This window comes from Streptomyces nogalater, assembly GCF_039532885.1.
In the GTDB taxonomy this organism is placed as follows: Bacteria; Actinomycetota; Actinomycetes; order Streptomycetales; family Streptomycetaceae; genus Streptomyces; species Streptomyces nogalater.
Genome location: NZ_BAAASM010000002.1, coordinates 222,946 through 279,911, shown reverse-complemented (window position 1 = coordinate 279,911; position 56,966 = coordinate 222,946). Strand labels below are relative to the sequence as shown.

49 protein-coding genes and 2 pseudogenes (2 of these 51 only partly in view) are annotated in these 56,966 nt (G+C 72.0%); 34 read left to right on the top strand and 17 right to left on the bottom strand.

What is annotated here, in order from left to right; genetic code table 11:
- Positions 1-273 carry the 3' portion of a DEAD/DEAH box helicase gene (locus ABD350_RS03220; protein ID WP_344346120.1) on the top strand. 2,586 nt of this gene lie to the left of the window's left edge, so the window shows 273 of its 2,859 coding nt (coding positions 2,587-2,859); its start codon lies off the left edge, out of view; it ends in the stop codon at positions 271-273.
- On the top strand, positions 270-2,369 hold the full coding sequence (locus tag ABD350_RS03215; protein ID WP_344346119.1) for an SWIM zinc finger family protein: 2,100 nt from the start codon (positions 270-272) through the stop codon (positions 2,367-2,369). The genes ABD350_RS03220 and ABD350_RS03215 overlap by 4 nt, the downstream gene beginning before the upstream one ends.
- A gap of 216 nt (positions 2,370-2,585) precedes the next feature.
- Here the strand turns inward: ABD350_RS03215 and ABD350_RS03210 are convergent, their stop codons facing one another.
- On the bottom strand, positions 2,586-3,551 hold the full coding sequence (locus ABD350_RS03210; RefSeq protein ID WP_344346117.1) for a ScbA/BarX family gamma-butyrolactone biosynthesis protein: 966 nt from the start codon (positions 3,549-3,551) through the stop codon (positions 2,586-2,588).
- Positions 3,552-4,129: 578 nt separating this feature from the next.
- On the opposite strand from ABD350_RS03210, the gene ABD350_RS03205 reads away from it, so the two are divergent.
- From ABD350_RS03205 to ABD350_RS03195, 3 genes are all read left to right on the top strand, one after another.
- Positions 4,130-4,849 (top strand): HAD family hydrolase, encoded by a 720-nt coding sequence (locus ABD350_RS03205; RefSeq protein ID WP_344346115.1) that lies wholly within the window; start codon positions 4,130-4,132, stop codon positions 4,847-4,849.
- Entirely contained in the window at positions 4,846-5,619 is a 774-nt protein-coding gene (locus ABD350_RS03200; protein WP_344346113.1) for an SDR family NAD(P)-dependent oxidoreductase, read from the top strand. Before ABD350_RS03205 ends, ABD350_RS03200 begins: the two co-directional genes overlap by 4 nt.
- Positions 5,620-5,775: 156 nt before the next feature.
- Complete coding sequence (locus ABD350_RS03195) at positions 5,776-6,447, top strand: ScbR family autoregulator-binding transcription factor (protein ID WP_344346112.1); 672 nt, start codon at positions 5,776-5,778, stop codon at positions 6,445-6,447.
- Positions 6,448-6,879: 432 nt separating this feature from the next.
- Here the strand turns inward: ABD350_RS03195 and ABD350_RS03190 are convergent, their stop codons facing one another.
- Positions 6,880-7,485, bottom strand: coding sequence for a TetR family transcriptional regulator (locus ABD350_RS03190; RefSeq protein WP_344346111.1), 606 nt, complete (start codon positions 7,483-7,485; stop codon positions 6,880-6,882).
- Between the two features lie 173 nt (positions 7,486-7,658).
- On the opposite strand from ABD350_RS03190, the gene ABD350_RS03185 reads away from it, so the two are divergent.
- The 3 genes from ABD350_RS03185 (at position 7,659) to ABD350_RS03175 (ending at position 10,198) form a co-directional block, all read left to right on the top strand.
- Positions 7,659-7,988, top strand: coding sequence for an ArsR/SmtB family transcription factor (locus tag ABD350_RS03185; protein ID WP_344346110.1), 330 nt, complete (start codon positions 7,659-7,661; stop codon positions 7,986-7,988).
- A gap of 77 nt (positions 7,989-8,065) precedes the next feature.
- Entirely contained in the window at positions 8,066-9,445 is a 1,380-nt protein-coding gene (locus ABD350_RS03180; protein ID WP_344346109.1) for an MFS transporter, read from the top strand.
- A gap of 63 nt (positions 9,446-9,508) precedes the next feature.
- Entirely contained in the window at positions 9,509-10,198 is a 690-nt protein-coding gene (locus tag ABD350_RS03175; RefSeq protein ID WP_344346108.1) for a DUF6882 domain-containing protein, read from the top strand.
- 210 nt (positions 10,199-10,408) lie between these two features.
- Here ABD350_RS03175 and ABD350_RS03170 read toward each other — a convergent pair whose 3' ends face one another.
- From ABD350_RS03170 to ABD350_RS03160, 3 genes are all read right to left on the bottom strand, one after another.
- Entirely contained in the window at positions 10,409-10,873 is a 465-nt protein-coding gene (locus tag ABD350_RS03170; RefSeq protein ID WP_344346107.1) for a hypothetical protein, read from the bottom strand.
- A gap of 128 nt (positions 10,874-11,001) precedes the next feature.
- Positions 11,002-12,276 (bottom strand): glycoside hydrolase family 6 protein, encoded by a 1,275-nt coding sequence (locus ABD350_RS03165; RefSeq protein WP_344346106.1) that lies wholly within the window; start codon positions 12,274-12,276, stop codon positions 11,002-11,004.
- Positions 12,277-12,356: 80 nt separating this feature from the next.
- Positions 12,357-13,322, bottom strand: coding sequence for a glycoside hydrolase family 6 protein (locus ABD350_RS03160; RefSeq protein WP_344346105.1), 966 nt, complete (start codon positions 13,320-13,322; stop codon positions 12,357-12,359).
- Between the two features lie 333 nt (positions 13,323-13,655).
- Here ABD350_RS03160 and ABD350_RS03155 point away from each other — a divergent pair, with 333 nt between their 5' ends.
- Positions 13,656-14,669 carry a LacI family DNA-binding transcriptional regulator gene (locus ABD350_RS03155; RefSeq protein ID WP_344346104.1) on the top strand — a complete coding sequence of 338 codons (1,014 nt, stop codon included), beginning with the start codon at positions 13,656-13,658 and terminating at the stop codon, positions 14,667-14,669.
- Positions 14,670-14,761: 92 nt separating this feature from the next.
- Here the strand turns inward: ABD350_RS03155 and ABD350_RS03150 are convergent, their stop codons facing one another.
- Positions 14,762-16,408, bottom strand: coding sequence for a glycoside hydrolase family 43 protein (locus tag ABD350_RS03150; RefSeq protein ID WP_344346103.1), 1,647 nt, complete (start codon positions 16,406-16,408; stop codon positions 14,762-14,764).
- 412 nt (positions 16,409-16,820) lie between these two features.
- Between ABD350_RS03150 and ABD350_RS03145 the strand changes: the two genes are divergently transcribed.
- The 10 genes from ABD350_RS03145 to ggt all read left to right on the top strand — a co-directional run bounded on the left by ABD350_RS03145 (position 16,821) and on the right by ggt (position 26,183).
- Positions 16,821-17,258, top strand: coding sequence for a hypothetical protein (locus ABD350_RS03145; RefSeq protein WP_344346102.1), 438 nt, complete (start codon positions 16,821-16,823; stop codon positions 17,256-17,258).
- 261 nt (positions 17,259-17,519) lie between these two features.
- Entirely contained in the window at positions 17,520-18,821 is a 1,302-nt protein-coding gene (gene pcaDC / locus ABD350_RS03140; protein WP_344346101.1) for a bifunctional 3-oxoadipate enol-lactonase/4-carboxymuconolactone decarboxylase PcaDC, read from the top strand.
- A gap of 38 nt (positions 18,822-18,859) precedes the next feature.
- On the top strand, positions 18,860-19,495 hold the full coding sequence (locus tag ABD350_RS03135) for an MBL fold metallo-hydrolase (protein ID WP_344346100.1): 636 nt from the start codon (positions 18,860-18,862) through the stop codon (positions 19,493-19,495).
- 35 nt (positions 19,496-19,530) lie between these two features.
- Positions 19,531-20,310 (top strand): exodeoxyribonuclease III, encoded by a 780-nt coding sequence (locus tag ABD350_RS03130; RefSeq protein WP_344346098.1) that lies wholly within the window; start codon positions 19,531-19,533, stop codon positions 20,308-20,310.
- 15 nt (positions 20,311-20,325) lie between these two features.
- Complete coding sequence (locus ABD350_RS03125; RefSeq protein WP_344346097.1) at positions 20,326-20,745, top strand: DUF6278 family protein; 420 nt, start codon at positions 20,326-20,328, stop codon at positions 20,743-20,745.
- A gap of 150 nt (positions 20,746-20,895) precedes the next feature.
- A complete protein-coding gene (locus ABD350_RS03120) occupies positions 20,896-21,639 on the top strand; it encodes an amino acid ABC transporter ATP-binding protein (RefSeq protein WP_344346096.1) in 744 nt (247 codons plus the stop codon).
- Positions 21,640-21,656: 17 nt separating this feature from the next.
- Entirely contained in the window at positions 21,657-22,568 is a 912-nt protein-coding gene (locus ABD350_RS03115) for a glutamate ABC transporter substrate-binding protein (protein WP_344346095.1), read from the top strand.
- A gap of 11 nt (positions 22,569-22,579) precedes the next feature.
- Entirely contained in the window at positions 22,580-23,224 is a 645-nt protein-coding gene (locus ABD350_RS03110; RefSeq protein ID WP_344346094.1) for an amino acid ABC transporter permease, read from the top strand.
- Complete coding sequence (locus tag ABD350_RS03105; RefSeq protein WP_344346093.1) at positions 23,221-24,099, top strand: amino acid ABC transporter permease; 879 nt, start codon at positions 23,221-23,223, stop codon at positions 24,097-24,099. Before ABD350_RS03110 ends, ABD350_RS03105 begins: the two co-directional genes overlap by 4 nt.
- 281 nt (positions 24,100-24,380) lie before the next feature.
- The gene (gene ggt / locus ABD350_RS03100; RefSeq protein WP_344346092.1) at positions 24,381-26,183 is read left to right on the top strand and encodes a gamma-glutamyltransferase; all 1,803 of its coding nucleotides are present in this window, start codon (positions 24,381-24,383) and stop codon (positions 26,181-26,183) included.
- Between the two features lie 352 nt (positions 26,184-26,535).
- Here the strand turns inward: ggt and ABD350_RS03095 are convergent, their stop codons facing one another.
- From ABD350_RS03095 to map, 3 genes are all read right to left on the bottom strand, one after another.
- Entirely contained in the window at positions 26,536-29,079 is a 2,544-nt protein-coding gene (locus tag ABD350_RS03095; RefSeq protein WP_344346091.1) for an ATP-dependent Clp protease ATP-binding subunit, read from the bottom strand.
- Between the two features lie 191 nt (positions 29,080-29,270).
- Positions 29,271-31,529 (bottom strand): ATP-binding protein, encoded by a 2,259-nt coding sequence (locus tag ABD350_RS03090; protein WP_344346090.1) that lies wholly within the window; start codon positions 31,527-31,529, stop codon positions 29,271-29,273.
- A gap of 734 nt (positions 31,530-32,263) precedes the next feature.
- Positions 32,264-33,040, bottom strand: a complete 777-nt coding sequence (gene map / locus ABD350_RS03085; protein ID WP_344346089.1) for a type I methionyl aminopeptidase — start codon at positions 33,038-33,040, stop codon at positions 32,264-32,266.
- A 79-nt stretch (positions 33,041-33,119) separates the two neighbouring features.
- Between map and ABD350_RS03080 the strand changes: the two genes are divergently transcribed.
- The 7 genes and pseudogenes from ABD350_RS03080 to ABD350_RS03050 all read left to right on the top strand — a co-directional run bounded on the left by ABD350_RS03080 (position 33,120) and on the right by ABD350_RS03050 (position 38,957).
- Entirely contained in the window at positions 33,120-33,371 is a 252-nt protein-coding gene (locus ABD350_RS03080) for a helix-turn-helix domain-containing protein (RefSeq protein WP_344346088.1), read from the top strand.
- 204 nt (positions 33,372-33,575) lie between these two features.
- Positions 33,576-34,418: a nitrilase-related carbon-nitrogen hydrolase gene (locus ABD350_RS03075; RefSeq protein ID WP_344346087.1), complete on the top strand. Its 843-nt coding sequence runs from the start codon at positions 33,576-33,578 to the stop codon at positions 34,416-34,418.
- Between the two features lie 29 nt (positions 34,419-34,447).
- Positions 34,448-35,698 (top strand): aspartate aminotransferase family protein, encoded by a 1,251-nt coding sequence (locus ABD350_RS03070; protein ID WP_344346410.1) that lies wholly within the window; start codon positions 34,448-34,450, stop codon positions 35,696-35,698.
- A gap of 38 nt (positions 35,699-35,736) precedes the next feature.
- Positions 35,737-36,399 (top strand): annotated as a pseudogene (locus ABD350_RS03065) (PucR family transcriptional regulator ligand-binding domain-containing protein); the annotation flags it as partial.
- A 1-nt stretch (position 36,400) separates the two neighbouring features.
- Positions 36,401-36,505: pseudogene (locus ABD350_RS03060) on the top strand (acyltransferase); the annotation flags it as partial.
- 26 nt (positions 36,506-36,531) lie between these two features.
- Positions 36,532-37,926: a dihydropyrimidinase gene (gene hydA / locus ABD350_RS03055; protein WP_344346086.1), complete on the top strand. Its 1,395-nt coding sequence runs from the start codon at positions 36,532-36,534 to the stop codon at positions 37,924-37,926.
- 11 nt (positions 37,927-37,937) lie between these two features.
- The gene (locus ABD350_RS03050) at positions 37,938-38,957 is read left to right on the top strand and encodes a TIGR03842 family LLM class F420-dependent oxidoreductase (protein ID WP_344346085.1); all 1,020 of its coding nucleotides are present in this window, start codon (positions 37,938-37,940) and stop codon (positions 38,955-38,957) included.
- 29 nt (positions 38,958-38,986) lie between these two features.
- Here the strand turns inward: ABD350_RS03050 and ABD350_RS03045 are convergent, their stop codons facing one another.
- Positions 38,987-39,652: a hypothetical protein gene (locus ABD350_RS03045; protein WP_344346084.1), complete on the bottom strand. Its 666-nt coding sequence runs from the start codon at positions 39,650-39,652 to the stop codon at positions 38,987-38,989.
- A 197-nt stretch (positions 39,653-39,849) separates the two neighbouring features.
- Complete coding sequence (lplAB, locus tag ABD350_RS03040) at positions 39,850-40,914, bottom strand: lipoate-protein ligase LplAB (protein WP_344346083.1); 1,065 nt, start codon at positions 40,912-40,914, stop codon at positions 39,850-39,852.
- Between the two features lie 253 nt (positions 40,915-41,167).
- Between lplAB and ABD350_RS03035 the strand changes: the two genes are divergently transcribed.
- A complete protein-coding gene (locus tag ABD350_RS03035; RefSeq protein WP_344346082.1) occupies positions 41,168-43,507 on the top strand; it encodes an ATP-binding cassette domain-containing protein in 2,340 nt (779 codons plus the stop codon).
- A gap of 3 nt (positions 43,508-43,510) precedes the next feature.
- Here ABD350_RS03035 and ABD350_RS03030 read toward each other — a convergent pair whose 3' ends face one another.
- A complete protein-coding gene (locus ABD350_RS03030; RefSeq protein ID WP_344346409.1) occupies positions 43,511-44,737 on the bottom strand; it encodes a nucleotide disphospho-sugar-binding domain-containing protein in 1,227 nt (408 codons plus the stop codon).
- 370 nt (positions 44,738-45,107) lie between these two features.
- On the opposite strand from ABD350_RS03030, the gene ABD350_RS03025 reads away from it, so the two are divergent.
- The gene (locus ABD350_RS03025; RefSeq protein ID WP_344346081.1) at positions 45,108-46,238 is read left to right on the top strand and encodes a class I SAM-dependent methyltransferase; all 1,131 of its coding nucleotides are present in this window, start codon (positions 45,108-45,110) and stop codon (positions 46,236-46,238) included.
- Positions 46,239-46,283: 45 nt separating this feature from the next.
- On the opposite strand, the gene ABD350_RS03020 is transcribed toward ABD350_RS03025, so the two are convergent.
- Genes ABD350_RS03020 through ABD350_RS03005 form a run of 4 tightly spaced genes read right to left on the bottom strand, consistent with a single transcriptional unit; the run spans position 46,284 to position 49,883 of the window.
- On the bottom strand, positions 46,284-47,012 hold the full coding sequence (locus ABD350_RS03020; protein ID WP_344346080.1) for a class I SAM-dependent methyltransferase: 729 nt from the start codon (positions 47,010-47,012) through the stop codon (positions 46,284-46,286).
- A 32-nt stretch (positions 47,013-47,044) separates the two neighbouring features.
- Positions 47,045-47,305, bottom strand: a complete 261-nt coding sequence (locus ABD350_RS03015; RefSeq protein ID WP_344346079.1) for an acyl carrier protein — start codon at positions 47,303-47,305, stop codon at positions 47,045-47,047.
- A gap of 59 nt (positions 47,306-47,364) precedes the next feature.
- Positions 47,365-48,594: a ketosynthase chain-length factor gene (locus ABD350_RS03010; RefSeq protein ID WP_344346078.1), complete on the bottom strand. Its 1,230-nt coding sequence runs from the start codon at positions 48,592-48,594 to the stop codon at positions 47,365-47,367.
- Positions 48,591-49,883 (bottom strand): beta-ketoacyl-[acyl-carrier-protein] synthase family protein, encoded by a 1,293-nt coding sequence (locus ABD350_RS03005; RefSeq protein WP_344346077.1) that lies wholly within the window; start codon positions 49,881-49,883, stop codon positions 48,591-48,593. The genes ABD350_RS03010 and ABD350_RS03005 overlap by 4 nt, the downstream gene beginning before the upstream one ends.
- A gap of 894 nt (positions 49,884-50,777) precedes the next feature.
- Here ABD350_RS03005 and ABD350_RS03000 point away from each other — a divergent pair.
- Entirely contained in the window at positions 50,778-52,640 is a 1,863-nt protein-coding gene (locus tag ABD350_RS03000; RefSeq protein ID WP_344346076.1) for an AfsR/SARP family transcriptional regulator, read from the top strand.
- Positions 52,641-52,746: 106 nt separating this feature from the next.
- Positions 52,747-53,103, top strand: coding sequence for an antibiotic biosynthesis monooxygenase family protein (locus ABD350_RS02995; protein ID WP_344346075.1), 357 nt, complete (start codon positions 52,747-52,749; stop codon positions 53,101-53,103).
- A gap of 39 nt (positions 53,104-53,142) precedes the next feature.
- Here ABD350_RS02995 and ABD350_RS02990 read toward each other — a convergent pair whose 3' ends face one another.
- A complete protein-coding gene (locus ABD350_RS02990) occupies positions 53,143-54,003 on the bottom strand; it encodes a class I SAM-dependent methyltransferase (protein WP_344346074.1) in 861 nt (286 codons plus the stop codon).
- Between the two features lie 249 nt (positions 54,004-54,252).
- Here ABD350_RS02990 and fabG point away from each other — a divergent pair, with 249 nt between their 5' ends.
- The 4 genes in view from fabG to ABD350_RS02970 are tightly spaced (at most 60 nt apart) and all read left to right on the top strand, a layout consistent with a single transcriptional unit that may run on beyond the window.
- Positions 54,253-55,038 (top strand): 3-oxoacyl-ACP reductase FabG, encoded by a 786-nt coding sequence (gene fabG, locus ABD350_RS02985; protein ID WP_344346073.1) that lies wholly within the window; start codon positions 54,253-54,255, stop codon positions 55,036-55,038.
- A 60-nt stretch (positions 55,039-55,098) separates the two neighbouring features.
- Positions 55,099-56,070: an aromatase/cyclase gene (locus ABD350_RS02980; protein WP_344346072.1), complete on the top strand. Its 972-nt coding sequence runs from the start codon at positions 55,099-55,101 to the stop codon at positions 56,068-56,070.
- Positions 56,071-56,117: 47 nt separating this feature from the next.
- The gene (locus tag ABD350_RS02975) at positions 56,118-56,723 is read left to right on the top strand and encodes a dTDP-4-dehydrorhamnose 3,5-epimerase family protein (RefSeq protein WP_344346071.1); all 606 of its coding nucleotides are present in this window, start codon (positions 56,118-56,120) and stop codon (positions 56,721-56,723) included.
- A protein-coding gene (locus tag ABD350_RS02970; protein WP_344346070.1) for an NAD-dependent epimerase/dehydratase family protein crosses the window boundary here: on the top strand, positions 56,720-56,966 show its 5' portion. The gene runs 740 nt beyond the window's last position; the window shows 247 of its 987 coding nt (coding positions 1-247); its start codon is at positions 56,720-56,722; the stop codon falls past the right edge of the window. The genes ABD350_RS02975 and ABD350_RS02970 overlap by 4 nt, the downstream gene beginning before the upstream one ends.

Here is a 56,966-nt window from a genome sequence, read left to right as displayed (position 1 = left end):
CTCACCCGCGCGGGCCATGTCGTCCACTTCGACCGCTGGTGGAACCCTGCGGTCGAGGAACAGGCCACCGACCGCGCCTACCGCATCGGCCAGACCCAGCCCGTCCAGGTCCACCGCCTGGTCACCGAGGGCACGGTGGAGGACCGCATCGCCGAGATGCTCGCCGCCAAGCGCGCCCTCGCCGACGCCATCCTCGGCTCCGGCGAGGCGGCCCTGACCGAGCTGACGGACCGCGAACTGTCCGACCTCGTCTCCCTGCGGAGGACGCCATGACGCCCCCCGGCCACCCCCACCCCGCCGACGCGGCCCGCCGCGCCCTGCGCCAGGCCCGGCAGCGGGCGCTCACCGAGCGGTCGGACACGACGCCCGTTCCGGCCGAGGGGGAGCGGGCGGCCGAGGGGACGGGTACGGCGCTGGAGGCGGTCGAGGGGGCGGCGGGTACGGCGTCGGGTCCGGCCCTCGGGGAAGGTGCGCCGGGTACGGCCGGGAAAGAGCGCGCGGAGCCGGGTCCGGGCGAGGGGGAGCGCGTGGTGCCGGGTCCGGTGGAAGCCGGGCCGGGGAGCGCTGGTTCCGTGCGTACGGACGCGCCGGAGGGTGGCGCCCCGGCGCGGGGAGCCGGTCCGGACGATGCCCGTGCCGGTGCGCGTACCGGAGGTACCGCCGGCCGGCGCCCCGGTGATGTCGCCCGGGAGGCGCTGCGGGCGGCGCGGCGGGAAGCGGCGCGCGCGGAGGCCACGGGGGCCGCCGGGGCGCGGCGCGCGCGGCGGGTGCCGGAGTCGGCCCGTTCCGCCGCGTCGCGTACCTCGTCCCGGTCCGGGCAGGAGGCGGGGGCCGCCCGCGCCAAGGCCGTACAGGACATGCGGCATTACCTGGCGACCGCCTTCCGGATGCCCGCGGGGACCGACACCGCCGACGGCGACCCGGAGGACACCGCTCCCGCCGCCACCCCGCCCGTCGAACCGACCCCGGTGACGCCGGAGCCGGCGCAGACGGACCGCGCGTCGGAGACCAGCCGGCAGCCGGAGACCAGCCGGCAGCCGGAGAACGGCCGGCCGTCGGAGACCGGCGCGGCGGCGCGGTCGTACTTCGGCGCCGGGACCATGGGCACCCCCCACCGCGACGGTGAACTCCGTCGTACCTTCCCGGCGTTCCCCGCCCGGGAGGCCGGAGGCGTTGGGGAGCCGTTCGCCGGCACCTGGTGGGGCAACGCCTGGGTCGGTGCCCTGGAGCGGGGCGCGCTGGACGCCAAGCGGCTGGCGCGCGGCCGGGGTTACGCCGACCAGGGGCAGGTGGACGCCATCACGGTCACCCCCGGACTGGTGCTGGCGTACGTACGGGGCAGCCGGCCCCGGCCGTACCGGGTGCAGGTGCGGGTGCGGACCCTGGAGGACACGGACTGGGAGCGGTTCCTGGACGCCGCGGCCGACCGGCCGGGACACATCGCGGCCCTGCTCGACAAGGAGCTGCCCCAGTCGCTGGCCGACTGCGGTGTGCCGCTGCTGCCCGGCCCCGGTGACCTCGTCCCGCGCTGTAGCTGCCCCGATTCCGGCCACCCCTGCAAGCACGCCGCCGCCCTGTGCTACCAGACGGCCCGTCTGCTCGACGCCGATCCCTTCGTCCTCCTCCTGCTGCGCGGCCGGGGCGAGAGGGAACTGCTCGACGCGCTGTCCCGGCGCAGCGCCGCCCGCGCGGCCCGCGCCGCGCGCGAACGGCAGCCGCGGACCCTGCCGGGTGTCCGGGCCGCCGACGTCCTGGCGCCCCGCCGTCTCCCGCCGCTGCCCAGCCCGTCGCCCGTGCCGCCGCACCCCGAGCAGCCCCCTGTGTACCCCTCGGCGCCCGGCGGCCCGGACCCCCTCGCGCTGGACCAGCTGGCGACCGACGCCGCCGCCCGCGCCCACGCGCTGCTCACCACCGGGCACGATCCGGTCGGTGAACTGTCCCTGTGGCAGGACGCGGTGCGCCTCGCCGCGGCCCGCCCCGGCTCCGGACTGACCGCGGCCACCCGCACGCTGTACGCCGCGCTCGCCGACGCCACCGGCCGTACCCCGGCCGATCTCGCGCGCGCCGTCGCTGCCTGGCGGCAGGGCGGGGAGGCGGGGCTGGCCGTCCTGGAGGAGCCGTGGGATCCGCCGGCCGGCCGTTTCGACCGGGCCCGCCCGCTGCTGCTCGCCGCCGACCTGCCGGCCTTCCGCCCCTGGCGCAACCGCCTCACCCATCCGCGCGGCCACGTCCAGTTGCGGCTGGGCCGCGACGGACTGTGGTACGCCTACGAGTCGGAGCCCGGCAAGGAGGACTGGTGGCCCCGCGGCACCCCGGACTCCGACCCGGTGGGCGCCCTGACCGGCCTCGCCCTACCCGACGACCTCTGACCCCGCCCCCCGGTCCGCCGGGGGGCCTTGCGCCCGCCGGACACCCGACGACCAGGCGAGGGCCCGCGCCCCCGGGCACCGGTCCGCTCCTACGTTCCTACCCCCGGCCCACCGGACCCCGCCGCTCCCTCTCGGTCCGCCGAGCTGTTCCCGTCCCCGGCCGCCGAGCGCCCCCTGACCTCGCCCCCGCCCACGACCAGGCGGACACTCCCGGTGTCAGGCCGTGGCCGGGTGGGTCGTCACCGTGCACTCGAAGACGAGCGCGTCGTGCTGTTCGACGGTCACGCGGACGCGGCCGTCGGCGGCCGTCCCGGCCGCGACCCAGGCCGGGGCGTCCAGCTCCGCGTACCGGTGGAAGGCCGCGTCCAGGCCCGTGGCGAGGAGCGGCGCCGGGCCGAGGTGGTGCTGGGCCGCCTGGCGGGCCGCCTCCAGGAGCAGCATGCCGGGAGCATGGTCGTTCGGGTGGTCGAAGATGATCGGGTGCAGGGTGTTCACCCGCAGCTGCCAGCGGCCGTCCGCGCCGCGGGGCGAGAGCACCACGTCGTGCGGGCGGTCCCGGCCGACCAGCCCGGGCTGGAGCGGCAGCGGCAGTTCGACGGCCGCCGCCATGGCCCGCTCGGCGTCCGCGTAGGCCCCGCGCAGCCGCCGGTACAGCGCCCTGCTGTGCGAACTGAACGAGGTCTCCGCCGTACCGAGGTACTGCCCGTCGCGGGTGGCGGTCACCTCCATCCGCATCCCGCGCAGCACACCGGCCCGCCGCTCGACGTCCGAGCAGCGGATGCGCAGTTCCACGTCGGCCGGGGTGAGCCCGGCGCGCAGCGCGGCCGGGTCCAGGCAGACGTGGAGATCACGCCATATCTGCTTGTGGTCCATGGGCGCGCCGAAGACCGCGTGGGACAGCAGCGGCACCGTCTGCCGCAGTGTCTCGCTGAACAGCAGCGGGTCGTGGAAGCCGTCGGCGGGCCCGTAGAAGGTGTGGGCCCGCGGCCACTGGGCCGTGACCGTGCAGGTGTCCGCGTCCGTCTGCCGCCAGCCGGTGAGGAAGACTTCGGTGACCGCCGAGCGGTGGACGTACTCCTTGGGGACGGTTGTCGTCAATGTGGCCGGTCCGACGGGTGTGGTGGTGGGCAGGGCCGCCTGGAAGTCCGTGATCATGCTGTCGATGGGCGCAAACGTAGTCATTGCCTCTCCCCCTGGGCAGTCGAGAACGGAGTGCTGCCGGTACGCAGGCCAAGCCTGGACGGGCTTGGGCGGAGTGCGGATCGAGCCGAGCGGTGTGCGACGGCCGCCACTGTACGTACTGACCGGTTTTTTTTCCAGCCTTCGCCGTCCTTCCCGGCCAGTGGCCGCCGGGCGCGGCGGGGCGGGTGAGAGCGCGACGGGCAACGCGCTGCCGTGCCTGTCGGGCGCGGGCGGGACCGCGCCCGCGCACGTGCTGCCTCCGACGTCAACTCTGCATACCCCCCTTGGCAATTGCTGCCGACGCCGGACGTCCACGCACGGCCGTCCGGTCTGCTCCGCGCGCCCGTGCGGACGCCCGGAACCATGTCCGACCAGCGTACTAGCGGCCTGTGGCGAGCCCCCTCCCGGTGTGACGTCCAGGCCACCGTCCGTGGACAGCACATCCCGGGAGCCGAGACGCCGGAACATGATCCATGGACTATCGGCGGCACCCGTGTGAGGATCTGAACCGGTCGTCAGGTTTACTCGATTCGCTGTCCGCACGAAGCGTCGGCGGATCGCGGGAGGGAGATGAATCCATGACCGAGCAGCTCGGCAAGCTCCGCATGGCCGCGCTCAACATCGACGGAGTCCTGCTGAACGACACGTTCAGCCCCGTCATCCACCACTTCGTCACGAGCCGGGGCGGCACCTACTCCGCCGACCTGGAGCGCCGGATCTTCTCCCAGCCGCAGGCGGTCGCGGGCCGGATCCTCGCGGATGTGTGCGGTATGCAGACCTCCCCGATGGAGACGATCGCCGTCTACTTCGAGGAGCGCGAGCGCTACCTCGCCGACCACCCGGTCCACGTCCTCGACGGCGCGGTGGAACTGCTGCGCAGACTCCGCGCCCTGGGGCTGCGGACCGTCTGCTACGGCGGTCTCGACGCCTCGCACTTCGAGCGCTACCTGGGAGACCTGGCCGACCTGTTCGACGCACCCCGGTACGTGTGCACCAACGACATCCGTCCCGGCCTGTACGAGATCGCCGTCGACATCGCCGGGCTCGCCTGCGACGAGGTGCTGTTCGTGGACGACGTGGCCCGCGTCGCCGAGGCGGCCCGCGAACTGGGTGCCCCGTTCATCGGCCACCCCAGCGACTTCGAGCACGGCTACCAGCGGCAGCTCATGGTGGAGGCCGGAGCGCGCCATGTCGTCGGCTCCCTGGACGAGATCGACGACGCGCTGCTGCGTACGATCGACGCCGAGGCGCAGGCCGGCGCGCTCTGGGCCGGCGCGCCCGGAAAGGCGGTGGCGTGACACCGGAAGGCGGACTGCTGGCCGGCAAGGTCCTGTTGGTCACCGGGGCGAGCAGCGGCATCGGCGCGGCGGCGGCCCGGGTGGGCGCGCGCAACGGCGCCGCGCTGGTTCTGATGGCCCGCCGGCTGTCCCGACTGGACGAGCTGGCGGCCGAGTTGCGGGACAAGGGCGCCGAAGTCGCCTGCGCCGGCGGTGACGTGACCAGTGCCGAGGACGTGGAGCGGGCGGTACGGCTCGCCGTCGACCGGTACGGCAGGCTCGACGCCGCGTTCAACAACGCCGGTACGACGACCGAACCGGCCCTGCTGCACGAGACGGACGACGCCGACTACGACACGGTGCTCGACGTGAACGTCCGCGGCGTCTGGCTCTGTATGAAACACGAGATCAGGGCCATGCTCGCGAACGGGACGGGCGGCGCGATCGTCAACAACAGCAGCATCGCCGGGGTCCGCGCGACCTCGCAGGGGGCGCCCTATGTGGCCGCCAAGCACGCCGTGCTCGGCCTGACCAAGTCGGCCGCGGCGCAGTACGCGGAGCACGGCATCCGGGTGAACGCGCTCGCCACCGGACTGACCCGGACGGAGATGTCCGAGGGTGTCTTCGCCCGCGACCCGGCGGCCGAGGAACGCATGCGCCGCCGCAATCCGCAGGGGAGGGTGGCCGATCCGGAGGAGGTGGCCCGGGTCGCGGTGTGGCTCTGCAGCGACCAGGCCAGCTTTGTCACCGGTGCCACCATGGCGGTGGACGGCGGTGCCGGAGCCTGGTGAGTTCCGGCTCTCACGCCGCGACGGCCCGGCTCGGCAGATTGGTAAAGTACCAATCATCTGGTTTCTTTTGTCTCCCGGCGTGCACTTCGCGGGCCGGGATCAGGCATCCGCGTCAGCTCGGAGGGGGTGGCGTGGCGCGGACGAGAGGACGAACACATGGCACAGCAGTTGCGCGCGATCCGAACCCGTGGCGCCATCCTGAACGCAGCGGCGGAGGTCTTCGCGCAGCACGGCTACCACGGTGCCAGCATCGCGCAGATTCTCGACAAGGCCCAGGTCACGCGAGGGGCCCTGTACTTCCACTTCGCTTCCAAGGAGCAGTTGGTACAGGGCATCTTCGCCCAGCAGGTGACGGAACAGGGGTATCCGCCGCGCACCTACAAGCTCCAGGAACTCGTCGACGAGGCCATGGCCCTGGCCTGTCGGCTGCCGCAGGAGATCATGCTGCGGGCCGGCGCCAAGCTGGCGATGGAGCCGCAGTTGCAGGAACTGACCGACGGCGGCCCCTGGAAGGCGTGGGCGCTTCGGTTCGCCTCCATGGTGTTCGCGGCCAAGGAGCACGGCGAGGTCTACCCGCACGTGGTGCCCGAGGAACTGGGCCGCTTCCTGGTCAGCTCCTGGGTCGGCGCCCAGATAGTCTCGGAGGTGACGTCCGAGTGGGAGGACCTGGAAGAGCGCATCTCCTCGATCTTCGCCTACACGCTGCCCAGCGTCGCGATGCCCGCGATCTTCGCGCAGCTCGACTTCGGGCCCGACCGAGGGACCCGGGTGCTCGCCGAGATGCGCGCGGCGGACGCCGCGGCGCTGGTGGCGGAACCGGCGAGCTGACCTCCGCAGGACCGGCTCCCGCACAAGTCGGGCACCGGCACTGGCACCGGTTGCGCACCGATTCCCGCACCGGCTCCCCGCATCGACTGGGCATGGGATCCGGCACCGATGAGGCATCGGCTCCGGCACCGCGTGGGCCCCGGTCGTACCCCGACGGGTGTCCAGGCGGCGGGAGACCGATGAGTGCGGAACCGATGAGTGCGGAACCGATGAGCGCGGGCCCATGGGCGTGGGGCCGGTGAGCGCGGCCGGTGGACGGGAGACGCCGGGACCCGGGACGGGTGCGTACCGGCCCGGTGTGCACCGGCCGGCTCCCGTTCGGACGCGGGCCGGTGGATGAACCGGCTCGCCGCCGGTCGCCGTCGACGTGGCCGGCCACCCGATGACGACCGGCTGTCGTTTCACCCCCGGGCCGGAACCAACACCCCCCCGTCAGCCGGATGTCGGTGTGAGCGGGTCGGCGAAGGCCGGTGCGGCGAGCGCGGGGAGCAGCAGTTCCCAGGCGTCGGTCAGCCAGGCCTCCGGGTCGCGGTCCGCGGGGACCGCCTCCTGATGGAGCGCGAGGGCGAGCACCAGGTCCACGACGGACTCCACACCGGCGCCGGGCCGCAGGCTCTCCTCCTCCCGCGCGCGCAGCACCGCCTGCCGGAGGACCGCGCGCCAGGCGAGCCGGCAGTCCATGGCCGGCCCCGAGGACGGTCCGCGCTCCCGGGCCAGCCTGAGGCCGGCCCGGGTCAGCGGGTCGGTCGCCAGCCGGCCCGCCAGCCCGCGCACCATGTCGCCCAGCGTCCGCAGGGCCGGGACCCGGGGATCGTCCAGGGCCCTCAGCTCGGTGCGGGAGCGTTCGCACGACAGATACTGCACGGCGTCCGCGAGCGCCGACTTGCTGCTGAAGTGGAACGAGAGCGCGCCCTTGCTCACCGCGGCGCGGTCGCTGATCGTCGCCAGCGTCGTGCCCTCGTAGCCGTCGCGGTCGAATATCTGGGCGGCGGCCAGAAGCAGGGCGTTGCGGGTCTCTTCGGCCCTTACTTGCCTCATGCGGCGGACTCGTTTCGCAGCATATCCACCGTAACTCCGTTCAGTGATCACTCGGTAACGGGGACTTGATTGTCCAACGGCGAATCTCGTCTTGTAAACCGAACCCCCGGTTTGTAATGGAGCAGTGTCAGTTCGGCTATCCCGAACAGTCGTACTCTGCTAGGGTCCCGGACATGCGACCGCTACCCGAACCTGCGCTTGAGTCGCTGACGCTGGCCTCCGTGTTGTACGCGCTCGGTGATCCGGTGCGCTTGGAGCTGGTGCGGCGGACCTACGCCGATCCCGGGCGGACCTGTGCCGTCGAGGATCTGGGAGTGCCGAAATCAACGCTGACCAGTCACTGGCGGATCCTGCGCGAAGCCGGAGTGGTCAGGATGGCCGTGGACGGCCGGTACCGGCGCATCTGGCTGCGCACCGACGAACTGCGGGAGCGTTTCCCGGAGTTGCTGGACGTGATCCTGCGGCTGTGTGCCGAGGACTCACCGCACGGTGCCCTGACGTGACGCGGGAGCCGAGCAGCGGTGGAAGAGGTCGCCTTGTGCCCGTAGCAGCCCGGCCGAACCGAGCGGTCGTACTCGCCATGAGCTGCGTCGGACAGTTCATGGTGCTGCTCGACAGCACCATCGTGGGGGTGGCCCTCCCCGACATGGGGCAGCGCCTGCACACCGGATTGTCCGGGCTGCAATGGATCGTGGACGCGTACGTCCTGCTGGTCGCCATGCTGCTGCTGACCGGCGGCGTCTTCGCCGACCGCTTCGGCCGCAAGCGGGTGTACCTGTCCGGCACGGTGGTCTTCACCCTCGCCTCACTGGTGTGCGCCGTCGCCCCCTCGCTGGGCTGGCTGGTGCTCGGCCGGGTGCTCCAGGGTATCGGGGCCGCGGCGATGAGCCCCGGCTCGCTGGCCCTGCTGGCCGACGCCTACCCCGCGCCGCGGGAACGGGTCAAGGCGATAGGCCTGTGGGCCGGTATCAGCGGCATCGGCCTGGCCGCGGGGCCGCTGGCCGGCGGCCTCCTTGTGGAGGCGTTCGACTGGCGCGCCATCTTCCTGGTCAACCTGCCCATCGGGGCGGCCCTGCTGCTGGCCGCGCTGCCCACCCTGACCGAGTCCCGCAATCCGGACGCGCCGGCCATCGACGTCCCGGGCACCGTCCTGTCCATCCTGGGTGTCGGCGCGCTGACCTACGGGCTGATCGAGGGCGGGGCCGAGGGCTGGACCTCGCCGGTCATCCTCGCCTGCTTCGCCGCCGCACTGGTGGTCACCGCCGCGTTCATCGCCGTGGAGGGGCACAGGAACGCGCCCATGATGCCGCTGCGGCTGTTCCGGAACCGGTTGTTCACGGTGTCCAACGCGGCCATGCTCATGGTCGGTTTCTCGCTCATGGGGTCGGTGTTCTTCTTCTCCCAGTTCTTCGTCGTCGTGCAGGGCGGCTCGATTCTCGGCTCCGGTCTGAAGACCCTGCCCATCTCGCTCGGCATGGCGCTGGTCAGCCCGTTCGCCGGCCGGCTGGCCGCGAGGTACGGCTTCCGGGCCGTGGTCACCACCGGCCTGGTGGTGGCGGGCGCGGGGCTGCTGGCACTGGGCTTCGTGCACGCGGACACCCCCTACGGGAACACCTGGTGGCGCCTGGCGGTCAGTGGTGCCGGCTTCGCCCTGGCCATGTCCCCGCTGACCGGTGCCGCCATCCAGGGCGTCGGCCCGCGGGAGGGCGGTCTCGCCTCGGGCATCAGCAGCACGGCCCGGCAGATCGGCGCGGTGCTCGGCGTGGCCGTGCTCGGCGCCATCGTGCTCGGACGTCAGTCCAGGGGCGCGTCCTTCGAGGCCGGCCTCGACAGCGCCTTCATCACCGCCGGCGTCGCCACCTGGGTCACCGCGGTCTTCACCGGCCTGTGGCTGGTCAAGTCCCCTCCCGGGCAGACCGCCGTCCCGGAGCCGCGCCCGCGGGCACGGACACCCAAGTGAACAGCACCGCCGGGCCGGTCCTCCAGGTGTGCTCGCATGATCGCCGGCTCATAGAGTGTGGCCATGGCGAGTGAATTCAGCGATGCCTTCCTCCGGGAGGCCGAGCGGCATGCCGCATGGGGCGCCGTCCAATTGGAGACCCTGACCGCGTTTCTGCCCGAGGGGCCTTGGACCGCCGACCTGGAGGCATGCCTCTACCGGCAGGGAGACCTGGAACTGCGCGTGGGTGTGCTGGGGACGTACGACACCTCGGAGCAGTCCTGGATGTGGGGCTGGGCGAACCCGGGGCTGCGGGGCACGGCGGTGGTCTCCTCGGCCGCCGGCGTCGAGCGGTACGGGCGGGCGCACGGTATCGCCGAACTGACCGAAGAGGTCCTGGACCTGTCCGGTTTCCCGGATCCGCGCCGGGCCGCCGAGACACTCGCCTTCACCGGCATGGGGGTGGCCGGGGCACCCGGATACATCGGTGCCCCGGCGGGGCCGGCCACTCAGGTGTACTTCCTGCCCGACGACCCCCGGGTGCCGCGTGCCGGCCTGGACGCGGTCGCCTTGCCGCGGACGCTGCTCACCGGCGCACGGCTGATCGGCCATTCGGCCCGGCACGTCGTCAGCGGGTACTTCGACCACCACGGCGTCCCGCACCGCGCGGAAGGCGACCGGATCGTCGCCGAACTGCCCGGCGGCGGGGCGGCCGAGGTCACCTTCGACCCGGCCGGACGGATCGCGGGAGTGAGGACCGGGATCCACCCTTGAGCCGGGTGCCACGGCCGCCGGATTTCGCCCTCGGGGCGGGTGTCATGGCCCTCGGCCGCCGGAATTCGCCCCCGAGTCGGGTGTCACGGTTCCCGGCCGTCGGGTTTCGCCTGAGGCCGTCCTGTGACAGCGGACGTGGACTGTCTGCCATCGAAGTCGGACCGGCCCGGCCACTGGCCAGTGTTGCCTGTCATGGCAGGGCGCACGGGCTCAAGAGTGTTCTTCGGCGTAGCGGACGAGTGCCCATGCGTTAGCCGCCCATAGATGTATCCGTGTGGCACCAGCCTGATCCGGGCTGTGCCCGGCGGTGCCGGTGACGTAGTGCACGGGCCCCATGGTGTTCGTCGTGATGGTGACGTCCTCCCAACTGCCGCCAAGAGCGGTCATCGCAGCTCTCAACACGGGTCCGGGGTCGTCGGTGTTCCCGCTGATCGGCCCCAGCGCCGCGTCTGTACCGTCGTTTTCGTCCTGGATACGACAGTCTGTTTGGCCCAGGTATGCGCGGATTCGCTCAGCGAGCCGGACGGCTGCCCCCGGCACAGGGGCTTCCGCCTCGACCTTCACCGAGACCATCAGTCCTGTCAGGTCACTCACCAGCCTGGAGAACTCCTCAGCCTCCTCGGCGGACAACTTCGTCTCGCCCACTGACTCTCTGTCCTCGTCGTTGTTCTGCACAAAAGAGCATTCTCGCGGTATGACTGCACGACCGTTCGACACGGCAGTCAGAGCGGAGCAAAGACGCCATCGATGAGTCACGTCTCGACCGGGCCGGAGGGCCCCGCCTCCCTCCGGCCGGGCCCTGCTCAGCGGTTGAATGTCAGGCGTGGGGCCGCGTTGCGGGCCAGGGTGTGCGCCTGGTCGGGCCACCAGGTGCCGGCGGGCGGGTCGACGATGCCGTACTCGGGGTCGATCGTGCCGCCGGTGCCGCGTGTGCAGCTGCCGTCGGACTCCCCGGGGATCTTGATCCACAGGTAGGCGTCGACGAGCGGGACACCGGTGTCGGCGGTGGGACGCGGGCCGAGGCCGCGGCCGGGCGCGTTGCACCAGGGCTCCGGGTCGCCGCTGTACTTTCCCGGCTCCGGCGTCCAGGCACCGAGACCGTTGCGGCTGGTGTCGATGACGAAGTGGCTCAGTTCACCGGCCGACGGCGTACCCACGTTCTGGTCGAACCAGGCGTCGGTCCACCGCCAGGTGGCGGGGTCGGCCGACGAGACGCTGTTGCCGGGGGTGCCGTCGTTCGGGGCGGCGGACGAGTAATACTGGCCGGCGCACCAGTCCGCGTGGCCACGAGCCCATTCGGGACCCTCGGTGGCGAACCACATGCACTTGGCCACCCAGCCGCCGTACCGGGCGTTGTGGTCGGTGGGGTGCATGTTGGACACGTTCAGCGAGAAGCCGTCGCCCTGGCGGACCCCGGCGTCCAGCAGCCGCTGGGCGATGTCGCCGACGGCCCGCCACTGGACGTTGCCGGCGTCCAGGTAGACGGCGGTGCGCGGTTTGGCCTTGAGGGTCTTGACGGCGTAGGCGAGGTCGGCGACGCGCATGGCCGTGAGGTCACCGCTCGGGTCGGTGGTGGGCCCGCAGTCCTTGGGCAGCAGGGCCAGACCGTCCGGTTCCACCACGACCACCGCACCGCTGTCGCCGATGCCGGCGGCGAAGGCGTCGATCCACTGCCGGTAGGCGGCGGAGGAGGCGGCTCCGCCACCGGAGTACTGGGAGCAGTCCCGGCCCGGGACGTTGTACGCGACGAGTACGGGCGTCCGGTGCACGGCCCCGGCCCGGCGGACCAGCTTGTTCACCTTGCCCCGCACCTCCTCGGGCGTGCCCCCGGTGAACCAGGTGGCCTGTGGCCAGCTGGCGAGCCTGGCCATGTTCGCGGCGTTCTCCAGGTCGCCGCTCCGCAGGTCCACGAGGGCCTGCTCGGCGGCCTTGCTGTGCGGGTCCACGTAGAACCTCGTGGCCAAGGTGGCCTCGTCCCGCGCCGGTGCGGCCTCCGCCCGCGTGGCGGTGAGCGCCGCGCAGGCGGCGAGGGCGGCGACGGCGGCGGCCATGCCGCGTCTCAGGCTGCGTGCTGTCATGACTGCTCCTGGTCGAGGGGTGGGGGAGCGGGCGAAGGGCGCCCCTGGCCGTGCGGCCAGGGGCTCGGGGGCGGGGCGGCTCAGTAGCCGTAGATCATCTTGTAGGCGACCTCGGGGAGGAACTGCCCGGCGGAGGAGCCGGTTCCGACGCCGCAGTTGCCGTCCGACTCACCCGGAGTCTTGATCCAGAGGAGCATTTCGGCGCCTCCGCCCAGCCGGGTCGGGGTGCCGATGCGGCGGCCCGAGGGGTTGCACCACTGGCCGTTGGAGCCGTTGCCGTTGCGGCTGGTGTCCACGACGAACGGCTTGGTGTAGCCGTAGCGGCGGCTCAGTTCGCTGTTGACGGCGTTGCCGTAGGCGGTGTTCTCGGCCGTGGTGAAGTAGTTGGAGATGTTGAGCGAGAAGCCGTGGGCCTGGCGGAGGCCGGCGTCGTTGAGGCGCTGGGCCATGGTCGCCGCGCTCGCCCAGCCCGGGTTCCCGGCGTCCAGGTAGACCCAGGTGTTGGGGGCCTGGCGGCTGAACTGGGCGAGGGCGCCGGTGAGCATGGACTGGCGCTCGGCGATCTGTGCCTGGGTCATGCAGCCGTAGTCCCCGAGGGAGTCCGGTTCGAGGAGTACGACGGCCGGGCGGCCGGCGATACCGCCGGCGAACTGGGCGATCCAGGTCGCGTAGGCGGACGCCGAGGAGGCTCCGCCGGCGGAGTGCCCGCCGCAGTAGTCGCGGTTGTAGATGTTGTAGGCGACCAGCAGGGGCAGTTTGTCCTGGGCGTCCGCGGCGCCCGCGTACGCCCCGGTGGCGGTGCCGATGCTGCCGCTCCAGGAGCCGAACCAGCGGGCCATCGGGGTGTTCGCGATCGAGGAGTTGATCGCGGCGGCCCGGCCGTCGCCGGGGTTGGCGGCGGCCCACCGTTTCGCGCTGGAGTCGGGGTCCGTGTAGAACCCGCTGGTCATGGTGGTGGGGTCGGCCGCGTGAGCGGACGGGGCGACGGCGAACGCCAGCGGCAGAGCGAACAGGCCTGCCACCAGGGCGCGGATCCTGCGGCGCATGACGGTACCTCGATTCCTGGGGGGACGCGTGCACGCCCTCGTCCCGGGCGGGCGACGCGCTGAGGAGGTGCGGTGATAAGACGGCCCTGATGGGAGCGCTCCCATTGGAAGCGGTCCCATAGCGCCGTGCGGCCTACGGGGTGTGGTGGGTAATCGTGTGGCGGGCTGCCGGAGCTGTCAAGGGCCGCCGCACGCCCCGCGGTTCACAGCGGCTCCCGGGTCTTCCCGCGAGGCGTCGCAGGCTCTAGAGTCCGGGAACTGGAAGCGGTTCCAGTCCCGTTCGGCGCTCCCGGTCCACGGCCGGAGGCCGACGCACCGAAAGGCTCCACGCTGATGGCAGAAGGTGCGCCGCGTCGCCAGCCGACGCTCGACGAGGTGGCCGAACGCGCCGGTGTCTCCCGCTCCGTGGCCTCCCGCGCGCTCAACAACGCCCCGCACGTCAGCCGCGCCAAACGCGAGGCGGTCCAGCGGGTCGTCCGGCAGCTCGGCTACGTACCCAATCCGACCGCGCGCGCCCTCGCGACCCGGCAGACCGGAGCCGCCGCCCTGGTCGTCTCCGGAGAGGATCCGTCGATCTTCGCGGATCCGTTCTTCGCCCAGGTGATCGTGGGGGCGTCGGCCGCCCTGGAGGAGGCCGACCTGCATCTGATGCTGTGCCTGGCCGCGTCCGACCGGGGCCGCGAACGGGTGGCCGAACTCCTGCGCGGCAAGGGCGCCGACGGCGTCATGCTGATGGCGCTGCGCGAGAACGACCCGCTGGCCGCGCTGGCCGAACAGGCCGAGATGCCCGTCGTGTTCGGCGGCCGCCCCGTCGGCTCGACGCCCCGGTGGTACGTGGACGCCGACAACGCCGGCGGGGCGCGCGAGGCGACCGAGTACCTCCTCTCCCGTGGCCGCAGACGCGTCGCCACCCTGTGCGGGCGGCTGGACACCGAGGCCGGGCGCGCCCGGTACCGCGGCTACCGGGACGCCATGCTGGGCGCCGGTATCGATCCGCTGCCGCCCGTGGAGGCCGACTTCACCGAGGCCGGCGGAGCCGCCGCCATGGCCGCGCTGCTGGCCGGACACGGCGACGTCGACGGGGTGTTCGCCGCCAACGACAACATGGCGGTGGGGGCGCTGCGCACGCTGCGCGAGGCCGGCCGGCCGGTTCCCGCCGAGGTCGCGGTGGTCGGCTTCGACGACCTCGCCGTGGCCCGGGTCGCCGATCCGCCCCTCACCACCGTCCGCCAGCCCATCACGGCACTCGGCCGGGAGATGGCGCGCATGCTCGTCGCGCTCGTGGGCGGGCAGGACCCCACCCCGCTGATCCTCCCCACCCGCCTGGTCGTCCGCGCGAGCGCCTGACGGCCGCGATCCGCCGCTCGGTCGAGCGTGTCCGGGCCGCCTCGCGGCCGCGGGCAGGCGGCCACGGGCGGGCTGCCGCGGTCCGGGGCCGGTCAGGGCGTGGACAGCTCGAACCGCGTGACGCGGACGGCGCCGCCGAGTGCTCGTGTGGCGTGGTTGAAGAGGGCGAACCGGTAGCCCATGAAGAACCGCCAGTCGTTGCCCAGCGTGAAGTCCGGGCCGAGACGGGTGAAGGTCGTGCCGTCGGTGCTGTAGGAGAAGGTGCCGGGGCGTGGCGCGCCGGGGCGGATGTCCGCGCTCGCGCGCAGCCAGATCCGGCTTCCGGAGATGGGCGCGCTCGCGAGTTCGGTGCCGGTGCCGGTGGTGTTCCAGTTGGCGTCCATGGTCAGGCCGCCGACCATCGCCACCCGGGTGACGCCGCCGTCGCGCTTGAGGCCGATCCACGCGGAGGAGTCACGCAGCAGCGCCAGTCCGGCCCGGTCGCCGTCCCGCATCGCGGAGTGGTCGAGCTGGACCGTGGCGGTGGAAGTGGGGCCCTGTATGCGGTGGGTGAGGGTGTTGCGGGCCCAGTAGAGGTCGTTGGTGACGGTCGCGGTCCGCAGGGTGAGACCGCCGCCGGCCGACCACTTGGTGTTGTCCGGGTTGTGGTTCCACTCCCATCTCGGTGCGAGGGTGGTGCCGTCGAAGGTGTCGACGCCGGTCATGGGGGTGACCTGGCGGGGAGGTGCGGGCACGGCCGGGCTGGGATAGGTGGTGCCCCAGGCGCCGTTCACCAGTTGTACGACGGGCCAGCCGTCCGGGGTCCAGGTGACCGGCGCCAGCGCGGGCATCCGGCCGCCGGGGTAGGCGTCGACGAAGGCCAGGTAGTACCAGGCGCCGCCGCGCGTCTGCACCAGCCCGCCCTGGTGCGGCACGCCACCGCCGGGGATCGGCCCGCGCAGGTCGAGGAGGACCTGCCGCATGGTGTACGGGCCGAAGGGACCGCTGGAGGACTTCAGGATGTACTGACCGTTCGCGGGGCGGGTCAGGAAGATGTAGTACTGCCCGTTGATCTTGTAGAAGCGGGAGCCCTCAAGGGTGCCGACGCTCGACGGTGTGGTGAACACCTGCTGCGTGCGCACCTGGGTGCGGCCGTCGGGCGACAACTGGGCCACGCTGATGGTGGTGTTGCCGTACGCCACGTACAGGGTGTCGTCGGTGTCGACGAGCAGCCCCGCGTCGTAGTAGGGCGTGCCGATCGTCGTGAGCCGGCTCCACGGCCCTTCGGCGGCGGTGGCGGTGTAGACGTACGTCCTGGCGAAGTCGATCTGGCCGAGCCAGTAGAAGGTCCTGTTGCTCGGACGGTAGGCCAGCGACGACGCCCAGATGCCCCGGACGTAGCCGCGGCCGCCGTTCAGGTCGTATTTGGCGCCGAAGTCGAGGACGGGCACCGAGTGCCCGGCGATCTCCCAGTTCACCAGGTCGTACGAGCGCAGGACGGGCGCGCCCGGCGAGTAGTGCATGGTCGAGGCCGAGGCGTAGTAGGTGTCACCGACGCGGATGACGTCGATGTCCGCGAAGTCCTGCCAGATCACGGGGTTGGTGTAGGTGGCGGCGGCACCGGGGGCAGCCCCGGCGAGGGGAAGGGCGGTGGTGGGGGATGCCTCGGCCAGGGGGAGGACCGCGCCGGCGGCCAGGCCGGTGACGGCCGTCAGCGCGCGGCGACGGGACAGTGGGTGATGCGGCCATGACGGGACCATGGGGCGTACTCCTTGCGGCTCGGCCGTTGCGGGCGGGCGTTACCTGGAGGTGCCGTGCGGGGGCGAAGATGCACGTTCGTCATCTCGAACGTCGGCCGGTCTACCGGCACATGGATGATCGGGGGGCGGCGGATCCCCGTCAATCCCTCTCGCAGGATTCGCTTGGACCGTCGAAACATTCGCTCGCCTCTGCTGTTCCGGATGGCTGCGAGCCGTGGCGAGCGTGTCTCACGGGGCGGAGGCGAGGGCGGCAGGTCGTAACGCGACGGAACCCCGGCCGGGGCTGACTCATCCGGCGTTCGGCTCCCGCAGCCGCTCCTTCCGAGCCTTGATCACTCGGAGCCGGTGCGGCTGCCGGGAGGTCCACCGGTCCTGCGTCGACTCCGGGCGTACGAGGACGTGCCCGAGGCGCGTGCGGTGCTCGCCGACCACGGGCATCTGCTGCTCGGGTGACCTCCGGGCGAACCCCGCCGTCTCCCGGAGCGGGCGGCACTTCCTGACCGGCAGCCGTGAAGCCGTGCAGGCCGTGATGGATCTCGTGGACGAGGACACGGGAGAGGCCGCCCTCGGGCCGCTCGGCCTCGCCTTGGACGAACGTTTCCCGGCTCTCATGCGGCTGCTGGCCGAAGTGGATCTGGAAGGACCGCAGGCGGTGAGCGACGCGGCGAACGAGGTGGTCCGGGAACTCGGCAGACTCCATGCCGACGCCCTCGGCGCGGACTTGTCCGGGCTGGTGGACGACGAGGGGCGGCCCGCCCGCATCGGCGGTGACCTCCTGGCGGAGGTCCGCACGGCGATGAAGGAACTCGTGGTGGTGGCCCGCACGGCACTCGCGACCGATGCCGGCTGAAGGCGACGACGGGACGGTTCGGCGGCAGGCCGGCCTGGGCGGGGACCGTCGGTACGATGCTCAGGCGTCTTGCCTGATGTATCTCGCCGACAACGGTGCGCCGGATCACCTGTCCGCCACGGGGGCCGGGCACACGCACGTGAAGACGACGAAGAAGTGGTACGTGAAGCCGGACGTGGCGGACCTGCTTCCGGCAGCGGAGGCATGGGGAGGTCTCGCAGGGAGCGTGTGACAGATCGTGACAGATGAAGGTGTGAACCCGTGACGGAAGCAAAGATCGAAACGCTGCAGTACCGCTTTGACGGGCCAGAGCACCTCCCCGTCCTGATCCTGGGTCCCTCGCTGGGGACCACCTGGCACATGTGGGATCGTCAGGTGCCGGAGCTGGCCAAGCAGTGGCGGGTCTTCCGGTTCGACCTGCCGGGGCACGGCGGCGCCCCCGCGCACCCCGCCGGCTCCGTCGCGGAGCTCGCCGGCCGGCTGCTGGCCACGCTGGACGCGCTCGGCGTGCAGCGCTTCGGCTACGCGGGCTGCGCGCTCGGCGGTGCCGTCGGCATCGAGCTGGCCCTGCGCCACCCCGAGCGGCTCGCCTCCCTCGCGCTGGTCGCGGCCTCCCCCCGGTTCGGCACGGCGGACGAGTTCCGCCAGCGTGGGGTGGTGGTCCGTACCAACGGGCTCGACCCGATCGCCCGGACCGCGCCCGACCGCTGGTTCACCGGCGGGTTCGCCGCCGCACAGCCCGCGATCACCGAGTGGGCCGTGCAGATGGTCCGGACCACCGACCCGGGCTGCTACATCGCCGCCTGCGAGGCCCTGGCCTCCTTCGACGTACGGCCCGAGCTGGGCCGGGTCGGCGTGCCGACGCTGGTGCTGGTCGGCTCCGACGACCAGGTCACCGGCCCGGCCGAGGCCCGTACCCTGGTCGCCGGCATTCCCGACGCCCGGCTCGCGGTCGTGCCCGGCGCCTCCCACCTGGTGCCGGTCGAGCAGCCCGCCGCCGTCACCGACCTGCTCGTCCACCACTTCTCCACCGCCTGGCAGCAGCCCTTCGACACCGGCCAGACCGCCCTGCCGGCCGCCGCCGCGACCGCCGTCCCGGCGCCCGCCCCGGCCGTGCCGGCGCAGGCCGCGCCGGTCGCCGAGATCGCCCCGGCCGCCGTACCCGCCGGGGCCGACGGCTCGCCCGACCGGTACGAGACCGGGCTGAAGATCCGCCGCGAGGTGCTCGGCGACGCGCACGTGGACCGGACGCTGGCGGACTCCGACGGGTTCTCCGGGGACTTCCAGGAGTTCGTCACCCGCTACGCCTGGGGCGAGATCTGGGACCGGCCGGGCCTGGACCGCCGTACCCGCAGCTGCGTCACGCTGAGCGCGCTGGTCGCCGGCGGACATCTGGAGGAGCTGGCCGCCCACACCCGGGCGGCCCTGCGCAGCGGACTGACCCCGGCCGAGATCGGCGAGGTGCTGCTGCAGACCGCCGTCTACTGCGGGGTACCGGCCGCGAACAGCGCCTTCCGGGTCGCCCAGCGGGTCATCCGGGAGGAGACCACACCCGCCGAGTAGGGCCGCGCGCGGCGGGCGCGGGCGTGAAGATGGGAGACATGAAGCTCACGAAGAAGTCCCACGCCTGCGTCCGCCTCGACAAGGAGGGCCGGACGCTCGTCATCGACCCGGGCGGGTTCTCGGAACAGGACGCGGCGCTCGGCGCGGACGCCATCCTGATCACACACGAGCACCCGGACCACTTCGACGAGTTCCGGCTGCGCGCCGCCATGGAGAACAACCCGGCCGCCGAGATCTGGACGCTCGGGTCCGTCGCCGAGCGGATCACCTCCGCGTTCCCGGGCCGGGTGCACACCGTCGGCCACGGCGACACCTTCACCGCCGCCGGCTTCGACGTCCAGGTGCACGGCGAGCTGCACGCGGTGATCCACCCCGACCTGCCGCGCGTCACCAACGTCGGCTACCTCGTCGACGGCGGCGCGGTCTTCCACCCCGGCGACGCCCTCACCGTCCCCGACCACCCCGTGGAGACGCTGCTGGTGCCGGTGATGGCCCCCTGGAACAAGATCTCCGAGGTGATCGACTACGTCCGCGAGGTCGCCCCGCGGCGCGCCTACGACGTCCACGACGCCCTGCTCACCGACCTCGCCCTGCCGATCTACGAGGGCCACCTCGGCCGCCTGGGCGGCACCGACCACCAGCGGCTGGCACCCGGGGCGGCGGCGGAGGTCTGAGCCGGTTGTCACAGGCTCCGGGTAGGTTGTGAGGCATGCGCATCGCCACCTGGAACGTGAACTCGATCACCGCCCGCCTGCCCCGGCTGCTGGCCTGGCTGGAGAGCAGCGACACCGACGTGCTCTGCCTCCAGGAGGCCAAGGTCGCCGAGGAGCAGTTCCCGTTCGACCAGCTCCGCGAGCTGGGCTACGAGTCGGCGGTCCACGCGACCGGCCGGTGGAACGGCGTGGCGGTGCTCTCCCGCGTCGGCATCGAGGACGTGGTCAAGGGCCTGCCCGGCGACCCCGGCTACGACGGCGTGACCGAGCCGCGCGCCATCTCGGCGACCTGCGGCCCGGTCCGCGTCTGGTCGGTGTACGTACCCAACGGCCGCGAGGTGGAGCACCCGCACTACGCCTACAAGCTCCAGTGGTTCGAGGCCCTGAAGACGGCCGTGTACGGCGACGCGCGGGGCAGCCGCCCGTTCGCGGTCCTGGGCGACTACAACGTGGCGCCGACCGACGAGGACGTCTACGACGTGACGGCGTTCGAGGGCTCCACCCACGTCACCCCCGCCGAGCGCGCCGCGCTCGCCGCCCTGCGCGAGGCGGGCCTGGACGACATCGTGCCGCGCCCGCTGAAGTACGACCGGCCGTTCACCTACTGGGACTACCGCCAGCTGTGCTTCCCGAAGAACCGCGGCATGCGCATCGACCTGGTGTACGGCAACGAGCCGTTCGCCAAGGCCGTCAAGGACGCCTACGTCGACCGCGAGGAACGCAAGGGCAAGGGCGCCTCCGACCACGCGCCGGTGGTGGTCGACCTGGACGTGTGATGCCACGCTGGGGGCATGCGTCTTCCGTTCCTGGGCCCCCGGCACAAGAAGAACGGTGAGGCGGCGCCGCCCGCCGATCCCGAGGCGGTCGCCGCGCTGCTGTCCGAGTGCGATCTGCTGCGCTCGCAGGCGGCCCGGGAAGGTGTCCGCCTCGACGACACCCCGGCCTCCCTGGAGGCCCTCGACCAGCTGGTCCCGCGCTGGCGCGACGACCCCGAGACCGTGCTCTGGCTGGGCCATGACGCCGGGCTGTACCTGGGCACGGTCGTGGTGCGCACGGTGCCCGGCGCCGCCTGGCGGATCCGCGCCGACGGCGAGCCCGTCGTACGGCTCGCCTCCGGCCGGACGGTGGAGGTGGTGCCGGCCGGGCAGGAGTGGGCCGCGACCGGGGCCCCCGAGCTGTCCCAGCTGTACGCCGAGATCGCCGAGGACTGAGCCCGCCCCGGCCACCCGCCGACCGGCCCCGGACCGCTCGTTGGCGTAAATACGGCTAATGCCCTGAAGGTGCGTGTCGTCCCCCGGCCGCACCGCCGGCTGGATAGGTTGCGGCAACCACGACACAGCCGAGAGCGAGTGGGGCTGCGGATGGCCGTCGATCCGTTGATCGAACTGCGCAACGTCAACAAGTACTACGGGGAGCTGCATGTCCTGAGGGACATCGACCTGACGGTCGGCAGGGGGGAGGTGGTCGTGGTCATCGGCCCGTCGGGCTCGGGCAAATCGACGCTGTGCAGGACGATCAACCGGCTGGAGACCATCGAGTCCGGCACCATCACCCTCGACGGCCGGCCGCTGCCCGCGGAGGGCAAGGCCCTCGCCCGGCTGCGCGCCGAGGTCGGCATGGTCTTCCAGTCCTTCAACCTCTTCGCGCACAAGACCGTCCTGCAGAACGTCTCCCTCGCCCAGGTCAAGGTCCGCCGGCGGGGACAGGCGGAGGCCGACCGGCGCTCCCGCCAACTCCTGGACCGGGTCGGCCTGCTGGACCAGGCCGACAAGTACCCCGCCCAGCTCTCCGGCGGCCAGCAGCAGCGCGTCGCCATCGCCCGCGCGCTCGCGATGGAACCCAAGGCGATGCTCTTCGACGAGCCCACCTCCGCCCTCGACCCCGAGATGATCAACGAGGTGCTGGAGGTCATGCGGCAGCTCGCCCGGGACGGCATGACCATGGTCGTCGTCACCCACGAGATGGGCTTCGCCCGGGCCTCCGCCAACCGGGTCGTCTTCATGGCGGACGGCCGGATCGTGGAGGACCGCAGCCCGGACGAGTTCTTCACCGACCCGCGCAGCGACCGCGCCAGGGACTTCCTCTCCAAGATCCTCAAGCACTGACCGGGGGACCGCGACCCATGTGCCGTACCACCCGTGTGCCCCGCGCCCTGTGCGCGCTGCTCGTGCTGCTGGCCGCCGCCTGCGGCAAGGAGGGCAGCCCGCCCGGCAAGGGACCGGCCGCCGGGAAACTCCCGCACTACCAGGTGGCCCGGGACGTCCGCCTGCCCGCCTCCCGTACCTGGAAGCGGGCCAAGCGCCGCGGCCACTTCGTCGTCGGCGTCAAGGAGGACCAGCCCTACCTGGGCGAGAAGGACCCGGCCACCGGCACCTACTCCGGCTTCGACATCGAGATCGCCAGGATGATGTCCGCCTCGCTCGGCCTGGCGCCGAAGACCATCCGGTTCCGCACCATCGCCTCCGCCAACCGCGAGACCGCCCTGCAGAACGGCCAGATCGACTACTACGTGGGCACCTACACCATCAACCCCAACCGCAAGAAACTCGTGGGCTTCGCCGGCCCCTACTACATGGCCGGCCAGTCGCTCCTGGTCCGCAAGGACGAGGACACCATCCACGGCCCGCGCGACCTCGCCGGCAAACGCGTCTGCTCGGCGGCCGGCTCCACGCCGTACCAGCGCATCCGGGCCGACTACCCGAAAGCGGTCCTGGTCGCCTACGACACCTACTCCGTCTGCGTCGACAACCTCCTCACCTACCAGGTCGACGCGGTCACCACCGACGACGCCATCCTGATCGGCTACGCGGCCAAGGTCCCGAACGAACTGAAGCTGGCCGGCAAGCCGTTCTCCAAGGAGCCCTACGGCATCGGCGTCCCGCACGGCGACGACGCCCTGCGCCTCGCCCTCGACGACGCCCTGGCGGCCCGCGAGAAGAACGGCGACTGGAAGAAGGCGTACGACGCCACGCTCGGCCTGTCCGGCGTGCCCGCACCCCACCCGCCCGCCATCGACCGCTACCCGGCGGGCTGAGCGAGGACGGCATGAACGTACTGACAGACAACTTCTCGGCCTACGGCGCCGGTTTCCTCGGCACCCTCGAACTGACCGTCTACGCCTCCCTGCTGGCCCTCGCGCTGGGCTTCCTGATGGCGTCCTTCCGGGTCGCGCCCGTCGGCTCCCTGCGGATCTTCGGCACCGTGTGGGTCGCCGTGCTCCGCAACACCCCGCTCACCCTGCTGTTCTTCGCGGTGCTGCTCGGACTGCCCCGGTTCGGACTCGTCCTGCCCTTCGAGGTGTTCGCGGTCCTCGCCCTCGGCTGCTACACCTCCGCCTTCGTCTGCGAGGCGCTGCGCTCCGGCATCAACACCGTGCCCACCGGGCAGGGCGAGGCGGCCCGCAGCCTCGGCATGACCTTCGGGCAGACCCTGTCGCTGGTCGTGCTGCCCCAGGCGTTCCGGTCCGTGATCCCGCCCGTCGGCTCCACCCTCATCGCGCTCGCCAAGAACTCCGCGATCGCGGGCGCCTTCAGCGTGACCGAACTGCTCGGCACGTACAAGACGCTCAACGAACTCGGCTACAACATCATCTGGACGTTCGTCTGGATCGCCGTCGGCTATCTGATCGTCACGCTCGCCATCAGCGCCCTGTTCCACGCGCTGGAGCGCAGGTGGGGAGTGGCCCGATGACCCCTGCCTCCGCCCTCTACGACGTCCCCGGCCCGCGCACCCGCCGACGGCACGCCCTCTACGGCGTCCTGTCCACCGTCGTCATCCTCGCGCTGCTCGCCTGGATCCTGTACCTGCTGTTCCACACCGGCCAGTTCACCGCCACCAGGTGGACGCCCTTCGAGTACCAGGGCATCCAGCTGCTGTTGCTGCGCGGACTCGGCAACACCCTGAAGGCGTTCGCGATCGCGGCCGTGCTCTCCCTGGCCCTCGGCGGGCTGCTGGCCACCGGCCGGCTGTCGGACCACCGGCCGGTGCGCGCGCTCGCCACGCTCGTCGTGGAGTTCTTCCGGGCCATGCCCGTCCTGGTGATGATCTTCTTCATCTTCGTGGCGCTGAAGGTGCAGCCGCTGCCCGCGCTGGTCGCCGGGCTGACCCTCTACAACGGCTCGGTGCTCGCCGAGGTGTTCCGCTCCGGCGTCCACGCCGTCGAACGCGGCCAGCGGGAGGCTGCGTTCGCGCTCGGCATGCGCAAGACGCAGGTCATGGCGCACGTCCTGGTACCGCAGGCGGTGCGCGCCATGCTGCCCGCCATCATCAGCCAGTTGGTGGTCGCCCTGAAGGACACCTCCCTCGGCTTCCTCATCACCTACGAGGAGTTTCTCCATGCCGGGAAACTCATCGCCTCCAACCTCGACTACGATTTGCCGTTCATCCCCGTGGTGATGGTGATCTCGCCGATCTACATCGGGATGTGCATGCTGCTCTCGTGGTTCGCCGGCTGGGTGTCCCGCCGTGAGCAGCGCAGCCCCAAGACCGAGGCGGTGGCTCACGCCCCGGCCGGCCCTGGGGCGCTGCTGCCCGGTGGGGAGCCCCCCATGGCCCCGAAACCCTGAGGGGGGCGGCAGTTCAACGGGCCAGGCTCGTCCGGCGGCAGCCGGAGATCACTGCTCGCGGAGCGGGACGGACACCTGTGACGGGTCGTCCCCGGGCGAGGAGAAGGTCAGCTGCGCGCCGGACGGGTTGTGCTCGCCGGTGTGACATCCGCCACCGGCTCCACCGGGCCCGCGCCGTACGCGTATTCGAGTTCCGGCATGGTGGGCCGGGGCACCGCGGCGTACTGTCGGTACAGCACCTTCTGGTTACGCTGCGCGGACTGTCCCGACGGGAGATACGCATGGGTCGCCCAGACAAGCGGAAACTGGCGGTTCTGGCGGTCTCGGCCGCCATGGTGTCGGTGGCGGCGGCGGCGCCGCCCGCCGCGCCGGCGAGCGGGACCGCCACCAAGACACCCCTGGCCGTCGGTTACGGCGGAGCCGTCGCCAGCGTCGACGCGGACGCCTCCGCCGCCGGCATCGAGATCCTCAGGCGCGGCGGCAACGCGGTGGACGCGGCCGTCGCCACGGCCGCCGCGCTCGGCGTCACCGAGCCCTACTCCTCCGGCATCGGCGGGGGTGGCTACTTCGTCTACTACGACGCGAAGACCCGCACGGTCCACACCATCGACGGCCGCGAGACCGCACCGCTCGCCGCGGACTCCGGCCTGTTCACCGAGAACGGCACACCGCTCCCGTTCGCCGACGTCGTCAGCAGCGGTCTGAGCGTCGGCACCCCGGGCACCGCCGCCACCTGGCAGAAGGCCCTGGAGGAATGGGGCAGCGAGAAGCTCCGTACCGTTCTGGAACCGGCCCGGCGAATAGCCCGCGACGGCTTCACGGTGGACGACACCTTCCGGGCGCAGACCGCGGCCAACGAGACCCGGTTCCGCCACTTCCCCGACACCGTGAAGCTGTTCCTGCCGGGTGGCCGGCTCCCCGTCGTCGGCTCCACCCTGAAAAACCCCGAACTGGCCCGCACCTACGAGCAGCTCGGCCGCGAGGGCACGGCCGCCTTCTACCGCGGGGACATAGGCGACGACATCGTCAAGACCGTCGAGCACCCGCCCGTGGACCCCGCCTCCGGCTGGAAGGCCCGCCCGGGCAAGCTCGCCGAGAAGGACTTCGCGGTCTACCGCGCCAAGCTCCAGGCCCCGACCAGGACCTCCTACCGCGGCCTGGACGTCTACTCCGTCGCCCCCTCCTCCTCCGGCGGCACCACGGTCGGCGAGGCCCTCAACATCCTGGAGCGGACCGACCTGTCGAAGGCCGGCCAGGCCCGGTATCTGCACCGCCTCATCGAGGCCAGCCGCATCGCCTTCGCCGACCGCGGACGCTGGGTCGGCGACCCCGCCTTCGAAGACGTACCGACGCGGCAGCTGCTGTCGCAGCGGTACGCCGACTCGCGCGCCTGCCTCATCAGGGACGACGCCGTCCTCACCAGCCCGCTCGCCCCGGGCGACCCGCGCCGGCCCGCACGCTGCGGCAAGGGCGGCACCGCGGCCCCGACGACGTACGAGGGCGAGAACACCACCCATCTGACCGTGGCCGACAAGTGGGGCAACGTCGTCGCCTACACGCTCACCATCGAACAGACCGGCGGCAGCGGCATCACCGTGCCCGGCCGGGGCTTCCTGCTCAACAACGAGCTGACGGACTTCTCCTTCGCCCCCGCCAACCCGGCCGTCCACGACCCCAACCTGCCCGGCCCCGGCAAGCGCCCGCGCTCCTCGCTCGCCCCGGCGATCGTGCTGGACCGGCACGGCAAGCCCGTCGTGGCGGTCGGTTCCCCCGGCGGCGCGACCATCATCACCACCGTGCTGCAGACCCTGACCGGGTTCCTCGACCGGCGGCTGCCGCTGGTCGACGCCATCGCCGCACCGCGCGCCAGCCAGCGCAACGCGGCGAAGACCGAGCTGGAACCGGGGCTGTACGACAGCGACCTCAGGAGCCGCCTGGAAGCCATCGGGCACTCCTTCACCCGCACACCGGAGATCGGCGCCGCCACCGGCATACAGCGCCTCCCGGACGGCAGGTGGCTGGCCGCCGCCGAGAAGGTACGGCGCGGCGGAGGCTCGGCGATGGTGGTACGTCCGGCCGGGTAGCCCCCGGCCACGGGGCCAGGCCGCGGCGGGGCCTGCCTTGGCGGGGCTACGGCCCGGTGGGGCCCTCTAGCGGGGCCAGGGCCTTGGTGCGGCCCACCTCTGTGGGGCTACGGCCTTGGTGGACCCCACCGTGGCGGGGTTACGGCCCAGTGGGGCCCCCTGGGGGGCTACGGCCGGTGAGGCTGCAACCCCCGGGCGGGGGCACGCCCGGCGCGGGGGTGTTCGGCCCGGTGGGTGTGTCGTTCCCTTCCGGGTCGGTGCAAGGTCGCGGGCATCGGTCTGCGGCTTCGGTGCGGCCGTCGGCCCACGGCTTCGGTGTCGCGTCGGCCCACGGCTTCGGTGTCGCGTCGGCCTACAGCTCCGGTGCCGGCGGCTGGGCCGGCGTGGCCGCCTGGTCGGTGCGGAAGTCCAGTCGTCCGTCCTTGGCGTCCACCGTGATGTGGCCGCCCTCGGAGAGGGTGCCGTTCAGCAGCAGCCGGGACAGCTGGTTGTCCACCTCGCGCTGGATGGTGCGGCGCAGCGGCCGGGCGCCGTACTCGGGCTGGTAGCCGCGCTCGGCCAGCCAGTCCACGGCCGCGCGCGTGAACTCCACCGACACGCCCTGCCCCTCCAGCAGCCGCCGGGTGCTCTCCAGCAGCAGATCGGTGATCCGCCGCAGCTGGTCGCCCGTGAGCTGCCGGAAGACCACGATCTCGTCGATCCGGTTGAGGAACTCCGGCCGGAAGTGCTCCCGCAGCGGCCGCAGGATGCGTTCGCGCCGCGCCTCCTCGTCGGCCTCCGTGCCGCCCGGCCCGAACCCGATCCCGGCCCCGCGCCGGGTGATCGCCTCGGAGCCCAGGTTGCTGGTCATCACGACGACCGTGTTGCTGAAGTCCACCGTCCGGCCCTGCGAGTCGGTGAGCCGGCCGTCGTCCAGCACCTGGAGCAGGATGTTGAAGACGTCCGGGTGCGCCTTCTCCACCTCGTCCAGCAGAAGCAGCGAGTACGGGTGCCGGCGCACCACCTCGGTGAGCTGTCCGGCCTCCTCGTGGCCGACGTACCCGGGCGGGGCGCCCACCAGCCGGGAGACGGTGTGCCGCTCCTGGTACTCGCTCATGTCCAGCCGGACCATCCGGTCCTCGCTGCCGAACAGCGCCTCCGCCAGCGCCCGGGCCAGCTCGGTCTTGCCGACGCCGGTCGGGCCGAGGAAGAGGAAGCTGCCGATCGGCCGGTCGGGGCTGGCGAGCCCGGCCCGGGAGCGCAGCACCGCCTCCGAGACCACGGCGACCGCCTCCTCCTGGCCGACCACCCGCTGGTGCAGATGCTCCTCCAGGCCGAGCAGCCGTTCCTTCTCCTCCTCGGTCAGCCGGCTGACCGGGATGCCGGTCTGCCGGGACACCACCTCGGCGATGGCCTCCGCCGTCACTTCCAGCTGCCCCTCGTCGGCCTTCCCGTCGTCGCTGGCCGCCGTGATCCGCTGTTTCAGCTCGGTGATCCGGTCGCGCAACTGCCTGGCCTGCTCGTAGTCCTCGTCCGCGACCGCCTGGTCCTTGTCCCGGGCCAGCTGTTCCACCTCGCGCTCCATGGCGCGTACGTCCGTGCCCTTCGTCCCGGCGCCGAGCCGGACCCGGGCGCCGGCCTGGTCGATCAGGTCGATCGCCTTGTCCGGCAGCCGCCGGTCGGTGAGATAGCGGTCCGACAGCTCCACGGCGGCCACCAGCGCCTCGTCGGTGTAGCGGACCTGGTGGTGGGCCTCGTACCGGTCGCGCAGCCCGCGCAGGATCCCGATCGTGTCCTCCACCGTCGGCTCCGGCACCAGGATCGGCTGGAACCGGCGGGCCAGCGCCGCGTCCTTCTCGATCCGGCGGTACTCCTCCAGCGTGGTCGCGCCCACGATGTGCAGCTCGCCCCGGGCGAGGGCGGGCTTGAGGATGTTCCCGGCGTCCATCGCGCCGCCCTCGCCGCCGGAACCCGCGCCGACGACGGTGTGCAGCTCGTCGATGAAGACGATCAGCCGGTCGGAGTGGGCGCGGATCTCCTCGACGATGTTGTTCAGGCGTTCCTCGAAGTCACCCCGGTAGCGGGTGCCGGCCACCACCCCGGTCAGGTCCAGGGCGACCACCCGCCGCCCGGCCAGCACATCCGGCACGTCACCGTCGGCGATGCGCTCCGCCAGCCCCTCGACGATCGCCGTCTTGCCGACGCCCGCGTCACCGATCAGCACCGGGTTGTTCTTGCCGCGCCGGGACAGCACCTCGATGGTCTGCTCGATCTCGGTGTCCCGGCCGATCACCGGGTCGATCCGGCCCTGCGCGGCCAGCTCGGTCAGATCGCGGCCGTACTTGTCCAGGGTGGGCGTGCCGGTGGGCCGCTGCCGTTCCGGGCGGGGCTGCGCGCTCTCCGGGGCCTCCGGGGGCATGGACCGCGGCTGGAACCGGGCCGCGTGCAGGATGTGCCCGGCCGCCGAGTCCGGGTTCGAGGCCAGCGCGCTGAGCACGTGCTCCGGGCCGATGTACCCGGCGCCGCTGGCCCGCGCCATGTCGTGCGCGTCCAGCAGGGCCCGCTTGACGGCCGGGGTCAGGGACAGCGAGGTCGGTGGCGGGGCCTCGCCCGGCGGATGCTGCACCGGACCCGCCCGGTCGTCGATCTCCGAGGCGAGCGAGTCCGGGTCCGCGCCCGCCCGGCTCAGCAGGCTCCGGGTGGGCTCCGCCGACACGGCCGCGCGCAGCAGGTGCTGGGTGTCCAGATCGCGGCTGCCGTGCTCGGCGGCGTACTGGGCGGCTCCTCTGACCAGCTCCCGCGCCGGCTGGCTGAGCAGACGGCCGATGTCGATGTGGCGTGGTGCCCCGCCGACGGCTCCGCCGAAGAAGCGGGCCAGGAACTCACCGAAGGGGTCAGGAGGGTAGCCGTTGGTCATGGCGTTGGGTTTCCTTCACTGACGACTGGCTCAGCCGGGTAACCGGCCGGAAGCCGCTCATGCCCACGATGACACGATCCGTTGGGGCGGGCATGTTCGCCTGAGGGGGGTGAGGTCTGGGAGGCCTTCCCTGCACCCCGACGGGGGACATATCCACGCGGCACTCCGATGGGATGCCGGCAGGGCGGTGTTCACAGGGCGTCGAGGTCGGCGAGGCGTTCCCGGGCGACGGTGAGGCGGTGGGGGTCGGCCGCCGCACCGAGGGCCAGGCATCGCGAGAAGGCTTCCCGGGCTTCCTCGTGCCGCCCCGCCTTCAGGAGGACGTTGCCCAGGTGTATGAGGTTGCGACTCCCCATTTCCGGGTTGCCGCCGGCGTGGCAGAGGTCCACGGCGGTGCGCAGGTGGACGGCGGCCTTCGACCAGTTCTTGAGGTCGGCGTAGGCATGGCCGATGTACGACTGCAGGCTTGAGCGGGTGAAGTCGGCGATGTGCTGTCCGATGCGGTCGCCGCTTTTGTCGAGAAAGGCGAGCGTGTCCAGGTTCTCCGCTATGGATTCCTCGAGACGGCCCCCCTCCCAGAGGGCCTGGCCGAGCCCGGACCTGGCCTGAAGGGCGCCGTGGAGGTCACCGGCGGCCTCGAAGAGCCTGGCCGCCTCACGGTTGTGCCGCAGCGCCGCGGCGTAGTCGCGGAGCCGCAACAGCGTCCAGCTGGTGTACTGGTGGGCCCAGCCCTGCTGGGGAAGATCGCCGGCGCGCTGGGCGGCGGCGAGGGCCTGGGCGGAGCGGTCGAGGCTCTCGTGGTGACGGCCTTCGCAGGTGAGCAGGGCCCAGGCATGGTAGTTGAGGTGCGTGGCTTCCAGGAGGGGATCACCCAGAGCCTGGGCGGAGTCCGCGGCGGTGCCGAAGACCTCGGGCCAGTGTCCCCAGAAGATCCACTGGTCGGAGAACCAGTGCAGGGCTTCGGCGACGTCCACGACGGTGGCGTGGTCGCCCGCGGTGGCGGCCGCGCGCAGGGCGGCGAGCCAGTTGCCGCCTTCGTCCTGGAGCCACCGGCGGGCGTGTTCCGCGGTGGACAGGTCGACGGTCCCCTGCCAGGTGGCGGGCGGGGCGCCGTGGCCGGGTTCGTACCAGCGGCCGGCCACGACGGCGGTCTCCAGCAGCCAGCGGCGCAGCGCGGACCGCGCCGCCGCGCTGTCCTCGGCGGGTTCTTCGGCGTGCAGCCGGCCGCGGGCGTACAGGCGCAGCAGGTCGTGCAGGCGGTAGCGGTCCTGGTGGGCGCCGAGCAGGCCGGTCTCGACGAGTTCCTCCAGGGCGTCCTCGGCGTCGAACAGGGGCTGCCCGGTGAGCTGGGCGGCACCGGCGACGCTGACATCGGGGCCGTCGACCAGGGACAGCAGCCGGAACATGCGGGCGGTGGTGGGGGTGAGCTGGCGGTAGGACAGGTCGAAGGCCGCCGAGACGTGGACGTCGCCGGCGGTCAGGGTGTCCAGGCGGCGTTCTTCGAGGGCGAGGCGGTCGGCGAGGCGGCGTACGGTCCAGCCGGTGCGGGTGGCCAGCCAGTTGCCCGCCACCCGCAGGGCCAGCGGCAGGTGCGCGCAGCGGCCGGCGACCTCGGCCAGCGCGGCCGGGTCCGCCTCCGCGCGTTCGTCTCCGACCAGGGCGGTCAGGAAGGCGGCGGCCTCGGCGGGGGAGAGTTCGCCGAGGAGCAGACGGTGGACGCTCTCCAGCCCGGTGAGCTTCCTCCGGCTGGTGATCAACACCATCGCCGCACCGGCGCTCGGCAGCAGCGGGCGGACCTGGGTCTCGTCACGGGCGTTGTCCAGCACCAGCAGGCAGCGCCGTTCGGCCAGCACCTGCCGGTACAGCTCCGGGTGGCCCTGCGGACCGGCCTTCGCCAGCTCCCGGTCGGCCACCCCCAACGACTTCAGCACCCGCAGCATCAGCTCCGCCGCGCCGGGCGGGGTGTCGTCCATGCCGCGCAGGTCGAGCATCAGCTGCCCGTCGGGGAAGCGTTCGGCCACCTCGCGGGCGGCCTGCAGGGCCAGGGTGGTCTTGCCTGTTCCCGGTGGCCCGGACACCGCCACCACCACCGGTGGCCCGGAGGCCGCCCCGTCGGCCAGTGCGGTCAGCCGTGCCAGTTCCGCCGTTCGGCCGACGAAGTCGTCGATACTCCGCGGGAAGGCACGCACATCGGCCGCGACGCGGCGTGGATCACGGCCGGACCGGGCGGCGGCCAGCAGCCGCTCCCGCTCCGGCTCGCCCAACTCCAGTGCGTTCGCGAGTGCGGCGACCGTTCCCCGCTGGGGAGTCGCCCGTCGTCCCCGCTCGAGATCACCGATCCCTCGGACACTCACCCCCGACGCCTCCGCCAGCGCCTCGATCGTCAGCGACGCCTCCAAGCGCGCCTGCCGCAGCAGCACCCCGAACCCCGCACCACCCGCGTCCGCCACCCTGTCCCCTCACATCACCTCGGCCGGAACCGCTCTGGCATCGCCCCTGAACAGGGCCGAAGCGCCCCGCGGCGGGAAGAATCCTACGGCGGCCGACCAGGGGCACCGGGCACGTGGTGCCGGCCAGGACGGCTCCCCGCGCGCGATCCGTAGATCGTCGGTGTGCTCCTTGTGCCCTTGCCGCGGCGGTGACGGCCGCGACGTCGGCCGGGTCGGTCAGGGCGACGGACCAGGCGGCCGTGAGGAGACCGGCCTCACCGGTCAAAGCCTCGGTCCGACGGCGGGGCGCCAACCGGCGTAGGGCGCCGGCCGGCGCTTCGACGCCGGTCGTCAACCGAGCGCTCTCCTCGGCGTCCGCGCCGGGTCCGGGAGCGGCATGTCACACGCGAGGGGGGCAGGGCGGTGCCACCGAGGCGCGACGGCTCGCCACCGGTGGCGGGCCGGCGGCTGCACGGCTGCTGATCGCAGCGGTCCGCTGACCATGCTCGGCTCGGGTCCGCCGACGGCGACCGCTTCGGTGGCCGGGGCCCGGCGGCGCCGCCAGGCCCCGGCGACTTGATCGGACTGGTCCGGCCGCCGGGGGCCGGGGCGGGGAATGCGGGCCGCGCGGCCAGCCGTAACGCACCGGAAGCCACCGGCCGGACAGTCGCCCCGGCACCCCCACCACCAAGCGGCCCGGCCCGGCCGGCACACAGGCCCGGCCGTCCGGGAGGCCATCGGTTCCCCGCGCCCCTTCAGGCGGCGTCTCGTGCCGTCAGGATGCGAGGGCCCCCTTCCGTGATCGCCACCGTGTGTTCGACGTGGGCCGCGCGGGAGCCGTCGTTGGTGCGCAGGGTCCAGCCGTCGGGGGCCTCGTGGTAGCCGTCCTCGCCGCTCGCGATCAGCATGGGCTCGATGGCGAGGACCATGCCGGGGCGGAGCGGGAGGCCGCGGCCGGGGCGGCCCTCGTTCGGGACCTCGGGGTCCTCGTGCATACGACGGCCCACGCCATGGCCGCCGAAGCCCTGCGGGATGCCGTAGCCGGCCGTGCGGCAGACCCGGCCGACGGCGTGCGCGATGTCCCCGATGCGGTTGCCGACGACGGCCGCCGCGATGCCCTCGGCCAGCGCCCGCTCGGCGGTCTCGATCAGCCGCAGGTCCGCGGGGCGGGGGCGGCCCACCACGAAGCTGATCGCCGAGTCGCCGGCCCAGCCGTCCAGCTCGGCGCCGCAGTCGACGGAGAGCAGGTCGCCGTCGTGGAGCCGGTAGCCGGTGGGGATGCCGTGCACGATCGCGTCGTTCACCGAGGCGCAGATCACCGCGGGGAAGGGGGTCGGGGCGAAGGAGGGGCGATAGCCGAGGAACGGCGAGGTCGCGCCCGCCTCGCGCAGCACCTCCCGGGCCACCTCGTCCAGCTCCAGCAGGGTGACGCCGACGCGCGCGGCCTTCCGTACGGCCGTCAGGGCGCGGCCGACGACCCGGCCCGCCGCGTGCATCGCGTCGATCGACGTTTCGGTCTTCAGTTCCACCATGCCAATTACTATACCGGTATTTTAATTGGGTGATGCCCGGCCGGGTCGGCGGAGGGGCGGCCGGGGGCACAATGGGGGCATGGTGCGCACCCCTCTCACTCCCGAAGAGCGCGAACGCGGCGAGCGGCTCGGGCAGCTGCTGCGTGAGGCGCGCGGCGACCGGAGCATGGCGGACGTCGCCGCCGCGGCGGGCGTCTCCGCCGAGACGCTCCGCAAGATCGAGACGGGGCGGGCGCCGACGCCGGCCTTCTTCACCGTGGCCGCGCTGGCCGGGGTGCTCGGTCTGTCCATGGACGAGCTGGTGGCGCGCTGCGCCCTGGTGCCCGTCTGAGCCGTCCGCGTGCCACCCGGTGACCGGCTCCTCCGCCGGGGTGCTCCTCCACCGGAGTGCTCCTCCACCGGAGTGTGAAACGTGATCGACTTCGCGGGTTGACGACGATGGTCTTGGCAAGGGCCGCCCGGAGGCTTACGTTCGTCCCTCTACCGCCTGCTCTACGGGCGTAGAGGCTCTGACGTCGTGTCGAAGGAGCAGCTCATGCCCAACGTCGTCCGCGCCGCTCTGGTCCAGGCCGCCTGGACCGGCGACACCGGGACCATGGTGGCGAAACACGAGGAGCACGCCCGCGAGGCGGCCCGCCGGGGCGCGCGGGTCATCGGCTTCCAGGAGGTCTTCAACGCCCCCTACTTCTGCCAGGTCCAGGAGCCCGAACACTACCGCTGGGCCGAGCCCGTGCCCGACGGCCCGACCGTGCGCCGCATGCGCGACCTCGCCCGCGAGACCGGCATGGTGCTGATCGTCCCGGTCTTCGAGGTCGAGCAGTCCGGCTTCTACTACAACACCGCCGCCGTGATCGACGCCGACGGCAGCTACCTCGGCAAGTACCGCAAGCACCACATCCCCCAGGTCAAGGGCTTCTGGGAGAAGTACTACTTCAAACCCGGCAACCTGGGCTGGCCCGTCTTCGACACCGCGGTGGGCAAGGTCGGCGTCTACATCTGCTACGACCGCCACTTCCCGGAGGGCTGGCGCCAACTGGGACTCAACGGCGCCCAGTTGGTATACAACCCGTCCGCCACCCACCGGGGCCTGTCCGCCCATCTGTGGCGGCTCGAACAGCCCGCCGCGGCCGTCGCCAACGAGTACTTCGTCGCCGCCATCAACCGGGTCGGACAGGAGGAGTACGGCGACAACGACTTCTACGGCACGTCGTACTTCGTCGACCCACGCGGACAGTTCGTCGGCGAGGCCGCGAGCGACAAGGACGAGGAACTCCTCGTCCGGGACCTGGACTTCGGGCTCATCGAGGACGTGCGGCGGCAGTGGGCCTTCTACCGCGACCGCCGCCCCGACGCCTACGAGGGGCTGGTGCGGCCGTGACCGACCTCTACTCCCGCCACCGCGGCGTCATGCCCGACTGGCTCGCCCTCTACTACGACGACCCGATCGAGATCACCCACGGCGAGGGCCGCCACGTCTGGGACTCCTCGGGCCGCAGATACCTGGACTTCTTCGGCGGCATCCTCACCACGATGACCGCGCACACCCTGCCCGAGGTGACCAAGGCGGTCACCGAACAGGCCGGCCGGCTCGTCCACTCCTCCACCCTCTACCTCAACCGGCCGATGGTCGAACTCGCCGAACGCATCGCCCGGTTGAGCGGCATCCCGAACCCCCGGGTCTTCTTCACCGCCTCCGGCACCGAGGCCAACGACACCGCCCTGCTGCTCGCCACCACCTACCGGCGCAGCAACACCGTCCTGGCCATGCGCAACAGCTACCACGGCCGCTCCTTCAGCGCCGTCGGCATCACCGGCAATCGTGGCTGGTCCCCGACCTCCCTGTCCCCGGTGCAGACCCTGTACGTCCACGGCGGCGTGCGCACCCGGGGCCCGTTCGCCCACCTGGACGACCGCGCGTTCATCGACGCCTGTGTGGCCGACCTGAAGGACGTCCTCGGCCACACCCGCCCCCCGGCCGCGCTGATCGCCGAACCCGTCCAGGGCGTCGGCGGGTTCACCTCGCCGCCCGACGGACTGTTCGCGGCCTTCCGCGAGGTCCTCGCCGACCAGGGCATCCTGTGGATCGCCGACGAGGTGCAGACCGGCTGGGGCCGCACCGGCGACCACTTCTGGGGCTGGCAGGCACACGCCCGCAGCGGCCCGCCGGACATCGTCACCTTCGCCAAGGGCATCGGCAACGGCATGTCCATCGGCGGGGTCGTCGCCCGCGCCGAGATCATGAACTGCCTGGACGCCCACAGCATCTCCACCTTCGGCGGCACCCAGGTCACCATGGCCGCGGGCCTGGCCAACCTCACCTACCTCCTCGAACACGACCTCCAGGGCAACGCCCGGCGGGTCGGCGGACTGCTCATCGAACGGCTCCGGGCGGTCACCGCCGGGCTGCCCTGGGTGCGCGAGGTGCGCGGACGCGGACTGATGATCGGCGTCGAGCTGGTCAGGCCGGGCACGGACGAGGCCGATCCCCGGGCCGCCGCGGCCGCGCTGGAGGCGGCCCGCGAGGGCGGGCTGCTCATCGGCAAGGGCGGCGGACACGACAGCAGCGCCCTGCGGATCGCCCCGCCGCTCTCCCTCACCGTCGCCGAGGCCGAGGAGGGCGCGGCGATCCTGGAGAACGCGCTCCGGAGCCTGTACTAGGGAACGGGCGTACGGCACTAGAGAACGGGTGTACGGCCATGACCACCGCCTCGGAGTCCCGGCACGGCTGGGAACCCGTCCTGTCCGTCCGCCGCGTGCTCGCCGGGGAGCCCGAGGTGGTGGCCGGCGCCGACCGGCTGGACCGGCCGGTGCGCTGGGTGCGCGTCGCCGAGGCCGCCGATGCCGGGGTGATGCTCAGCGGCGGGGAGATGGTGCTCACCACCGGTGTCCTGGCGGCCGGTGACGAGGCCGGGCAGGCCGAGTACATCCGGTCGCCGCACCGGGCGGAGGCCGCCGCCGTCGTGTTCGGCCTCGGCCGGGCCTTCCCGGCGCCGCCCGAGGCCATGCGGCGGGCCGCCGAACGGTGCGGACTGCCGATGGTCGTCCTGCACCGGCCCTTCCCCTTCGCCTGGCTCACCGAAGAGGTCCAGTCGCGGCTGGTCCGGCGCGAGTTCGCCGCCGTCAGCCTCTCGGAGACCGTCCGCACCGAACTCACCGCCCTCATCACCGCCGGCGCCCCGCTCCGGCGGCTCCTGGACGAGGCCGCCGTGCACAGCGGCTGCCCGGTCGTCGTCACCAACCCCGCCCACCGCGTCCTCGGCACGGCGGGGGAGCGGTCCGCGGTGGACGACGTGCTGCGCGACTGGGAGCGGATCGCCCGCCAGTCGGGCGGCACCGCCGGCGACGGCTGGATCCGGGCAGGTCGTCCGCGACCTGGACCTGGCCGGACTCCACGAGGTGCGCGCCCGCCGGCAGTTCTACCGCGACCGCGCCCCGGGGGCGTACGAGCCGCTGACGGCGCCCTGACCCGAGCCGAGTGACCGAGGAGCAGCATGAGCAGCCGTACCGTCATCCGCCACGGTCTCGTCATCACCGCCTCCGACGAGATCCACGCCGACGTCCTCGTCGAGGACGGCCGTATCGCCGCCCTGGCCACGCCCCACTCGCACGACTGGACCGCGGACCGCGTGATCGACGCCACCGGAAAGTACGTCATCCCGGGCGGAGTCGACGCGCACACCCACATGGAGCTGCCGTTCGGCGGCACACACGCCTCCGACACCTTCGCAACCGGCACCCGGGCGGCGGCCTGGGGCGGTACGACGACCATCGTGGACTTCGCGGTGCAGAGCGTCGGCCACACCCTGCGCGAGGGCCTGGACGCCTGGCACGCCAAGGCCGAGGGCAACTGCGCGATCGACTACGCCTTCCACATGATCGTCTCCGATGTGAACGACGAGACGCTCAAGGAAATGGACCTGTTGGTCGAAGAGGGAGTGACCTCATTCAAGCAATTCATGGCTTATCCGGGTGTTTTCTACTCCGATGACGGTCAGATCCTGCGCGCCATGCAGCGAGCCGCCGGGAACGGCGGGCTGATCATGATGCACGCCGAGAACGGCATCGCCATCGACGTGCTGGTCCAGCAGGCGCTGGCCCGGGGCGAGACCGACCCCCGCTATCACGGGGAGGTCCGCAAGGCGCTGCTGGAGGCCGAGGCCACCCATCGCGCGATCCGGCTCGCCCAGGTCGCCGGGGCCCCGCTGTACGTCGTGCACGTCTCGGCTTCGGAGGCGGTCGCGGAGCTGACCAGGGCGCGCGACGAGGGGCTGAACGTCTTCGGCGAGACCTGCCCGCAGTATCTGTTCCTGTCCGCCGACAACCTCGCCGAGCCGGACTTCGAGGGCGCGAAGTACGTGTGCAGCACCCCGCTGCGGCCCCGCGAACACCAGGCCGCCCTGTGGCGGGGCCTGAGGACGAACGACCTCCAGGTGGTCTCCACCGACCACTGCCCCTTCTGCTTCACCGGCCAGAAGGACCTCGGCCGGGGCGACTTCTCCAAGATCCCCAACGGCCTTCCGGGCGTCGAGAACCGTATGGACCTGCTCCACCAGGCCGTCGTGGACGGCCGGATCTCGCGCCGCCGCTGGATCGAGATCGCCTGCGCCACCCCGGCCCGCATGTTCGGGCTGTACCCGAAGAAGGGCACCATCGCCCCGGGCGCCGACGCGGACATCGTCATCTACGACCCGCACGCCGAGCAGGTGATGTCCGCCGCGACCCACCACATGAACGTCGACTACTCGGCGTACGAGGGCAAGCGGGTCACCGGCCGCGTCGAGACGGTCCTCTCGCGGGGCGAACCCGTCATCGACCAGCGGGAGTACACCGGCCGCGCCGGGCACGGCGTCTTCACCCCGCGCTCCACCTGTCAGTACCTGAACTAGGAGTGGAGATCATGGACTTCGGACTCGTCCTGCAGACCGACCCGCCCGCCTCCCGCGTCGTCGCCCTCATGCGGCGGGCCGAGCACAACGGCTTCCGCTACGGCTGGACCTTCGACTCCGCCGTGCTCTGGCAGGAACCGTTCGTCATCTACAGCCAGATCCTGGCCGGCACCGAACGGCTGACGGTGGGCCCGATGGTCACCAACCCGGGCACCCGCACCTGGGAGGTCACCGCCTCCACCTTCGCCACCCTCAACGACATGTTCGGCAACCGCACCGTCTGCGGCATCGGCCGCGGCGACTCCGCGATGCGTGTCGCCGGGCGCAAACCCAACACCCTGGCCCGGATCAGCGAGGCCATGAAGGTCATCCGCGCCCTCGGCCGGGGCGAGGAGGCCGACCTCGGCGGCGCCAGGATCCGCATTCCGTGGATCAAGGAAGGCGCCGAGGTCCCCGTCTGGATGGCCGCCTACGGCCCGAAGGCCCTCAAGATGGCCGGCGAGGAGGCCGACGGGTTCATCCTCCAGCTCGCCGACCTGTACCTCACCGAGTACATGGTGAAGGCCGTGCGGGACGCGGCGGCGGCCGCCGGCCGCGACCCGTCCGAGGTGACGATCTGCGTCGCCGCCCCGGCCTACGTCACCGAGGACGACTCGCCCGCGGCCCTCGCCCACGCCCGCGACCAGTGCCGCTGGTTCGGCGGCATGGTCGGCAACCACGTCGCCGACCTCGTCGCCCGGTACGGCGAGCGCTCGGCCGACGTCCCCGCGGAACTCACCGACTACATCAAGGCCCGGCAGGGCTACGACTACGCCCACCACGGGCGCAGCGGCAACCCGGACACCGCGTTCGTACCCGACGAGATCGTGGACCGGTTCTGCGTCATCGGCCCCGCCGAGCGGCACATCGAGAAGCTGACCGCGCTGCGCGCCCTGGGCGTCGACCAGTTCGCGGTGTACGACATGCACGACGCGCAGGAGGGGACGATCGACGCCTACGGCAGCCGGATCATCCCCGCCGTCAACTCCTGAACCCGCGCCGCGCCACGGTCGTCACGGGCTCAGCCCCGGCTGCCGCGCAGCGCGGCCACCGCGGACTTCGCCGCCTTGATGGCGCCCTTGTTGATCTCGTCCGTCGTCGGGGCCTTGTGGGTCTCGAAGTCGCTGCCGCTGTAGGTGACGACGACGAGGGCGTTGGCCAGGCGGACCAGCACCACGCCCTCGCGGGTCTGCTGCTTGTCCTCCGTGGTGAGGCCGACGACGGAGTACGCGGTGTCGCCGAGCCCCGGCACGGCCCCGCCGCCGCTCTTCTCCGCGACCCGCTGCTCGTACTCCTGCCCGGCCTCCCGGTCCGACTCGCCGATCTCGAACGACACGTCGAGCCAGCGGTAGTCGTAGCCGTGGAGCGCGTTCCAGGAACAGGTGCGGCGCAGTCTGGTGTCGGTGGAGGGAATCTCCTTGCCGGCCGGCCCGGCACCCGGCACCAGGGACTTCAGGGTGGCGGCGGGGACAGCGGCACAGGGGGAGGGAGCGGCGGTGTAGGTGGGCGCCGCCGCGGTCGCGGACGGGGCCGCAAAGGAGGCTTCGGCGGGCGGAGTCCGGGCCGTCTGGTGTCCGGCGGCGGGCGGCGCGGCCGGACCGGAGGACAGCAGCCAGCCGGCGCAGGCGAGCACCGCGACCGGCGACAGACGCGCGGTGAGAGCGAGCGGCAGGGGCAGGGAACGCACGGGCACACTTCTCGTGGGGGAGGAGGTGGAGGGGTCCGCGGGGCGGACGGGGTACGACAGTGTCACACGACTGCCTGTGGGGCGGAAGTGCCCCCGCACCGCGCACCCACCCGGTCACGGGCCACGGTCACGATGTACCGCTCCGCCCGGAACGAACCCCGGCCGCCGCCCCCGCCGGGCGCGCGGACCGCCGGAGGCTACGGCACGCGCGCCGTCCACTCCGTCGAGCCGAACTTCGTGCGGGCCAGCTCCTCCGCCCGTGCCAGCTCCTCGTCGGTGACCTTGCCCTCGGCCAGGCCGTAGCGCGCGCGGAAGGACTCGATCATCCGGTCGATGACGGCCTCGCGCGGCAGCCCCGTCTGCCGGCGCAACGGATCGACCCGCTTCTTCGCGCTCTTCGTGCCCTTGTCGGACAGCTTCTCCCGCCCGATCCGCAGCACCTCGACCATCTTGTCGGCGTCGATGTCGTACGACATCGTCACGTGGTGCAGCACGGCACCCGGACCCCCGCCGGGCCCGACCACGCGCTTCTGCGCCGCGCCCGCGATCTTGCCCTGGTCGGTGGCGATGTCGTTCAGCGGCTGGTACCAGGCCCGGATGCCCAGATCGCCGAGGGCGCCCAGCACCCAGTCGTCCAGATAGGCGTAGCTGTCCTGGAAGGACAGACCCTGGACGAGGGACTCGGGCACCGACAGCGAGTAGGTGATCGTGTTGCCGGGCTCCACGAACATCGCGCCGCCGCCGGAGATCCGCCGCACCACCTCGACGCCGTGCCGGGCGGCGCCCTCCGCGTCGACCTCGTTGCGCAGCGACTGGAAGCTGCCGATGATCACGGCCGGGGCGCCCCACTCCCACACCCGCAGCGTCGGCGGCCGCCGGCCCGCTGCCACCTCGGCGGTCAGCACCTCGTCCAGCGCCATGTGCAGGGCCGGCGACTGCGGGGCCTCGTGGATCAGCTGCCAGTCGTAGTCGGTCCAGTCCGTGGCGCGCGCCAGCGCCCGGCGCACCGCGATGCCCACCCCTTCCGAGGTCAGGCCGTACATCACCGTCCCCGCGGGCAGCGCCGCGTCGATCCGCGCGGCCAGCCCCGCCGCGTCCGTGTCCGCAGGAGCGCCCTCCAGGGCGCCGTTCACCGCGTCCAGCGCCTCGTCGGGCTCCAGGAAGAAGTCACCCGCCACCCGCACGTGCCGCAGCACGCCGTCCTCGACGTCCACATCCACGACGACGAGCTTGCCGCCGGGCACCTTGTACTCACCGTGCACTGCCTTGGCCTCCGTTCCTGCCGCAGGAAACCAACGTCCGGCCCGGCCGGGGTGTTCCCGGCGCCCGAGGAGGCTCCTGACGATCACCCGGATGGGTTAAATGGTTGCCTTGAGCTACCTCTACTAGAGCGCGGTGACACCGTATGCGTACCTTGCGAGGCGATGCTCGCTGTGGCGCCCGCCGTGTGGTGGTGTCCGCCGCATCCCGAAGTCAGAAGAAGACCGAAGCGGACAGAACTGGAGAACCCACGGAATGAGCCTCCGTGACGACACCGACGGCACCCGGGGCGGACCCGGCACCGACCCGGCGGACAGCCACGATGTGATCCAGGTGCGGGGCGCGCGCGAGAACAACCTGAAGAGAGTCTCCCTGGACATCCCCAAACGGCGTCTGACGGTCTTCACCGGCGTCTCCGGCTCCGGTAAGTCCTCCCTGGTCTTCGACACCATCGCCGCCGAGTCCCGGCGGCTGATCAATGAGACGTACACCGCGTTCATCCAGTCGTTCCTGCCGGCCCTCGCGCGGCCCGACGTCGACGGGCTGCACAACCTCAGCGCCGCCATCGTCGTCGACCAGGAGCGCATGGGGGTCAACTCCCGCTCCACCGTGGGCACCGCCACCGACGCGCTGGAGATGCTGCGGATCATCTTCAGCAGGCTCTCCACCCCGCACGTGGGCGGCCCCGGCGCCTTCGGTTTCAACAGCCCCGACGGCATGTGCCGGCACTGTGAGGGCCTGGGGCGTGTCGCCGACATCGACGTCGATCAACTCGTCGACAGGGAGCGCTCCCTGAACGAAGGGGCGATCACCGTGCCGGGCTACGCCGTCGGCTCCTGGAACTGGCAGATCTTCGCCGAGTCGGGCCTGCTCGACCCCGACCTCAGGCTCCGGGACTACAGCCCCGACCAGTGGCACGACCTCATGCACAAGCCCGCCACGAAGATCAGGCACAACAGCCTCAACGTCACCTACGAGGGGCTGCTGGTGAAGGTGCGCCGCACACACCTCGCCAAGGAACGGGAGTCCATGCAGGCGCACATCCGGGCCTTCGTGGAGCGGGCCGTGGTCTTCGGCCCCTGCCCCGCGTGCGGCGGGGCGCGGCTGAACCCGGCGGCACTGGCGGCCACCGTCAACGGCCGTAACATCGCCGAGTGCTCCGCCCTGCAGGTCAGCGACCTGCTCGACTTCGTCCGCGGCATCGACGCCGCCGAGGTGCGTCCCCTGACCGAGGCGCTGCGTGGCACCCTGGAGTCGATGGTGGAGATCGGCCTGGGATATCTCAGCCTGGACCGCGAGTCGGGCAGCCTCTCCGGCGGCGAGGCCCAGCGGGTGAAGATGGTCCGCCACCTCGGCTCCAGCCTCACCGACGTCACCTACGTCTTCGACGAGCCCACCACCGGACTGCACCCGCACGACGTCCAGCGGATGAACGCCCTGCTGCTGCGGCTGCGCGACAAGGGCAACACGGTGCTGGTCGTCGAGCACAAGCCGGAGGTCATCGCCATCGCCGACCACGTCGTGGACCTCGGACCCGGCGCGGGCGATGCCGGGGGACAGCTCTGTTACGCCGGTGACGTGCCCGGGCTGCGCGCTTCCGATACCCTCACCGGCCGCTGTCTCGACCACCGGGTGCCCCTGCGTGCGCAACCCCGACGGCCTCGCGGACACCTGGCGATCAGGAACGCCTCGCTGCACAACCTCAAGGACGTCAGCGTCGACATCCCGCTCGGGGTGCTCACCGCCGTCACGGGTGTCGCCGGATCCGGCAAGAGTTCCCTGATCCACGGGATGCTGGGCCACCGGGAAGGGGTCGTGGTGGTCGACCAGTCGCCGATCCGCGGCTCCCGGCGCAGCAGCCCCGCCACCTACACCAAGCTCTTCGACGGGGTACGCGCCGCCTTCGCCCGGGCCAATGGGGTGAGCGCCTCGCTGTTCAGCGCCAACTCCGAAGGAGCGTGCCCTCGCTGCAAAGGCGTCGGCGTCGTCTACACCGACCTGATGATGATGGCGGACGTGGCGTCGGTCTGCGAGGAGTGCGGGGGCCGGCGCTTCACCCCCGAGGTGCTGTCGTACACGCTCCGCGGCAGGAACATCAGCGAGGTGCTCGGGATGTCCGTGACCGAGGCCCGCGACTTCTTCCCCACCGGCCGCGTCCGTGCCTCGCTGGACCGGCTGGCCGACGTGGGGCTGGGCTACGTGGGACTGGGGCAGCCGCTCAACACGCTCTCCGGCGGGGAACGGCAGCGGCTGAAGCTGGCCGTGCACATGGCGGATCAGCCCACGGCCTACGTGCTGGACGAGCCGACGAACGGCCTGCACCTCGCCGACGTGGACAAGCTCCTCACCCTGCTGGACCGGCTCGTGGACGGCGGCAACACGGTCATCGTCATCGAGCACCACCAGGCCGTCATGGCCCACGCCGACTGGCTCATCGACCTCGGCCCGGGCGCGGGCCACGACGGTGGGCGGGTCGTCTTCACCGGCACGCCGGCCGAACTGGTGGAAACCGGTGACACGCTGACGGCACATCATCTGCGGCGGTACGTCGGCCGGGCCCGGGCACAGGCGGAGCCGGTCGGCGCGGCGCGTTGAGCGTCACCCCGCCGCCAGTGCCTCCAGCGTCGTCACCAGCTCGGCCGGGGAGGGCCGGCTGAACATTTCCTCGCGTAACGCGGTGGCGGACCGGCGGTAGGAGGTGTCCTGGAGCAGCTCGGTCACGGCCGCGCGCACCGTCGCCGGGTCGGCCTGGTGCCCTGGCAGGTGCCGTGCCGCTCCGGCGGTGGCCACCCGGGTGGCGGTGGCGGCCTGTTCGGAGGCGAAGGTGAGGAACAGCTGAGGCACTCCCGCCCACAGCGAGGTCAGCGTGCTGCCGCTGCCACCGTGGTGCACGATCAGGTCGCAGGCCGGGGCGAGCAGCCGCAGCGGTGCGCGCTCCAGCACCCGCACCGAGTCCGGCACGGGTCCGAGCGCCGCCAGGTCCCGGGCCGTCGCGGTCACCAGGAGCTCGCAGCCGACCCCCTCGAGAGCGCGCACCAGGCCGGGCAGCGCGTAGGACCGGGGCCCGGAGATCATGGACAGCGCGGTCGACCAGGTCAGCAGGATCCGCGGCCGGGCGCCCGGCCCGGGCGGTGCGGAGAGCAGCGACACGTCCGGCGCGTGGCCGCCGCCGTTGTAAGGGACGTAGCGCACCGGCAGCCGGGGGGCCTCCGCCTTGGGCTCCAGGGTGGCCGGGCAGGGGTCGACGACGCGCTCGATCATGCCGAGATGGAACGCGCCGAGGCCGTGACGGGCGAAGGAACCGCTGTGGTCGTCCGGCACGACGCGCATGTGCTCGGGCTCGTGGGGACCGACCGGCCCCCACAGACAGAGCGCGGACGGCACACCGAGTACGCGCGCGGCCAGCAGCCCTTCCAGGCTCACCGGGTCATGGAGCACCAGGTGCGGCGCCCACTCCCGGGCCAGGGCGAGGGCGGCGTCGAAGCCCCGGGCGGCCCGCGCGGCCTGCTCGGCGCCGGTGGTGGCCCGGTACTCGGCCATGTCGAATTCGTCCAGGGCGGCCATGTCCTCCCCGGTGACCGGATGCGGCGGCAGCCACGGATACGGCCAGATGCCCTGGCGTGCCTCCTCGTAGTACTGCAGTCGCAGCCACTGCGGCACGTCGAGCCCGTCGAGCACCGGTACGGGAGTCAGGCCCGCGTGCGCGACGGAGTCGGTCTGCGACGGGGCGCACAGCACCCGTACCTCGTGCCCGGCGGCCTGCAGCGCCCAGCCGAGGGGGACGAGGGAGGCGTAGTGGGTGGGCCAGGAGGAGACGGTGAACATGACGCGCACGGCGGCCGATTCCTTCGGTCGGGGGCGGTGGACTGCGGGACGACGGACAGCTGACGCCTCCCGGTGCCGACGGTCTGCGGTGCCCCTCGACATACGCTCGACACCGCCACGAGCGGCCACCCGCCCACGCGCTCACACGCCGAATGGGGGCATCCGTGCCCCATGACGGAAACAGGCACATGAAAGGTGATCGATGACGATTCCGGTGACGGGACTGGAGCTGTGGGGCCGCCGATCCGCGCGCGGCGCCCCGGCAACGGTCCGCCCGTCGAGGTTTCCTTGAGGCTGACGCGAGAGGCCGTCCCTACCGTCCCGAGGGCACGGCTTGGACCTCGTACGAGACCCCGGGAGAGGCAGCTCGATGGAGAAGACGGAACTGCTGGAGGAAATCCTGCGCGGCGGAGCCGAACGGGAGACCGACCTTGCCCGGCTGACCGCGAAGGCGGGCCTGGACGCGGTGGCCGGCGTCCTCCTCGCGGAGGTCGCGTTCCGCTGCCCGCCGCCGGTCAACACGCTCCCCGTCCACGTGGGCCTCGATCTCGAACACGACGGTGCGGTGCGGCGCTCGGCCCTGCGGCTGGTCCGGGACGAACCGGTGACCGTCCACCCACGCCCGCAGGAGGGCACCCCCACACTGCTGCGCTTCAGCCTCGCAGACTTGGTACGGCGGTTGTTCGGTCCCGAGGAAGCCGGCCAGGGCGGGGACTTCCACAACGAGTTCCTGCCGCAGCCACCCGGTGCCGAGAACATGATGGAGACCTGGAGCGCCGTCTCCCACGCGACCCACACGGTGATGACCGCGCTCTCCACCCTCACCCCCGATCTCGGTGAACTCGCCGTCCGGTACGGCTCCGACAAGTGGGCCAGCTTCCACTGGTACACCCCGCACTACGACCACCATTTCCGCCCACTGCGGAACACGCCCGTCCGTGTGCTGGAGATCGGCGTCGGCGGCTACGAGGAGTACGACGGCGGCGGCTCGCTGAAGATGTGGAAGCGCTACTTCCGGCGCGGCCTGATTCACGGTCTCGACATCGTCGACAAGACGCGGCTGAGCGAGCCCCGGCTGACCGTGCTCACCGGCGACCAGAACGACCCGGAGACGCTGGAGCGGATCGTCCGCGAGCACGGACCGTTCGACGTCGTCATCGACGACGGAAGCCACGTCAACCAGCACGTCCACACGTCGTTCCGCACCCTCTTCCCGCACCTGCGGTCCGGCGGGCTGTACGTGATCGAGGACCTGCAAACCTCGTACTGGCCCGAGTTCGGGGGCACCGACGGCCCCAACGCCGCCCCGGACACCTCCCTGGGCCTGGTCAAACAACTGCTGGACGACCTGCACCACCAGGAGCGCCCCAAGGACCGCGACACGGCGGACGCGACGCGGAGCACGGTCACCGGCGTGCACGTGTACCACAACATCGCCTTCGTCACGAAGGGCGTCAACGGCGAGGCCCCGCTGCCCGACTGGATGCTCCAGGGGCACTGAGTCCGGCCTCCGGGCCCGACGGCCTCCAGGCCCGGAGACAGGCCGTCACCCCGCCCGCCCGGACTTCCGGACACCGAGGAACAGTCCGCGCCCCGCGTGCAGCCGCGGGACGTACTCCACCGCGAACCCCGCCCGCGAGAAGGCCTCCTCGTACTGCTCGCGGGAGAACAGCGAGATGCGGTGCGACTCCGAGAAGTGGCGCACGCCCAAGGCGGCGTCCGCCACCAGGTAGTGCACCCGCATCACCGAGGCGGTGCCCTCGCGCGTCGAGTGGGAGACGCGGGAGACCGTCCGCCCGTCCACGGTCATGGTGTCGCCCGAGACATACCCGTCCAGGTACGTCTCCGGGAACCACCACGGGTCGACCGCGGCCACCCCGCCGGGCGCCAGGTGCGCGGCGAAGCAGCGCAGCGTCGCCGTGAGCTCCTGCGGCGTACGGGCGTAGCCGATCGAGCCGAACATGCAGGTGACGGCGTGGAACGTCCGGCCGAGCCGGAAGTCGCGCATGTCCGCCCGGTGCAGGGCCACTCCGGGCAGGCGGCGGCGCGCGACCGCGCACATCGCCTCGGACAGTTCCACCCCCTCCACCTCCTCGAATCGCGTCGCGAACGCCCGCAGGTGCGCGCCCGTGCCGCAGGCGACATCGAGCAGCGTCCGCGCCCCGGGCAACCGCGCCCGGATCCGGCGGGTGATCTCCTCGGCCTCCGCTCCGTAATCCTTGCCGCGGCCCTCGTGGACCAGTTCGTAGATCTGTGTGAGTTCCGTGCCGTACACACGCGTCACCCCGCTCTCGTGGGCCGGCCGGGTCAGGCCGCCTCGGCCACCGTCCGGTTGACCAGGGCGGTCAGCTCGGCAGGCGTCCTGGCGTCGGCGACCACCTCGTCACCGAGCTGGATGCCGAACTCGCGCTCGAGCCGGCCGGCCGTTTCCAGGAGCGCCAGCGAGTCGTAGCCGAGTGCGGCGAAGTCGGCGCCGTCCGTGTCGCCCAGAGCGTCGACGTCCTCACCGTAGCCCGCGCACTCCCGCATGATCTCCATGAGCCGTTCCGTCGTCAGCTGCTGCTTCACCGTCGCATCCCTCTCTCTTCCGTGGCCTCTTACCGCGGCTCCGGCTGCGCCGGGCCGCTTCACCGTGTCTCCGCGCGCGGCCCCGCCACGACCATCGCCGCATTGAACCCGCCCCGGCCCCGCGCGAGCACCAGGGCCCTGGCCAGGGGCGTGCGCCGGGGGGCGAGCACCAGGTCCAGCTCGTACTCCGGCCGCGGCCGGGAGACGTTGACCGTCGGCGGGACGACGCCCTCGCGCAGCGCCAGCAGCGCCGTCGCCACGTCGAGGGCCGCGCCGCCCGCGCTGAGGCGGCCGGTCATGGTCTTCGGCGCCGTCACCGGAACGCCGTACGGTCCGAACAGGCGCCGCACCGCGTCGGCCTCCGCCGCGTCCTCGTCCGGGGTGCCGGACGCGTCCGCGAACACCACGTCGACCGCCTCGGGTCCGACCTCCGCGTCGTCCAGTGCCGCCTGCGCGGCCCGCAGCAGGTTCGGCGGGCGCCCCGAACCGGGCGGGGGGTCGAATGTGGCGGCGTACCCATCGATGCGCCCGTACCACCGCGTCACCCCGCGCGCCCGGGCCGACTCGTCGCTCTCCAGGACGAGCAGGGCGCCGCCCTCTCCCGGCACGTGTCCGCCGGCTGCGGCGTCGAACGGCAGATAGGCCCGGCGCGGGTCGTCCGACGTGCTGAGGCCGCCCGAGCTGAGCTGCGCCACCCAGCCCCAGGGGCAGGGCGAGCCGTCAACGGCTCCCGCGACCACCATCGGCAGTCCGCGCCGCAACTGCCGCCGGGCCTGCCCAAGGGCGTCCAGGCCGCCCGCCTGTTCCGTCACCAGCACCCCGCCCGGGCCGCGCAGCCCGTGCCGGATGGACACCTGACCGGTGTTCACGGCATAGAACCATGCGAACGACTGATACGCGCTGACGTACTGCGGGCCCAGGCTCCACAGGTTCTGCAGCTCGCGGTGGCCGAATTCGAACCCCCCCGCCGAACTCGCGGTGACCACGCCGACGCCGTACTCCGGCAGCTTCGACGGGTCCACGGCGGCGTCCTGGAAGGCCCAGTCCGCCGCGACGAGCGCCAGGCGCGTCATATGGTCCGTCTGCGGCATCAGCCGGCTGGGCAGATGGTCCTCCGGGACGAAACCGGGCACCTCTCCGGCCAGTTTGCTGGGGTACCGGCCGGCGTCGAACCGGGTGACCGGTCCGATCGCCGACGCCCCCCGGACCGTACTCGACCAGTGCTCCCGCACCCCGAGACCGGTGGGGGCGACGACGCCGAGACCGGTCACCACCACGGCGGCCGTCACGCGGCCGACCTTCCCCGCGAGCCCGGACCGCACAGCACCATGGCGCTCTGGAAACCGCCGAACCCGCTGCCCACCGTGAGCACCGTGTCCACCGGGCACGCACGCGCCCGCAGCGGCACGTAGTCCAGATCGCACTCGGGATCCGGCTCGTGCAGATTGGCGGTGGGCGGCACCACGTCGTGTGTGATGGCCAGCACGGAGGCGGCGATCTCCAGGGAGCCGATCGCGCCCAGCGAGTGCCCGATCATGGATTTGATGCTGCTGACCGGGACCCGGTAGGCGTGGTCGCCGAGACTGCGCTTGAAGGCCGCCGTCTCGTGACGGTCATTCTGCCGGGTGCCGGAACCGTGGGCGTTGACGTAGTCGACGTCAGCCGGCGCCTTGCCCGCCTGGGCGAGCGCCACCCCGATGGCCTCCGCCATCTCCCGCCCGTCCGGGCGCAGACCGGTCATGTGGAAGGCGTTGCAGCGAGTGGCGAACCCGGCGATCTCCGCGTACACGAGCGCGCCCCGGCGGCGCGCGTGTTCGAACTCCTCCAGGACGAACACGGCAGCGCCCTCGCCGAGTACGAACCCGTTCCTGGTGCGGTCGAACGGACGGGACGCCTCGGCGGGCGTGTCGTTGCGGGGGGTGGTCGCCTTGATGGCATCGAAGCACGCCACGGTGATGGGGGAGATGGGCGCCTCGGTCGCACCGGCCAGCATCACATCCGCCGCTCCCTCGGCGATCAGGTCGGCCGCGCGGCCCACGGCGTCCAGGCCCGAGGTGCACCCGGTCGACACCAGGCTGACGGGGCCCTCCGCGCCGATGCGGTCGTGTGCCACCTCGGCGGCGATGGAGCTGGGCACGAAGTAGTCGAACAGGTGCGGTACGGCGTAGCCGTCGTCGACCAGCCAGTTCCGGCCGCTGTCGCTGACGACCGCGTACTCCTCTTCCAGGCTCGTGGTGCAGCCGACCGCGCTGCCGACGACCACGCCGGTGCGGGAGGCGTCCAGGGCGCCGAGGTCGAGTCCGCTGTCCTCCAGGCTTTCCCGGGCGCTGACGACCGCGAACTGCGTGGCCCGGTCCATACGCCGGATCTGCTGGGGGGTCAGCCCTTCGGCAAGCGGGTCGAAATCGCATTCCGCGGCGATGCGGGAACGGAACGGAGAGGGATCGAAGGCGGTGATGGTCCGGGTCGCGGTGCGACCGGCCGTCAGCAGATCCCAGAACGGTTTCACCCCGGTGGCATCGGGCGCGACGATCCCTATTCCGGTGATGACCACGCGACGGTTGATGGATTCCTTCATTCGTCGAAGATGCCCTTCACTAGGGGCTTTGATCGTCTTGAAGTTCCTGTGCGCGGACAGGTGATGACTTCAACCGCACAGGGCTCGTGGTGACAGTGCGCGTCCTGTCTCGAAATCAGCTCAATGACGGATGGACGGGTGCGGCGAAGCCCGGCGGGACCGGCGCGGAAGGTTTGCGGTTCCCTGCGGGGCGGCTACCGCGGAAGGGGTCGATCCTGAGTCGAGGAGCGCTGGAACCCGACTCGTGAACCGGTCACAAAGAGCGGACGCCCGATGGGGGGAGAGGGAGGGACTTCGTCCTGCGATCCGCAAGCCGCTCCGGAAGGGTAAGGAATCGGCCGTCGGGGTACGGCCGAATTCCGCTGAACGTCAGGGCGTCGACGTACCTGAATCAAGCTTTTGGACGCGGCGGGAGGGTCGGTGCCCGATGTCCTGGACGGCCGAGAATCATTGCCCGAACTGGTCGCTGTCGGAATGCCGAGAAGGGTGAAGAATCACTGTATATCCGTATTTTCCGGCCCGGTTCGGCCGTAGGGGCCAAGCGGGGTGGGCATTGACCGGTCGATTCTTGCGACCTACGCTGAGGTGGACAAATATTTCGTAATGTTTGTTCTGTGTGGGTAGTCGTGCGCGGAGCGGGGAGTGCTGCAGTATGACGCGGTGATGTGAACGGTCTGTTTCTCACTACTCCTGCAGGTATTCCATACGTTCTCCTTGTCCAAATCCGTCCGTGCCGTTCGGCGAGAGACGCTTTTCTGTGTGTGCCGTCCGCGTGACCACCGGGCGTGCGTGCAGGTGGTCACGCCTGGCGCAAGTTCGAAGGAAAAACGGGAGGAAGACTTGGAATTTCGACTGCTGGGTCCGGTTGAAATACTCTGGCAGGGGCGCAACATCATGCCGACGGCTCCCAAGCCGCGGCAGGTCATATCCCTTCTGATGCTCCGTCACAACACAGTCGTGCAGGCTGCGGAGCTGATCGACGAATTATGGCCGGAGCTGCCGCCGCCGAGCGCGATCACCACCCTCCAGACCTACATCTACAAATTCCGGAAGATTCTCATGAAGCAGGGGGCCGATGATCTTCTGCGTACCCAGCCGGGCGGATACATCCTGACGATCCCGCCCTCCACCGTCGACGTCAACCGGTTCGAACGGGACGCCGACGACGGGCAGGAACTGCTGCAGCGCGGTGACGCCGCCGGCGCGGCGGAGAAGCTCGGCCACGCCCTGGCCCTGTGGCGGGGCCCCGCACTGGCCGATGTCGTCGCCAGCGGACGCCTGTTCTCGTACGTCACGCGGCTGGAGGAGCTGCGGTTTCGCATCCTCGAACTGCGCATCGAGGCGGACCTCGCGACCGGCCGGCACCGGGAACTCGTGAGCGAGCTGAAATCGCTGGTACTGGCACACCCCCTCCACGAGCACCTGCACGGGCTGCTGATGCTGGCCCTGCACCGGTCGGGGCGGCGCCACGAGGCGTTGGAGGTCTACCGGAGCGTACGCCACAAGATGATCGAGGACCTCGGCCTGGAACCCGGCAAGGACCTCGCCACTTTGCACCACACCCTGCTGTCCGACTCCCCGCCCGAGGCACCCGAACCCCTCTGGCCGGCACAGCACCTGACGACCAAGCAGCCGGAACGCGTCACCATCGCCCGCGAACCAGCCCCGGACACCGCCCCCAGCCCGCTGGCCAGACCGGCCCAATTGCCCGCCGACATCGTGGACTTCGTCGGCCGACGGGCGGTGCTGGACCGGCTCGTCGGTGTGCTGGCACAACCCGGCGGCAGCCGCGATGCCGGGCGCACGGCGGTCCGGGTCGGCGTGGTGACCGGTGCGCCGGGCGTGGGCAAGAGCGTGCTGGCCGTGCACGCGGCGCACACGCTGCGCCCGCGCTATCCCGACGGGCAGCTCTACGCCGACCTGCGCGGCTCCTCGTCCGAACCCCGCGACCAGTCCGAGGTGCTGGCGGGCTTCCTGCGGGCCCTCGACATCCCGCCCGCCCGGATCCCGGACCGGTTGGAGGAACGCGGCGCGCTGTTCCGTTCCTGCACGGCCGGACGCAGGGTGCTTGTCCTGCTCGACGACGTGGCCTGTTCGGCACAGGTGCGGCATCTGCTGCCCGGCGACCCGCACTGCGCGCTGCTGGCCACCGGCCGGCGCCGTATGCCCGGGCTGGTGGAGGCCTCGCACGTCGAACTCGGCCTGCCCGGCAGAACCGAGGGCCGGGAGATGCTGGCCCGTGTGCTGGGCAGGCAGCGGGTGGAGCGGGAACCCGCGGCGGCCGACACCATCGTCACGCTCCTCGGCCACCACCCACTGGCGCTGCGCTGCGTCGCGGGACGCCTCACGGCGATGCCGGGGCTGTCCCTGGAGGCCATGGCCGAGCAGCTCGACACCGCGCCCCGCATCCTGGACGCGGCCCGGCTGGGCGAACTCGACGTACGGTCCCGGTTCGATCTGAGCTACGAGGGCCTCAGCCCGGTGGAGCAGGGGGTGTTCCGGCTGCTGAGCATGTTGGAGAGCTCCCCGTTCACCGTCGCGCAGGCCGCGGGGCTGCTGGGGTGGAGAAGCGCCGACATGCAGCCCGTACTGGAGGCACTGGCCGACAACCACCTGCTCAGCGCAGACCGGGCGGCGGACGGCGCCGCCCGCTACTCCTACCCACGGCTCACCCTGGCGTACGCCGGGGAGCGCTTGGAGGCGACGCTGTCCCAGCCCCGCGCCGTCGAGGGTGCCGGCGCCGCCAGCGCCGTCTGAGCCGTCCCGGTCGAGCGCCTGTCGAGGCCGCTGCGACGCCGCCTCGCCAGGCTTGCCACCGCACCAGCCATCCGTACGGACCCACACCACAGGGAGTCGTGGACACATGCCGACACGAGTGAACGATGGCGTCGACGCGGACGAGGTCACCTTCGTCAACAGGTTCACCGTCCACGGGGCGCCCGCGGAGTTCGAGAGCGTCTTCGCACGGACCGCGGCCTTCTTCGCGCGGCAGCCCGGGTTCGTCCGGCATACGCTGCTGCGCGAGCGGGACAAGGACAACAGCTATGTGAACATCGCCGTCTGGACCGACCACGACGCCTTCCGGCGGGCCCTGGCCCAGCCCGGGTTCCTGCCGCACGCCACCGCGTTGCGGGCCCTGAGCACCAGCGAACACGGGCTGTTCACGGCGCGCCAGACACTGCCGGAAGGCGGCGATACGACCGGCTCCGGACATCGCTGAGGGGCGGCGCCGGGGTGGACGGCGGCGGCGCGTGCCGTGTCACCGGTCCACCACCGCCGTGACGAAGCGCACCGGTACCGGGATGGACAGCGGTGCGTCGGCCCGACGCATCGCGTCCAGCTCCGTGATCAGCCGCTCCCGTAGCCGCTGCGCCTCGTCCCGCGGCAGGTGCTGCCACAACAGCCGCATGCCGTTGGTGTGGGACCAGTCCACCCAGGCCTCCCCGGAGACGGCCACCATCGGGACCGTCTCGTCGGTGATGCCCACCTCGCCGAATCCCGCCCGGCGCATCGTCGCTTCCAGATCGTCGGGCCGCTCCAGCCAGCTGTTGAACCGTCGGCGCAGTGCCTCCGGCCGCCAGTCGGGCGGGAGGGTGTCCAGCAGGGAGCGCGGGATCAGCTCCGTGAACACGGGGGGCAGGAAGGGAAAGGTGTCCTCGGTGAACACCGGGCTGGTGAACGCGATGCGCCCCCCGTCCGCCAACAGCCCGGCATAGCGGACGAGAGCGGGCAGCGCCTCCGGGAAGAAGATCACGCTGTAGCTGCCCAGCACCCGCTCGAAGGAGCGTTCCGGCAGAGCGGGGCGCTCCCCGTCCATGACACGCACCTCGACATGCGGCATGCCCAGCCGTTCGGCCTCCGCGGCCGCCTCCTCGACCATCGCCGGCGCGATGTCGATGCCGAGGGCATAGCCGTCCGGAGCGACGCGCCGGGCCGCGGGGAACAGACAGGCGCCGCGCCCGCAGCCGACGTCGAGCACCCGCTGGCCCGGCCGGGGATCCGCGTGATCCACCAGCCGGAGTCCCATGGGGGTGAAGAACTCGACCCCCAGCCGGTCGTAGTGCGCCGCCGCGCGGTCGAAGGCCGCGGTTACGGTCTGCTTGTATTCCGCCGTGTCCATGGACCCGTCCCTTCCTGTCCCGGTGAGCCCTGCCTGGCGCGGACCTCATGCTCCCGGCACGGCATCGCAGCGAGTTCGAGCCCGGGTGGCCGCCTGCTCGAAGCGCGCTCGGCGGCCCCGGAACCGGCGGGCGGACGCCTCCAGCGGCTCACGAGCCGCCGTTGCCACGATGCGGAGGTCCGGCGGACGGCGCCGGAGCGGAGCCATGGCCGACGCCCTGGCAGCACGACCCAGCAGCGAGGAGCGAGCATGCCGGACACGGACGGGCGGGTCGCCGTCGTCACAGGCGGCACCAGCGGGATAGGACTCGCGGTGGTGAAGGCACTGGCGCGACAGGATATGCGTGTCGTCCTGTGTGCCCGGAGCCAGGACGCCGTCGACAGCACCGTGGAGGAGCTGCGCGACGAGAAGCTGGAGGTGGACGGGCGCGCCTGCGACGTGCGTTCCACGGACGACGTACGGGAGTTCATCGGCTTCGCCACGCGGCGCTTCGGCGGCGTGGACGTGCTGGTCAACAACGCCGGCCGCAACGGCGGAGGCCCGACCGCGCGGATAACCGACGAGCTGTGGCTCGACGTCATCGAGACCAACCTCACCAGCGTCTTCCGCGTCACCCGCGAGGTGCTGACCACCGGAGGGATGCTCGCCGCCGGACGCGGCAGGATCATCAACATCGCCTCCACCGGCGGCAAACAGGGTGTCGTCCTCGGTGCCCCGTACTCGGCCTCCAAGCACGGCGTCGTCGGCTTCACCAAGGCACTGGGCCTGGAGCTGGCCAAGAGCGGCATCACCGTCAACGCCGTCTGCCCGGGCTATGTCGAGACTCCCATGGCCGAGCGGGTGCGTCGCGGCTACGCCGAGGTCTGGGACACCTCCGAGGAGGCGGTGCTGGAGCGCTTCCAGGCGAAGATCCCGCTCGGCCGCTACGCGCAGCCCGAGGAGGTCGCCGGCCTCGTCACCTACCTGACCACGCCCACCGCCGACTCCATCACCGCGCAGGCGCTCAACGTCTGCGGCGGCCTGGGAAACTACTGACCCCCTACCGGCGGCCGCCCCCGCACGGCGAGGGCACCCCGGTATCCCGGACGGAGGACCATGACAGCCGGCGACACCACCCTCACCACCCACCGCACCGAACACCGCGTCACCGTCTCGGCACCCGCGCGGCGCGTCTTCGACCTGGTCGCGGACATCACAGGCTGGCCCCACACCTTCCCCCCGACCGTGCACGCGGAGTACGCCGAGCGCGGGGCGAGTGAGGAACGCATCCGCATCTGGGCCACGGCCAACGGCGAGGTCAAGGCCTGGACCTCGCACCGCTCGCTGGACCGGGAAGGGCTGCGCGTCCGCTTCCGGCAGGAGAAGTCCCAGCACCCCGTGGCCGGCATGGGCGGCGAGTGGATCATCCGGCCGGTGGACGGCGAGCGGAGCGAGGTGATCCTCACCCACGACTTCCAGGCCGTGGAGGACGACCCGGCCCACGTGGACTGGATCCACCGTGCCGTGGACCGCAACAGCGGCGCCGAACTCGCGGCGCTGAAAGCCGCGGCGGAACGCGCGGACGGCGCGGACGGCACCCTGTTCACCTTCGCCGACGAGGTCACCGTCACCGGTGCCCCCGGTGACGTCTACGACTACCTCAACGAGGCCCGGCGCTGGCAGGAGCGCCTCCCGCACGTCGCCGCGGTGAGCCTCGACGAGCCCGCCCCCGGAGTGCAGCGGCTCGGCATGGACACCAAGGGACCCGACGGAACCGTGCACACCACCGAGTCGGTCCGCATCTGCTTCCCCCAGGACCGCATCGTCTACAAGCAGTTCACGATGCCACCGCTGATGGCCGTCCATACCGGCACATGGCGGATCGCACCCGCCGCGGACGGCCACGGCACGACCGTCACCTCCCTCCACACCGTCGTGGTCGACGACAGCGCCGTCACCACCGTCCTGGGCCCGGACGCCACCCTCGCCGACGCCCGCCGCTTCCTGCGTGACGCCCTCGGCCGCAACAGCCGTACCACCCTCGGCTTCGCCAAGGAATACGCCGAGGAGCGCGCGCGGCGGGCCTGAATCCCCGCGCCGGACACCGACACGACCATGACAGCGGAGGACGGTTCATGGAGTCACGCACGCTTCTCGTCGAGGGCGCCCACGCGTTCACGCCCCGGGTCTTCCCCGACGCCCGCGGATGCTTCGTCTCACCGTTCCAGCAGACCCCGGTGGCCGAGGCGCTCGGCCACCGGCTGTTTCCCGTGGCCCAGACCAATCACAGCCGGTCGCGGCGCGGCGTGGTACGCGGAGCGCACTTCACCCTCACCCCGCCGGGCATCGCCAAGTACGTCTACTGCGCCCGGGGACGGGCTCGCGACTACGTCATCGACATCCGTGTCGGCTCACCCACCTTCGGTCAGTGGGACTCGGTCGTCCTGGACGACCGGAACTTTCGCGCCATGTACTTCCCGGTCGGCGTGGCCCACGCCTTCGCCGCCCTGGAGGACGACACGGTGATGTCCTACATGCTCTCCGGCGAGTACGTGGCGGACAACGAACTGGCCCTGTCCGTCTTCGACCCCGATCTCGCCCTCGAACTTCCCGGGGACACGCCGTTGTTGCTCTCCGAGCGCGACACGGCGGCACCGACGCTCAGGGAACTGGAGTCGGACGGCCGGCTGCCGCGCTACGAGGAGTGCGTCAAGCTCGAACACGACCTGTACGCCGGATGACCGCCGGGATACCGCGGACGGTGGCCGTCGTCGGCGCCACCGGCTGCGTCGGCCGGCACGTGTGCGACGCGTTCACGCGTGCCGGACACGACGTCGTGGCCCTCGCCCGCCGCGCGCCGGCCGGGCCCGGCCGCCACCCGCACCGGTTCTTGGCGTGCGACCCCGCCGGGCTCGCCCCGCGCGACCTCGCGGACCTCTTCCAGGACGCGCGCGTCGACACCGTCGTCAACGCCGCCGGCGGCT

Bases quoted from the DNA above. Each gene is read 5' to 3' on its own strand.
- ABD350_RS03105 (WP_344346093.1), top strand. From the start codon at position 23,221: ATGACCCCTGCCTCCGCCCTCTACGACGTCCCCGGCCCGCGCACCCGC.
- ABD350_RS03215 (WP_344346119.1), top strand. From the start codon at position 270: ATGACGCCCCCCGGCCACCCCCACCCCGCCGACGCGGCCCGCCGCGCC.
- ABD350_RS03110 (WP_344346094.1), top strand. From the start codon at position 22,580: ATGAACGTACTGACAGACAACTTCTCGGCCTACGGCGCCGGTTTCCTC.
- ABD350_RS03160 (WP_344346105.1), bottom strand. From the start codon at position 13,322: ATGCGCCGCAGGATCCGCGCCCTGGTGGCAGGCCTGTTCGCTCTGCCG.
- ABD350_RS03115 (WP_344346095.1), top strand. From the start codon at position 21,657: ATGTGCCGTACCACCCGTGTGCCCCGCGCCCTGTGCGCGCTGCTCGTG.
- ABD350_RS03150 (WP_344346103.1), bottom strand. From the start codon at position 16,408: ATGGTCCCGTCATGGCCGCATCACCCACTGTCCCGTCGCCGCGCGCTG.
- ABD350_RS03165 (WP_344346106.1), bottom strand. From the start codon at position 12,276: ATGACAGCACGCAGCCTGAGACGCGGCATGGCCGCCGCCGTCGCCGCC.
- ABD350_RS03205 (WP_344346115.1), top strand. From the start codon at position 4,130: ATGACCGAGCAGCTCGGCAAGCTCCGCATGGCCGCGCTCAACATCGAC.
- map (WP_344346089.1), bottom strand. From the start codon at position 33,040: ATGGTGGAACTGAAGACCGAAACGTCGATCGACGCGATGCACGCGGCG.
- ggt (WP_344346092.1), top strand. From the start codon at position 24,381: ATGGGTCGCCCAGACAAGCGGAAACTGGCGGTTCTGGCGGTCTCGGCC.
- ABD350_RS03035 (WP_344346082.1), top strand. From the start codon at position 41,168: ATGAGCCTCCGTGACGACACCGACGGCACCCGGGGCGGACCCGGCACC.
- ABD350_RS03070 (WP_344346410.1), top strand. From the start codon at position 34,448: ATGCCCGACTGGCTCGCCCTCTACTACGACGACCCGATCGAGATCACC.
- ABD350_RS03120 (WP_344346096.1), top strand. From the start codon at position 20,896: ATGGCCGTCGATCCGTTGATCGAACTGCGCAACGTCAACAAGTACTAC.
- ABD350_RS03000 (WP_344346076.1), top strand. From the start codon at position 50,778: ATGCCGACGGCTCCCAAGCCGCGGCAGGTCATATCCCTTCTGATGCTC.
- ABD350_RS02980 (WP_344346072.1), top strand. From the start codon at position 55,099: ATGACAGCCGGCGACACCACCCTCACCACCCACCGCACCGAACACCGC.
- ABD350_RS03195 (WP_344346112.1), top strand. From the start codon at position 5,776: ATGGCACAGCAGTTGCGCGCGATCCGAACCCGTGGCGCCATCCTGAAC.
- ABD350_RS03125 (WP_344346097.1), top strand. From the start codon at position 20,326: ATGCGTCTTCCGTTCCTGGGCCCCCGGCACAAGAAGAACGGTGAGGCG.
- ABD350_RS03025 (WP_344346081.1), top strand. From the start codon at position 45,108: ATGGAGAAGACGGAACTGCTGGAGGAAATCCTGCGCGGCGGAGCCGAA.
- ABD350_RS03095 (WP_344346091.1), bottom strand. From the start codon at position 29,079: ATGACCAACGGCTACCCTCCTGACCCCTTCGGTGAGTTCCTGGCCCGC.
- ABD350_RS02975 (WP_344346071.1), top strand. From the start codon at position 56,118: ATGGAGTCACGCACGCTTCTCGTCGAGGGCGCCCACGCGTTCACGCCC.
- ABD350_RS03080 (WP_344346088.1), top strand. From the start codon at position 33,120: ATGGTGCGCACCCCTCTCACTCCCGAAGAGCGCGAACGCGGCGAGCGG.
- ABD350_RS03210 (WP_344346117.1), bottom strand. From the start codon at position 3,551: ATGACTACGTTTGCGCCCATCGACAGCATGATCACGGACTTCCAGGCG.
- ABD350_RS03050 (WP_344346085.1), top strand. From the start codon at position 37,938: ATGGACTTCGGACTCGTCCTGCAGACCGACCCGCCCGCCTCCCGCGTC.
- ABD350_RS02995 (WP_344346075.1), top strand. From the start codon at position 52,747: ATGCCGACACGAGTGAACGATGGCGTCGACGCGGACGAGGTCACCTTC.
- ABD350_RS03185 (WP_344346110.1), top strand. From the start codon at position 7,659: ATGCGACCGCTACCCGAACCTGCGCTTGAGTCGCTGACGCTGGCCTCC.
- ABD350_RS03155 (WP_344346104.1), top strand. From the start codon at position 13,656: ATGGCAGAAGGTGCGCCGCGTCGCCAGCCGACGCTCGACGAGGTGGCC.
- ABD350_RS03030 (WP_344346409.1), bottom strand. From the start codon at position 44,737: ATGTTCACCGTCTCCTCCTGGCCCACCCACTACGCCTCCCTCGTCCCC.
- ABD350_RS03075 (WP_344346087.1), top strand. From the start codon at position 33,576: ATGCCCAACGTCGTCCGCGCCGCTCTGGTCCAGGCCGCCTGGACCGGC.
- hydA (WP_344346086.1), top strand. From the start codon at position 36,532: ATGAGCAGCCGTACCGTCATCCGCCACGGTCTCGTCATCACCGCCTCC.
- ABD350_RS03135 (WP_344346100.1), top strand. From the start codon at position 18,860: ATGAAGCTCACGAAGAAGTCCCACGCCTGCGTCCGCCTCGACAAGGAG.
- ABD350_RS02990 (WP_344346074.1), bottom strand. From the start codon at position 54,003: ATGGACACGGCGGAATACAAGCAGACCGTAACCGCGGCCTTCGACCGC.
- fabG (WP_344346073.1), top strand. From the start codon at position 54,253: ATGCCGGACACGGACGGGCGGGTCGCCGTCGTCACAGGCGGCACCAGC.
- ABD350_RS03005 (WP_344346077.1), bottom strand. From the start codon at position 49,883: ATGAAGGAATCCATCAACCGTCGCGTGGTCATCACCGGAATAGGGATC.
- ABD350_RS03180 (WP_344346109.1), top strand. From the start codon at position 8,066: ATGAGCTGCGTCGGACAGTTCATGGTGCTGCTCGACAGCACCATCGTG.
- ABD350_RS03130 (WP_344346098.1), top strand. From the start codon at position 19,531: ATGCGCATCGCCACCTGGAACGTGAACTCGATCACCGCCCGCCTGCCC.
- ABD350_RS03175 (WP_344346108.1), top strand. From the start codon at position 9,509: ATGGCGAGTGAATTCAGCGATGCCTTCCTCCGGGAGGCCGAGCGGCAT.
- ABD350_RS03190 (WP_344346111.1), bottom strand. From the start codon at position 7,485: ATGAGGCAAGTAAGGGCCGAAGAGACCCGCAACGCCCTGCTTCTGGCC.